Annotated in this window: 35 protein-coding genes and 3 pseudogenes (1 of these 38 only partly in view); 21 read left to right on the forward strand and 17 right to left on the reverse strand. The window is 59.8% G+C overall.

The features are described 5' to 3' along the window. The 10 genes from algK to F8N85_RS13370 form a co-directional block, all read left to right on the forward strand. On the forward strand, window positions 1–193 hold the 3' portion of the coding sequence (algK, locus tag F8N85_RS13325; RefSeq protein WP_224795685.1) for an alginate biosynthesis TPR repeat lipoprotein AlgK. Its footprint begins 1229 nt before the window's first position; the window shows 193 of its 1422 coding nt (coding positions 1230–1422); its start codon lies beyond the left edge, outside the window; it ends in the stop codon at window positions 191–193. Next, entirely contained in the window at window positions 190–1674 is a 1485-nt protein-coding gene (locus F8N85_RS13330) for an alginate export family protein (RefSeq protein ID WP_150804062.1), read from the forward strand. Before algK ends, F8N85_RS13330 begins: the two co-directional genes overlap by 4 nt. 26 nt (window positions 1675–1700) lie before the next feature. Beyond that, window positions 1701–3278, forward strand: coding sequence for a mannuronan 5-epimerase AlgG (gene algG / locus F8N85_RS13335; protein WP_150804063.1), 1578 nt, complete (start codon window positions 1701–1703; stop codon window positions 3276–3278). 11 nt (window positions 3279–3289) lie between these two features. Next, window positions 3290–4738, forward strand: coding sequence for an alginate O-acetyltransferase (locus F8N85_RS13340; protein ID WP_150804104.1), 1449 nt, complete (start codon window positions 3290–3292; stop codon window positions 4736–4738). A gap of 8 nt (window positions 4739–4746) precedes the next feature. Continuing rightward, on the forward strand, window positions 4747–5880 hold the full coding sequence (locus F8N85_RS13345) for a mannuronate-specific alginate lyase (RefSeq protein WP_150804064.1): 1134 nt from the start codon (window positions 4747–4749) through the stop codon (window positions 5878–5880). A 208-nt stretch (window positions 5881–6088) separates the two neighbouring features. After that, window positions 6089–7648: an MBOAT family O-acyltransferase gene (locus F8N85_RS13350; RefSeq protein ID WP_150804065.1), complete on the forward strand. Its 1560-nt coding sequence runs from the start codon at window positions 6089–6091 to the stop codon at window positions 7646–7648. A gap of 11 nt (window positions 7649–7659) precedes the next feature. Beyond that, window positions 7660–8835, forward strand: coding sequence for an alginate O-acetyltransferase (locus F8N85_RS13355; RefSeq protein ID WP_150804066.1), 1176 nt, complete (start codon window positions 7660–7662; stop codon window positions 8833–8835). A gap of 16 nt (window positions 8836–8851) precedes the next feature. Beyond that, window positions 8852–9505, forward strand: coding sequence for an alginate O-acetyltransferase AlgF (locus F8N85_RS13360; RefSeq protein ID WP_150804067.1), 654 nt, complete (start codon window positions 8852–8854; stop codon window positions 9503–9505). 224 nt (window positions 9506–9729) lie between these two features. Beyond that, the gene (locus tag F8N85_RS13365; RefSeq protein ID WP_150804068.1) at window positions 9730–11178 is read left to right on the forward strand and encodes a mannose-1-phosphate guanylyltransferase/mannose-6-phosphate isomerase; all 1449 of its coding nucleotides are present in this window, start codon (window positions 9730–9732) and stop codon (window positions 11176–11178) included. A 560-nt stretch (window positions 11179–11738) separates the two neighbouring features. Next, window positions 11739–12014, forward strand: a complete 276-nt coding sequence (locus F8N85_RS13370) for a short-chain dehydrogenase (RefSeq protein WP_150804069.1) — start codon at window positions 11739–11741, stop codon at window positions 12012–12014. Between the two features lie 52 nt (window positions 12015–12066). Here the strand turns inward: F8N85_RS13370 and F8N85_RS13375 are convergent, their stop codons facing one another. Both F8N85_RS13375 and F8N85_RS13380 read right to left on the reverse strand, forming a co-directional pair. After that, complete coding sequence (locus F8N85_RS13375) at window positions 12067–14790, reverse strand: RHS repeat domain-containing protein (RefSeq protein ID WP_150804070.1); 2724 nt, start codon at window positions 14788–14790, stop codon at window positions 12067–12069. A gap of 118 nt (window positions 14791–14908) precedes the next feature. Continuing rightward, window positions 14909–17761, reverse strand: coding sequence for an RHS repeat-associated core domain-containing protein (locus F8N85_RS13380; RefSeq protein WP_150804071.1), 2853 nt, complete (start codon window positions 17759–17761; stop codon window positions 14909–14911). A gap of 168 nt (window positions 17762–17929) precedes the next feature. Between F8N85_RS13380 and F8N85_RS13385 the strand changes: the two genes are divergently transcribed. Both F8N85_RS13385 and F8N85_RS13390 read left to right on the forward strand, forming a co-directional pair. Continuing rightward, window positions 17930–18394 carry a multidrug transporter gene (locus tag F8N85_RS13385; protein WP_150804072.1) on the forward strand — a complete coding sequence of 155 codons (465 nt, stop codon included), beginning with the start codon at window positions 17930–17932 and terminating at the stop codon, window positions 18392–18394. Between the two features lie 32 nt (window positions 18395–18426). Beyond that, window positions 18427–19251, forward strand: a complete 825-nt coding sequence (locus F8N85_RS13390; RefSeq protein ID WP_150804073.1) for an SDR family oxidoreductase — start codon at window positions 18427–18429, stop codon at window positions 19249–19251. A gap of 127 nt (window positions 19252–19378) precedes the next feature. On the opposite strand, the gene F8N85_RS13395 is transcribed toward F8N85_RS13390, so the two are convergent. Genes F8N85_RS13395 through F8N85_RS13410 form a run of 4 tightly spaced genes read right to left on the reverse strand, consistent with a single transcriptional unit; the run spans window position 19379 to window position 24217 of the window. Further along, on the reverse strand, window positions 19379–20242 hold the full coding sequence (locus F8N85_RS13395; protein WP_150804074.1) for an HlyD family secretion protein: 864 nt from the start codon (window positions 20240–20242) through the stop codon (window positions 19379–19381). Between the two features lie 10 nt (window positions 20243–20252). Further along, complete coding sequence (locus tag F8N85_RS13400; RefSeq protein ID WP_150804075.1) at window positions 20253–20453, reverse strand: DUF1656 domain-containing protein; 201 nt, start codon at window positions 20451–20453, stop codon at window positions 20253–20255. Continuing rightward, complete coding sequence (locus F8N85_RS13405; protein WP_150804076.1) at window positions 20443–22638, reverse strand: FUSC family protein; 2196 nt, start codon at window positions 22636–22638, stop codon at window positions 20443–20445. The genes F8N85_RS13400 and F8N85_RS13405 overlap by 11 nt, the downstream gene beginning before the upstream one ends. A gap of 55 nt (window positions 22639–22693) precedes the next feature. Next, complete coding sequence (locus F8N85_RS13410) at window positions 22694–24217, reverse strand: efflux transporter outer membrane subunit (protein ID WP_150804077.1); 1524 nt, start codon at window positions 24215–24217, stop codon at window positions 22694–22696. 182 nt (window positions 24218–24399) lie between these two features. On the opposite strand from F8N85_RS13410, the gene F8N85_RS13415 reads away from it, so the two are divergent. After that, on the forward strand, window positions 24400–25368 hold the full coding sequence (locus tag F8N85_RS13415) for a LysR family transcriptional regulator (protein WP_150804078.1): 969 nt from the start codon (window positions 24400–24402) through the stop codon (window positions 25366–25368). Between the two features lie 277 nt (window positions 25369–25645). Continuing rightward, window positions 25646–26620 (forward strand): 2-hydroxyacid dehydrogenase, encoded by a 975-nt coding sequence (locus F8N85_RS13420; RefSeq protein ID WP_150804079.1) that lies wholly within the window; start codon window positions 25646–25648, stop codon window positions 26618–26620. 56 nt (window positions 26621–26676) lie between these two features. Here F8N85_RS13420 and F8N85_RS13425 read toward each other — a convergent pair whose 3' ends face one another. Beyond that, window positions 26677–27579 (reverse strand): DMT family transporter, encoded by a 903-nt coding sequence (locus tag F8N85_RS13425; protein WP_150804080.1) that lies wholly within the window; start codon window positions 27577–27579, stop codon window positions 26677–26679. 139 nt (window positions 27580–27718) lie between these two features. Here F8N85_RS13425 and F8N85_RS13430 point away from each other — a divergent pair, with 139 nt between their 5' ends. Further along, a complete protein-coding gene (locus F8N85_RS13430) occupies window positions 27719–28594 on the forward strand; it encodes a helix-turn-helix domain-containing protein (RefSeq protein WP_150804081.1) in 876 nt (291 codons plus the stop codon). 42 nt (window positions 28595–28636) lie between these two features. Here the strand turns inward: F8N85_RS13430 and dacB are convergent, their stop codons facing one another. The 7 genes from dacB to F8N85_RS13465 form a co-directional block, all read right to left on the reverse strand. Then, a complete protein-coding gene (gene dacB / locus F8N85_RS13435; protein ID WP_150804082.1) occupies window positions 28637–30094 on the reverse strand; it encodes a D-alanyl-D-alanine carboxypeptidase/D-alanyl-D-alanine-endopeptidase in 1458 nt (485 codons plus the stop codon). Window positions 30095–30318: 224 nt separating this feature from the next. Beyond that, window positions 30319–32757 carry a TonB-dependent siderophore receptor gene (locus F8N85_RS13440; RefSeq protein ID WP_150804083.1) on the reverse strand — a complete coding sequence of 813 codons (2439 nt, stop codon included), beginning with the start codon at window positions 32755–32757 and terminating at the stop codon, window positions 30319–30321. Window positions 32758–32984: 227 nt separating this feature from the next. Continuing rightward, window positions 32985–33974 (reverse strand): FecR family protein, encoded by a 990-nt coding sequence (locus F8N85_RS13445; protein ID WP_150804084.1) that lies wholly within the window; start codon window positions 33972–33974, stop codon window positions 32985–32987. After that, complete coding sequence (locus F8N85_RS13450) at window positions 33971–34561, reverse strand: RNA polymerase sigma factor (RefSeq protein WP_150804085.1); 591 nt, start codon at window positions 34559–34561, stop codon at window positions 33971–33973. The genes F8N85_RS13445 and F8N85_RS13450 overlap by 4 nt, the downstream gene beginning before the upstream one ends. Before the next feature lie 15 nt (window positions 34562–34576). Then, window positions 34577–34903: a DUF3325 domain-containing protein gene (locus tag F8N85_RS13455; protein ID WP_150804086.1), complete on the reverse strand. Its 327-nt coding sequence runs from the start codon at window positions 34901–34903 to the stop codon at window positions 34577–34579. Further along, on the reverse strand, window positions 34904–36490 hold the full coding sequence (locus tag F8N85_RS13460) for a PepSY-associated TM helix domain-containing protein (RefSeq protein ID WP_150804087.1): 1587 nt from the start codon (window positions 36488–36490) through the stop codon (window positions 34904–34906). Continuing rightward, window positions 36487–36792 (reverse strand): DUF3649 domain-containing protein, encoded by a 306-nt coding sequence (locus tag F8N85_RS13465; protein ID WP_150804088.1) that lies wholly within the window; start codon window positions 36790–36792, stop codon window positions 36487–36489. Before F8N85_RS13465 ends, F8N85_RS13460 begins: the two co-directional genes overlap by 4 nt. Before the next feature lie 200 nt (window positions 36793–36992). Between F8N85_RS13465 and F8N85_RS13470 the strand changes: the two are divergent. Together F8N85_RS13470 and F8N85_RS13475 are read left to right on the forward strand one after the other, a co-directional pair. Next, window positions 36993–37094: pseudogene (locus tag F8N85_RS13470) on the forward strand (RNA polymerase subunit sigma); the annotation flags it as partial. A 1-nt stretch (window position 37095) separates the two neighbouring features. Then, a pseudogene (locus F8N85_RS13475) lies at window positions 37096–37488 on the forward strand (TonB-dependent receptor domain-containing protein); the annotation flags it as partial. A 70-nt stretch (window positions 37489–37558) separates the two neighbouring features. On the opposite strand, the gene F8N85_RS13480 reads toward F8N85_RS13475, so the two are convergent. Together F8N85_RS13480 and F8N85_RS13485 are read right to left on the reverse strand one after the other, a co-directional pair. Further along, window positions 37559–37969, reverse strand: a complete 411-nt coding sequence (locus F8N85_RS13480; RefSeq protein ID WP_150804089.1) for an HPF/RaiA family ribosome-associated protein — start codon at window positions 37967–37969, stop codon at window positions 37559–37561. Between the two features lie 213 nt (window positions 37970–38182). Continuing rightward, entirely contained in the window at window positions 38183–39130 is a 948-nt protein-coding gene (locus tag F8N85_RS13485; protein WP_150804090.1) for a LysR substrate-binding domain-containing protein, read from the reverse strand. A 135-nt stretch (window positions 39131–39265) separates the two neighbouring features. Here F8N85_RS13485 and F8N85_RS13490 point away from each other — a divergent pair, with 135 nt between their 5' ends. The 3 genes from F8N85_RS13490 (at window position 39266) to F8N85_RS13500 (ending at window position 42753) form a co-directional block, all read left to right on the forward strand. Then, complete coding sequence (locus F8N85_RS13490; protein WP_150804091.1) at window positions 39266–40642, forward strand: L-serine ammonia-lyase; 1377 nt, start codon at window positions 39266–39268, stop codon at window positions 40640–40642. Between the two features lie 63 nt (window positions 40643–40705). After that, on the forward strand, window positions 40706–42007 hold the full coding sequence (locus F8N85_RS13495) for a serine/threonine transporter (protein ID WP_150804092.1): 1302 nt from the start codon (window positions 40706–40708) through the stop codon (window positions 42005–42007). Window positions 42008–42423: 416 nt separating this feature from the next. Next, the gene (locus tag F8N85_RS13500) at window positions 42424–42753 is read left to right on the forward strand and encodes a DUF3509 domain-containing protein (RefSeq protein ID WP_150804093.1); all 330 of its coding nucleotides are present in this window, start codon (window positions 42424–42426) and stop codon (window positions 42751–42753) included. Here F8N85_RS13500 and F8N85_RS13505 read toward each other — a convergent pair. Next, on the reverse strand, window positions 42750–43250 hold the full coding sequence (locus tag F8N85_RS13505; protein WP_150804094.1) for a phosphate-starvation-inducible protein PsiE: 501 nt from the start codon (window positions 43248–43250) through the stop codon (window positions 42750–42752). The genes F8N85_RS13500 and F8N85_RS13505 overlap by 4 nt on opposite strands. A 399-nt stretch (window positions 43251–43649) precedes the next feature. Between F8N85_RS13505 and F8N85_RS13510 the strand changes: the two are divergent. Continuing rightward, window positions 43650–44086 (forward strand): annotated as a pseudogene (locus F8N85_RS13510) (hypothetical protein); the annotation flags it as partial.

Consider the following 44086-nt stretch of genomic DNA (forward strand, 5'->3'; position numbering starts at 1 on the left):
CAGCCAACTGGCCAAGGCCCAGAACACCCCGCAAGCCACTGAGCTTGCACAAACACTCGAAGCCCAACTACCGCCTGCCCAACGTGCCGAGGCCCAACGCCTGTTGCAACAAGAGCAGGCCATGCGTAGCGGTTTGAGCAAGGACACGCTGGACCTGCACGCCCTGCAAGAAGACGGCGAGGAATCCCTATGAAGTTGAATCCATTTGTGCAAGCTGGCATTGGCCTGGGCTTCGCCCTGTTGTGGTCGTGCCCGACGCTGGCCGCCCTGACTGACGAGAAGAACTACGGCCTTGACGTGAAAGTCACCGGCCAATCGGAAGATGACCGCGACCTCGGCACCCAAAAGGGCGGCGACGTCAACGGCGTCGGCCTCGACCTGCGTCCCTGGGTCTACGGCGAAAGCGGCAGCTGGAGCGCCTATGCCATGGGCCAGGCCGTGACCTCGACCGACATCATCGAGACCGACACCCTGCAACAGCCCGACAGCGACGGCACCCAGGCCACCGACAACGGTGATCGCAAGAGCAAAAAGAACTACCTGGCGATGCGCGAATTCTGGGTCGGCTACAGCGGCCTGACGCCTTACCCTGGCGAGATACTGAAACTCGGCCGCCAACGCCTGCACAACGACGATGGTCAATGGCGTGACACCAACATCGAAGCCCTGGCCTGGACCTTCGACACCACCTTGTTGAAAGCCAACGCCGGTGTCGCCGAACGCTTCAGCGAATACCGCACCGACCTGACCGAGCTGTCGCCCAAAGACAAGGATCGCCTGCACGTCTTCGGCGATATCTCGACTCAGTGGACACCCGGCAATTGGGTCGGCGTGCGCGGCCATCACACCCATGATGACGGCAAGCTCGACTATCCGACGCCTGATGTAGCCGCCGACTCGCTGGACAAGAAAGAGAACGGCGACCTGACCTGGCTCGGCCTGGAAGCCAACAGCGACGCCTACAACTATCGCAATACCAACACCGTCAATTACTGGGGCAGCGTCACCGGCATGTCCGGCGACCGCGACACCGTCAACCAGCTGGCTGCCGATGGCTCCGCCCCGGCACAAGCCAAAAGCAGTGGCAGCGTCGACGGCTGGGCCACTGATATGGGCCTGCGTCTGCGCCTTGATCCGAACTGGCAAGTCGGTGGGGCTTACGCCCGTGCCAGTGCCGATTACGAGCAGAACGGTCTGGAAAGCAACCGCTCGAGCTACACCGGCACTCGCTCGCGGGTTCACCGTTTCGGCGAGGCCTTCCGTGGCGAAATGAGCAACATGCAATCCGCCACCCTGTTTGGCTCCTGGATGCAGAACGACGAGTACGACGCCAGCCTGGTCTACCACAAGTTCTGGCGCGTCGATGGCAACAAGCAGGTCGGCAGCAACGGCATCAACGCTGTGCAGAATGACGAAGACAGCACCACCGGCGTGGCTTCGACCATGGCCCTGCCGTTGGAAGACGGCAAGAAAGACCTTGGTCAGGAAGTGGATCTGGTGGTCACCAAGTACTTCAAGCAAGGCCTGCTGCCGGCCGGCTTGAGCCAGTCGATCGATGAACCTGCGGCGCTGGTGCGTTTGCGTGGCGGCGTGTTCAAGCCCGGCGATGCCTATGGCAAAGACGTCGATTCGTACATGCATCGTGCCTTTGTCGATGTCGTCTGGAAGTTCTGATGCGAGCTGCCAAAGGAGTGCGTGAGATGAACAGTCAAGCCATCAAGGGCTCGATCAGCCTGTTGGCCGGCGCACTGCTGCTGGCCAGTGCGGCAGCCTTCGCCAGCGTCGAACCGGTGAGCAAGCCGGCGACGGTGTCCAAGGGGCTCCAACAAGCCAATACCTACACTGTCACCAGCGCGCCGATCGAGCCGCTGGAGCTGGCCAAACCGAAACTGCCCGACCTCTCCGGCTACACCGCCGAGGCCGTGGCGGCAAAGATCGTGCGCAGCAAAGCCGGCAAGGTCAGTGTCCGGCGGATGATGCAGGAGAATGCGCTGAAGGACTTTATCGGCGGCGATAACAAGATGGCCGAGTGGGTGGTGCGTCAGCACGGTATCCCTCAGGCGATCTTTATCGACGACGGTTATATCAACCTCAAGGACCTGAGCAAGAAGCTGCCCAAGCAGTACTTCAGCGAGACCTCGCCGGGTGTGTTCCTGGCGAAGCTGCCGATCGTGGTCGGCAACAAAGGCATCCTTGAAATCGACAAACAGACGCAAGAGCTGCGCCTGTCCCAGGAAGCCGGTTCGTTCCTGGTCAACGATGGCCAGCTGTTCGTGCGTGATACCAAAATCACCGGCTGGCGCGAAAAGGAAAACGCTCCGGCGACCTTCCGTTCACCGAAAGAATTCCGGCCGTTCCTGCTGTCCTGGGGAGGCACCGAGACCTACATCGTCAACAGCAAAATGGCCAGCTTCGGCTATGCCAACAGTAAGTCCTACGGTGTGAGTATTTCCCAGTACACGCCGAGCATGGCCAAGGTGCTCAAGCGCGCTGAACCGACCGGCTGGATTATCGGTTCGGAGTTCTCGGACATGTGGTACGGCTTCTACTGCTACGAAACCACAGGCTTCGTGGTCAAGGGCAATACCTACCGCGACAACATCGTCTACGGCATCGACCCCCATGACCGTTCCCATGGCCTGATCATCGCCGACAACACGGTGTACGGGACCAAGAAGAAGCACGGGATCATTATTTCCCGTGAGGTCAACGACAGCTTCATCTTCAACAACCGCAGCTACGAGAACAAGTTGTCAGGCCTGGTGATCGACCGTAACAGCATTAACAACCTGATCGCCGACAACGAGATTTACCGCAACGAGACCGACGGCATCACGCTCTATGAGAGCGGCAACAACCTGCTGTGGGGCAACAAGGTGATCAGCAACAAGCGCCACGGCATCCGTGTGCGTAACAGCGTGAACATTCGCCTGTACGAAAACATCTCCATGAACAACGGCCTGACCGGTGTGTTCGGGCACATCAAAGACTTGACCGATACCGACCGCGATATCCATCTCGATCCGTTCGACACCCAGGTCTCGCTGATTCTGGTGGGCGGTGAACTCGCCGCCAACGGCAGCGGCCCGCTGTCCATCGACTCGCCGCTGAGCGTCGAGTTGTACCGGGTATCGATGCTTGCTCCGACCAAATCCAGCGGGATCAGCTTCTCGGGGATTCTCGGCGAGCGCCAGAATGAAATTCTCGACCTGCTGGTTCGCCAGCAGAAAGCCGTGCTGATCGACCCTGTCGAAAACCAGACCGATATGCAGGACTGAGGATGACCTTTATGCACCCACACTTGATCAAACTACTCAGCCTTTCGGGCCTGGCCGCGGCGATTTTTGCCGCCAGCGCAGGCGCACGTGCCGATGACGCCCAGGCGCCGAACTTCACGGCCGAGCCATGCTGCAACCTGTGCCCGGAAGCGCACGACGCGAAGAACTACACCTCGCGCTATCAACAGAACTTCACCACGCTGGTGCAGGCTCAGGGCGACTGGTTGTTCCGGACCCAGGAAGACCTGCGTACCGAGTTCGACACCACGCCCGCCGGCTACAAGCGCATGAAGCAACTGCACGATGCGTTCAAGAGCAAAGGCGTTGAGCTGGTGGTGGTTTACCAGCCGACCCGTGGCCTGGTGAACCGCAACAAGCTGAACCCGGAAGACAAGGCCAAATTCGATTTCGACAAGGCGCTGCGCAACTACAAAACCATGCTCGGGCGTTTCGCCGCCATGGGTTATGTGGTGCCGGACCTGACGCCGCTGACGAATGAGCAATTGCCCGACGAAACGTCTGCCCACGACTTCTACTTCCGTGGCGATCAGCACTGGACCCCTTATGGCGCCCAGCGTACAGCGAAAATCGTCGGTGAAAAGGTCAAGCAGATTCCGGCCTTCGCGGACATTCCCAAGCGCGAATTCGAGTCCCATAAGTCAGGTCGCATGGGCAAGACTGGAACGTTACACAACATGGCTGGTCAACTCTGTGGCACTAGCTACGCGATCCAGTACATGGATCAATTCACCACCGAGCCAAAAGGCGAAGCGGCCGATGGCGATCTGTTCGGCGAATCCGGAAATCCGGAGATCACCTTGGTCGGTACCAGCCACAGTGGCAAGAACTACAACTTCGCCGGTTTCCTGGAAGAAGCCATCGGCGCCGACATTCTCAACGTGGCATTCCCCGGCGGTGGCCTGGAAGGTTCGATGCTGCAGTACCTGGGCAGCGAAGAGTTCCAGAAAAAGCCACCGAAAATTCTCATCTGGGAATTCTCACCACTTTATCGCCTCGATCAGGAAACCACCTATCGGCAGATGATGGCGCTGCTCGACAACGGCTGCGAAGGCAAAGAAGCACTGATGAGCGCCAGCACCACCCTCAAGCCCGGCAAGAACGAGCTGATGGTCAACAGCAAGAACATGGACCTGCGTAACAGCACTCATCAGGTCGACATCCGCTTCGCCGATCCGTCGGTGAAAACCATGCAAGCCACCCTCTGGTACATGAACGGGCGCCATGAGGACATCAAGATCGACAAACCGGAAACATCCGACACCGACGGGCGTTTCGCCTTTGAACTGCGCACTGACGAAGATTGGGCCTCGCAGACCCTGCTGGCCGTAGAGGTCCAGGGTCCGGAAGCGGGTGCCACCGCGCAGAAAGTCGAAGCGAAAGTATGCAAACGCAACGTGTTCCCAAGCGCTGAGCAACGTACCGCTCAGGCAGGGCAATGAGGTTACCAATGCACACTGGAACTCGAACACTGACGATGAAAAAACTGCTGGCGCCGACGCTGCTGGGGCTGGCGATTTTCGCCGGCACCGCACAGGCCGCCGCACCACTGCGCCCGCCTCAGGGCTACTACGCGCCAGTGGAGAAATTCAAGACCGGTGACAAGGCTGAAAGCTGCGACAGCATGCCGACGCCCTACACCCAGAAACTGCAATTTCGCAGCAAATACGAAGGCTCCGACAAGGCCCGTTCGACGCTCAATACCGCATCGGAAAAAGCCTTCCGTGACGCCACCGCCGACATCACCAAACTGGAGCGTGGCATCAGCAAACAGGTGATGCAGTTCATGCGCGATGGCCGTCCGGAACAGCTTGAGTGCACCCTGGGCTGGTTGACGGGTTGGGCCAAGGCCGATGCGCTGATGTCCAAGGACTTCAACCATACCGGCATGTCGATGCGCAAATGGGCACTGGGCAGCATGGCCGCGTCCTATGTTCGCTTGAAGTTCTCTGACAGCCATCCGTTGGCGAACCACCCGCAAGAGTCGCAACTGATTGAAGCCTGGTTTAGCAAAATGGCCGATCAGGTGGTCAGTGACTGGGACAACCTGCCGTTGGAAAAAACCAACAACCATTCGTACTGGGCAGCCTGGTCAGTCATGGCCACTGCGGTCGCCACCGATCGCCGCGAGCTGTTCGACTGGGCAGTGAAGGAATACAAAGTCGCCGCCAACCAGGTCGACGCCGACGGTTTCCTGCCTAACGAGCTCAAGCGTCAGAAGCGCGCCCTCGCCTATCACAACTACGCCCTGCCACCGCTGGCGATGATCGCCAGCTTTGCTCAGGCCAATGGTTTGGATGTGCGTCCGGAAAACAACGGTGCGCTGAAACGCCTGGGTGACCGAGTGCTGGCCGGGGTCGAGGATCCTGACGAGTTCGAAGACAAGAACGGTGAAGAACAGGACATGACCGACCTCAAGGTCGACTCGAAATTCGCCTGGCTCGAACCCTTCTGCAGCCTCTACACCTGCCCGGCCGATGTGCTTGAACGCAAACGCGAGATGCAACCGTTCAAGACTTTCCGTCTCGGTGGTGACTTGACCAAGGTCTATGACCCGTCGCATGAGAAAGGCAAGGGTTCTTAAGTAATCGCATAACCCCTGTAGGAGCGAGCTTGCTCGCGAATGATGCACCGCGGTGCAACTGAAGGACCGCGTCATCGTTCTTCGCGAGCAACCTCGCTCCCACAGGGGATTGCGGACTGATTCAAATGCAATACAACCGCCCGGTTTTTCGCGGGGGGGTTTGGGGGGGCTGCGGCCCTTAACTGTTGGATAAACACGGAGAGTCGGGATGGTTTTTTCATCCAATGTGTTCCTGTTTCTGTTCTTGCCGATCTTTCTCGGCTTGTACTATTTGAGCGGGCAACGCTATCGCAATCTGCTGCTGCTGATTGCCAGCTACATGTTCTACGCCTGGTGGCGAATAGACTTCCTGGCGCTGTTCATGGCCGTCACCCTGTGGAACTACTGGATCGGCCTGAAAGTCGGAGCTGCCGGAGTTCGCACCAAACCTGCGCAACGCTGGCTGTTGCTCGGCGTGGTGGTGGATTTGTGCATCCTCGGCTACTTCAAGTACGCCAACTTCGGCGTCGACAGCATCAACGCGATGATGACGTCGGTCGGTCTGTCGCCGTTCATCCTGACCCACGTGCTGTTGCCGATCGGGATCTCGTTCTACATCTTCGAGTCCATCAGCTACATCATCGACGTCTACCGCGGCGACACCCCGGCTACCCGCAACCTGATCGACTTTGCGGCGTTCGTGGCGATCTTCCCGCACTTGATTGCCGGCCCCGTATTGCGTTTCCGCGACCTGGCCGATCAGTTCAACAACCGCACCCACACCCTCGACAAGTTCTCCGAAGGTGCCACGCGGTTTATGCAGGGCTTCATCAAGAAGGTCTTCATCGCCGATACCCTGGCGGTCGTGGCCGACCATTGCTTCGCCTTGCAGAACCCGACTACCGGGGATGCCTGGCTCGGCGCGCTGGCCTACACCGCGCAGCTGTACTTCGACTTCTCCGGCTACAGCGACATGGCCATCGGCCTGGGCTTGATGATGGGTTTCCGCTTCATGGAAAACTTCAAGCAGCCGTACATCAGCCAATCGATCACCGAGTTCTGGCGTCGCTGGCACATCAGCCTGTCCACCTGGCTGCGTGACTACCTGTACATCACCCTGGGCGGTAATCGCAAAGGCACGCTGACCACCTACCGCAACCTGTTCCTGACCATGTTGCTCGGCGGTCTGTGGCACGGCGCGAACATCACCTACATCATCTGGGGTGCCTGGCACGGCATGTGGCTGGCGATTGAAAAGGCCCTGGGCCTGAACACCTCGCCGTACAGCTTCAACCCGATCCGCTGGGCGCTGACCTTCCTGCTGGTAGTGATGGGCTGGGTGATCTTCCGTTCGGAAAACCTGCACGTCGCCGGTCGCATGTATGGCGCCATGTTCAGCTTCAACGAATGGTCGCTGTCGGAACTCAACGCCGCGAGCCTCACCGGCCTGCAAATCGCGACCCTGGTGCTGGCTTACGCAACCCTGGCGTTCTTTGGCCTGCGGGACTTCTACAGCAACCGGCCAAAAGCCAAGCCTGCCGTGGACACCGAAGCCAATGGCCCGGCCACCGCGCAACCTGGCCTGATCAAAGCCGTACCGGGTGATGCCGCAGACAGCATTCACCAGCCGGGCTACACCGTCGGCACCGATGCAACGGTGCAACCTGCTTATTGGGTTGCCGATTGGCCGCGCTACGCAATGCGCGCCCTGGTACTGCTGCTGTTCGTCGCATCGATTCTCAAACTCTCGGCGCAAAGCTTCTCGCCGTTCCTTTACTTCCAGTTCTGAGGGAGCCGACCATGACCCGCTCATTACGCATCCTCTATGTCGTCCTGTTTATGGCCGTGCTGCTCGCCTTGGGCGTCTGGTCGACGCGCAGTTTCTTCGGCTTCAGCACCACGGCCGAAACCACGGTGCTCAACGGTCGCTGGACCAAGGCCGTCGAGACTCACTACGACGAAGAGTTCCCGATCAAGCGTCTGGGAACCAACCTCTGGGCGGCGCTGGATTTCAAGCTGTTCAACGAAGGTCGTCCGGGCGTAGTGCTCGGTCGCGATCAATGGTTGTACAGCGATGAGGAATTCAACCCGATCGTCAACGAAGACCAGAACCTGCAAGGCAACTACGCGCTGGTCGAAGGCGTGCGTCAGGCACTCAAAGAGCGCGGCGTGAAACTGGTGATGGCAATTGTTCCGGCCAAGGTGCGCCTGTACCCGGAACACATGAGCGATGTGCTTCCTGCCAGCATCCACGCCGATCTGTACCAGGACTTCCACGCCCATGTCGCGGCGAACAAGATCCTCGCTCCCGACCTGCTCGGCCCGATGCAACAGGCCAAGCAAAGCGGTGAGCAAGTGTTCTTGCGCACTGACACTCACTGGACTCCAACCGGCGCCGACATCGCAGCCAAGCAATTGGCCGCGGCGATTGCCGAGAAAACCCCACTCAATGGCGAGCCGCAGCGCTTCGTGACCGAAGCCGAGAAAACCGAACAGCACAAAGGCGACCTGACACTGTTCCTGCCGCTGGACCCGCTGTTCAACAACCTGATGCCGCCACAAGAACCACTGGAAAAACGCACCACGCGAGTGGCTGAAGACCAGCCTGCCGGTGACGACGCCTTGTTCGCCGACAGCGAAGTCCCGGTGGCACTGATCGGCACCAGCTACAGCGCCAACCCTAACTGGAACTTTGTCGGTGCCTTGAAAGAGGCCCTGCAAAGCGACGTGGTGAATTACTCGGAAGACGGCCACGGCCCGATTCTGCCCATGCTCAGCTACCTGAAAAGCGCTGCCTTCAAAGACAGTCCGCCACAAGTGCTGATCTGGGAATTCCCGGAACGTTATCTGCCCGTAAACAACGAAATCGGCGATGCCGACCCACAGTGGGTCGCTGCACTCAAAGAAGCCGGTACGCGCCAACAAAACCTGGCTACAAACACCAAATCCGAGACGCCCGATCGGGCGCAAAACTGAAAGAGAGGTACTACACATGACTTTCACGACTACTCCTCGTCGTCTCGCCAAGACCTTCGCCCTCGTTGCCGGCGTCAGCCTGTTGTCGATGCAAGCCTTTGCCGGTGACGCCGCGCTCTACGGCCCGACTGCACCAAAAGGCTCGAGCTTCGTACGTATCTACAACGCCAGCAACCAGGAAGTCAGCGCCACGGTTGGCACCACCAACCTCAGCGAAGTCGCTCCGCTTGCCAGCAGTGACTTCAGTTTCATGCCTGGCGGTGACTACAGCGCCAAGGTCGGCAGCCAGACCCTGCCGGTGAAACTGGCCGGCGACCACTACTACACCCTGGTCAATAACGCCGGCGGCAAGCCACAACTGATCGAAGAGCCACCGTTCAAAAACAAGCAGAAATCCCTGGTACGCGTACAGAACCTCAGCGACAAACCGCTGACCCTGAAAACCGCCGATGGCAAAACCGAAGTGATTCCGACCGTGGCCGCCAAAGGCCGTGGCGAGCGTGAAATCAACCCGGTGAAAGTCAGCTTCGCCCTCTATGAAGGCGAGAAGAAAGTCGGCGAAGTGAAACCAGTCGCCCTGGAACGTGGTGAAGCCGCCGTGCTCTACGTCACCGGCAGCGGCAGCAGCCTGTCGCCAGTCTGGGTAAAACGCCCGGTTTCGACGCGCTAATCAATTTTGTCGAGTAGCCCGATGAACTGACACCGATCCCGTAGGAGCTGCCGCAGGCTGCGATCTTTTGATCTTTGGCGTCATTGAAAACGCCAAAAGATCGCAGGCTTCGCCAGCGCCTACAGGGATTCGGGTTGTCCGGGTTATCCGACACGGAACAAGAACAAGAGTGAAACGACAGAACGCAGTAGCTCTGACCCAATCGATTTTCAAGGAGTAACAATATGATTCCGGTGATCTTGTCAGGTGGTAGTGGCTCACGTCTTTGGCCGCTTTCGCGTAAACAATTCCCCAAGCAGTTCCTCGCCCTGACGGGCGAACACACGCTGTTCCAGCAAACTCTCGAGCGCCTGGTGTTCGACGGTATGGACACACCGATCGTGGTCTGCAACAAGGAACACCGCTTCATCGTCAACGAGCAACTGAACGCCCGTAACCTCGACACCCAGCGCATCCTGATGGAACCGTTCGGCCGCAACACTGCGCCGGCCGTGGCCCTGACCGCGATGATGCTGGTCAACGAAGGCCGCGATGAGTTGATGCTGGTACTGCCGGCTGACCACGTCATCGAAGACCAGAAAGCCCTGCAACGCGCCCTGGCCCTGGCCACCGTGGCTGCGGAGAATGGCGAAATGGTGCTGTTCGGCGTACCGGCGACCAAACCGGAAACCGGCTATGGCTATATCAAGTCGACCAACGATTCACTGCTGCCCGAAGGCGTCAGCCGCGTGTCGCACTTCGTCGAAAAACCTGACGTGAAACGCGCCACCGAGTTCGTTAACGCCGGTGGTTATTTCTGGAACAGCGGCATGTTCCTGTTCCGCGCCAGCCGCTTCCTCGAAGAGCTGAAAAAGCACGACCCGGACATCTACGACACCTGCCTGCTGACTCTGGAGCGTAGCGTGCAGGATGTCGACACCGTCGACATTGACTCCGCCACCTTCGCCTGCTGCCCGGACAACTCCATCGACTACGCCGTGATGGAAAAAACCCAGCGCGCCTGCGTCGTACCACTGACTGCTGGCTGGAGCGATGTCGGTTGCTGGTCGTCGCTGTGGGAAGTCAACGAGAAAGACGCCAATGGCAACGTCACCAAAGGCGATGTGGTCATCCAGGACAGCAAAAACTGCATGATCCATGGCAACGGCAAACTGGTGTCGGTGATCGGCCTGGAAAACATCGTCGTGGTCGAAACCAAGGACGCCATGATGATTGCCCACAAGGACAAGGTCCAGGGCGTCAAACAGATGGTCAACACCCTCAACGAGCAAGGCCGCAGCGAAACCCAGAACCACTGCGAAGTCTACCGGCCATGGGGCTCCTACGACTCGGTGGACATGGGCGGACGCTTCCAGGTCAAGCGCATCTCGGTCAAACCGGGCGCGTGCCTGTCCTTGCAGATGCACCACCACCGCGCCGAACACTGGATCGTGGTCAGCGGCACCGCCGAAGTGACCTGCGACGAGAACGTGTTCCTGCTGACTGAAAACCAGTCGACCTACATCCCGATCGCCTCGGTTCACCGCTTGCGCAACCCGGGCAAGATCTCGCTGGAAATCATCGAAGTGCAATCGGGTAGCTATTTGGGTGAGGACGATATCGAGCGGTTTGAAGATATCTACGGTCGCACCCCGGTCGAACGCGGCGTCTCGGTGAAAACCATCGCGCAGTGATTGATCGGTAATACCGCTAAATTAAAAGCCCTCGTCCAACCGACTGCGTTCCCTATCCGCAGTCGGTGGGGCGGGGGCTTTTTTTGGTCCGGTGTCTCGTCCTGCCTGCTTGTATTGGCCGGCTCGCCGCCTATCGCGAGCAAGCTCGCTCCCACACATGGACCATGTCGTGAATCAACTTTATACACATCACAAATCTAATGTGGGAGCGACGGTGCGGAGATCCGACTTGCTCGCGATGGGGCCGGAAATTTCATCGCTGGTTTTCCGCCAAGTCCCGATTGACCACCTCCCCCACACTGCCTATCCTCGCGCCTGTCACGACTAATTCGTGATGGGGTTTGACGGCTCCGCATTTTCTCTCAAGACGCGCATTGTTCTTCTATCTTTGCTCGAGCACTCCCGTGCCCGCCGCATGGCTTTAATGGCAACTGTGCGTGGGGCACCTTCGGGTGCGCCGGGTGCCTTGAGAGACCGGTCCGTCAACCTGCGTACAGTTGCCACCCAATTTCGTTTGACGGCGATCCAGTGGCAGCTCTTTTTCTCGAGGAGCAATACCCATGACCGACCGCATCGCCCTGACCAGCAACGACTGCGACATCCCCACCCTGTTCATCGACACCCACGCGCCACTGGACGAACTTCACGCCAGCGCCGCGCACCGCATCCTCGCCGTCACGCAAATGATGGAAAGCCTCGCCAGCATGGACATCCGCAACGCCAACCCCGCCAACCTCCAGCAAATCGCCCACGCCGCCGCGCTATTACTGCGCGATGGCTGTGATGTGATGGATGTGTTGGGGCGCAGGATTCGCGGGAACGGGCTTTTGGCCTGACAGCGCTACGGGAAGGCTGCTGCTTGATCGCCGTCACGCATAAGCGTGACGTCTAAAGCCCGCTTACCCAATTTCGAAACCGTGTCAGTAACCCCGGATTGATTGCCGGTAACAAAATCTGACCTGATCTGAGGTCGCGTAGTTTATGGCTACTCGTGTCGCCTGCGAGTTGGAGGCCAACCACTGTCACCTTGCGACCTTCGGACTCCACTGAATGGATTTCTTTCACTTTTAGCAACGTCAACGGTTTGATCAGGAGGTGATCCGCAAGAAAAGCAGTGGCTGCCACTTTCTTCGGTATTTGGCCATCAAACACCATCAGTACCCTTTGCTGGTCAGCCTGGGCATCGGGCTTATGGTCGGCCCAGCTTTCGAGCCAACTGATGACGCTATGAGGTACTACGCTTGCCGACATATAACCTTGGTCGGCCACGATACTCCCTACCTTAATACTATGACCGAAAACTCCTGCAGCTACCCTCATGGCTCGATAGGCCTCTCCTTGATAATCCGGAAGGGTTTCTACTTCCGAGTTAAAGGTTGCCACGATGTTCTTGATGTCGGCCTCTGAGGTTTCCATACCCCGCAAAAAGTAATTAATTTGGTCGGAGACCCCATTCCCACCTTCTGCGTACTCGTCCAGCCCCGGTAAGTCTTGGCTTTGTGCGGCTAACTGCTCAATTCTTCTGCCCATCAATGCGCGTTCCTGGTCATGAAGTACACGTAGTTGACCGTCATTTGGACGATTAAAGATCTCGATCAGATTGGTAACCTCTGATGATTGAGCACTGGAGCGGCTCCAAGGCCATCTGGTTAGCCCGCCCTGATCGATGAAGTTAATGGGGTGATTGTTAACAAAACCATAAAAGTTCAAACCATCAACATCTCCCGCCGGGTCCGGATTAACCCACCTTTGCAACCACGGCACGTAATACCTGAAACCATAATAATAAAGCCCCGTCGCATCCCGCACCTTGCCCGAATAGCGCACGGTTTTATAACTCGCCTCGACTTCCCCCCTGCCGGCAAACCACGCGGTACTGCCAAAGGGGTGATAACGCTCCTGGCTAATCACCTCGCCCGCGCTGTCGAGTTCCAAGGTGCAGGAGCCTAGATGATCGGCGACGCTGTACCGATACTGGTTATTGGCAAGGTCTTTGGGCGGCTCCGTCTCCCAGTGCAACACCCGCACACTGCTTCTACCGGCTTGGGCGACGAGCACATGGAGCACTTCACCGGTGCCGCTGTGGCTGCGAATTTCCAGACCCGGCAAGTAACGAACTTCAGCGTTCAGCGTGCGGGCATTGCTTTGGGTCGAGCGAATTTTGCGCCGGCGCATTCCGTCCGCGCCGTAGACATACCATTCGCTGTCGTTGAGACCAGAGTCGCGCGCTACCGGTCGCACGTCCTTTAACTGGTTTCGCAGGTCCCAACTCAGCGCCTGCCCCGGTTGCAGCTTCAGCAGATTGCCGTTGGCGTCGAAAGCGGCGGCAACATCTTCTTCTCTCGGTGGCAGGCCATTATGCTCGGGCAGGCAGCGGTTGCTGTGCCTGGCGGCGGTCAGGGTGCGGCCATGCTGTTGCGGGCCTTCGTGGGTCAGCTCCAACAGATTGCCGCCCTCGTCATAGCGGTAGGTCTGGCGGTAATTGGCGCGCGGCGCAGGATCGTTGAAACCGGAAAAGTGCGGGCCTTTATTCGGTCCTCCCGCCTCCCAACCCGTGGCTTCGATCAGCTGGTAGAGGCTGTCATAGACATAGCGGCTGATTGGGTCAATGCGCTGGTTGGCGAAGTAACGAATCGGTTGCGCCTTGTCTTCAATGCTCAGCACAGTGCCGACCGGGTCATAGTCATATCGCAAGTCTTGCAGGGATTTACTGTCGCGCTTGGCCCGCAGCCGGATCAGGCGACCGTCTTCGGGACGATACTCAAGGGTGGTGATGACGCCATTGCCCGCGGTTTCCCGCTCGGTCTGGCCGTGGGCGTTGAATTGGATGGCACTGACCAGGAGTTGTCGAGTGGGCTGACCTTTCAATTGCAGATGAGATTCGCATAACTGGCCGCCGACAGTCTGGCTGAAGAACTGCCGATTGCCTTTGGTGTCGGTCCGCTCAAGCACATCGCCCGGTGGATTGAAGCGCGACCGGGTCATTGCACCTTCGCCGTTGCGCTCTTCCAAAGGCACGGGCCAGTCGTGCGAGCCCAGCATGCGTAGAAAATGCTGAATCTGCTCCAGCAGCGCCCCGGTCAAACCAAAGATTTCATACTGCTGCGTACCGGCCGGGTCATCGTGGCGAATCAATTGCCCGCATTGGTTGCGGTCGGCGAAGACAGGATCAGCAGTGCCGTACAGATAACGCTCCGTACAGGAGAAAACCTCATCGAGGGCCTGCTCGAACACCGCCTGCGGCCGCAGCAGCGTGTCGTACTCCATCCGCCGCTGACTGCCCCGGCCATCCCAGTGGTGCATCAGTTGATCTGTTTCGCCCAACAGACTGATGCGCAACCCGGCATCAACGCTGATCGTGCTCAGCACCTTGCCGGAAAGGGAATACATTGAGGCGAGGTTGGCCGGGGCCGAAGCGTCGCGGAACAGTCGCGGATCCCATTGGGCGATGGCGCGCCCCGCCGGGTCACGGGCCGTGCGGTTGATTCGCGCTTCGGCCGGTCCACCTTCTGCACTGCGGCAGTAACCCACCGAACGCACTGTCAGGCCACGCGGGTCAGTGGCTGTCAGCGTCGGGGTGCGGCTGTGTAATGTCAGTGTCCGAGCCAGCATGGTCTGTGGTCATCCTTGTGCGTCAAAACAGCTAATGCTGAAAAGCCATGCCTGGCTACTGTCAGAAACTACAGCGCTGACCAGCGGCGCAGGATGAAGGCTTGTAACCCGTGCTCATCTACTGTGCAGAACTCTGCATAGCTGCGCGCCTGCCCACTTCCACGTAATTTGAATAACGATTTAGACGATCCATGACATAAGCCTCAGGAAGTCTATTGAAACCACCTTCGCCTCTCACACCCTTGTAGTCCATGCCTCGACGGCTATCTTTTATAGAGAACCATTGCATGTAACTATTTGGCATAGTGTTAATTGAGTTAAAACGATCAATGGAGGTAACATCATCTACCGATACATCTGGAAAAAAATATCGACTATTTCTAAGTAACGTATCATCGCCCAACTGATACCTTGGATCCGCATTCGCAGACGCAACAGATGCAGTCTCTCCTATTTTAAAAGCGCCGGCGCGGACTGTATGGGCCATTGGAAATGTCGGCCATGGATCTACGACAACAAGTTTATTTTCCGATAATGTTCTCTTATCCCCGATGACGACAAACCCGTGGTCAGCGCCTTGCGCGCGAACTCTAAAAACCGGCTCCCTGGTTTGGGTACTGGCCAATAGATGAAAGGCTATATCGGCATGTTCCTTACAATTACCCACGCCATATTCGAGGATGACGGGCATACGCTGTTCCAAAGAGACCCTGCGGACCGATTGAAGTTCACCCATATTATTCAGCGGTGACCGCCATAGATCGAGCCTTTGATTATCCGAGCCATAGGGCAACAAAGCCTTGGTAATGATATTTGCCAGATGGGCGTGTTCGAGAGAGTCATAAGTACCTTGATCTACTCGTCTCACAATATTACTCGGCTCAACGCCATAGTTAGACAAATACATCATCCGGGATGGACTCAATTGTGGCCCATCGATTTCGATGGCCTGACGCTGGCTTTCAGACAGATGATTTATATTAATGCCGACCAGCCCTTGAACATCCTTATAAGTCACCGGGCTATTACCCACGAACCTATATAAATTGGCACCCGTTACATATCCTGCCGGATCAGGACTACTCCAACGTTGCAACCATGGCACGTAGTACCTGAAGCCGTAATAATACAGCCCCGTCGCATCCCGCTCTTTCCCCGAGTAGCGCACGGTCTTGTAACTCGCCTCCACTTCCCCCCGGCCGGCAAACCACGCGGTGCTGCCAAAGGGGTGGTAACACTCGTGACTGATCACCTCGCCTTCACTGTCGAGTTCCAACGTGCAGGAACCCAGATGATCGGCGACGCTGTAACGCAACTGATTATTGGCAATCCCTTTAGGGGGTTCCGTCTCCCAGTGCAACACCCGCACACTGCTTCTGCCGGCCTGGGCGACGATCACATGGAGCACTTCACCGGTGCCACTGTGGCTGCGAATTTCCAGACCCGGCAAGTAACGAACTTCAGCGTTCAGTGTGCGGGCATTGGTCTGGGTCGAGTGGACTTTGCGCCGGCGCATGCCGTCGGCGCCGTAGCTATAACGCTCGCGGTCATTGAGGCCGGAGTCGCGCGCTACCGGCCGCACTTCCTTTAACTGGTTTCGCAGGTCCCAACTCAGTACCTGCCCCGGTTGCAGCTTCAGCAGATTGCCGTTGGCGTCGAAGGCGGCGGCGATTTCTGCTTCGCTCGGTGGTCCGCCATTCTGTTCGGGCAGGCAGCGGTTGCTGTGCCGGGCGGCGGTCAGGGTGCGGCCATGGTGTTGCGGGCCGTCGTGGGTCAGCTTCAACAGATTGCCGCCCTCGTCGTAGCGGTAGGTCTGGCGGTAATTGGCCCGCGGCGCAGGATCGTCGAAACCTGAAAAGTGCGGGCCTTTATTCGGGCCGCCCGCCTCCCAGCCGGTGGCTTCGATCAGTTGGTAAAGGCTGTCATAGACATAGCGGCTGATCGGGTCGATGCGCTGGTTGGCGAAGTAACGAATCGGTTGCGCCTTGTCTTCAATGCTCAACACATTGCCGACCGGGTCATAGCAGTAGTTCAGATCCTGTAACGTACCGCCATCACTGCGCCGGGCTTGAAGCCGGATCAGGCGACCGTCTTCAGGGCGATATTCCAGGGTGGTGGTGACGCCATTACCCGCGGTTTCCCCCTCGGTCTGGCCGTGGGCGTTGTACTGGATGGCACTGATCAGAAGTTGCGGCTTTTGCTGCCCTTTCAATTGCAGATGAGATTCGCGTAACTGACCGCCAACGGTCTGGCTGAAGCTCTGTCGATTGCCTTTGGCATCGGTCTGCTCCAGCACATCACCCAGTGGATTGAAGCGCGATCGGGTCGTTGCGCCCGCGCCGGGTTCAAGCAACTTATTGCGCTCGAGCAACTCCTCGGGCCAGTCGAGCGAGTCCGGCTGATGCAAAAAATGCTGAGTCTGTTCCAGCAGCTGGCCCATCAAGCCGAACTCATCGAACACTCCTGTTCCCGCTGGGTCATCGTGGCGAATCAATTGCCCGCATTGGTTGCGGTCGGCGAAGCCCGGATCGGCGCCGCCGTAGCCGTAACGCTCCGAGCAAAACGACAGTTCACCTTTGGCCTGCTCGAACACCGCCTGCGGCCGCAGCAGCGTGTCGTACTCCAGCCGCCGCTGACTGCCCCGGCCATCCCAGCTGTGCACCCGCTGATCCGCTTCGCCCAACAAGCTGACGCGCCACCCGGCATCAACGCTGGTCGAACTCAGCACCTTGCCGGAAGGCGAATACACCGCGGTGAGGTTGGCCGGGGCCGAAGCGTCGCTGAACAATCGCGGATCCCACTGGGCGATGGCGCGCCCCGCCGGGTCATGGGCCGTGCGATTGACGCGCGCTTCGGCAGGCCCGCCTTGCGCAATGCGGCAGTAACCCACCGAGCGCACCGTCAGGCCACGCGGGTCGGTGACTGTCAGCGTCGGGGTGCGGCGATGTAATATCGGTGTCCGAGCCAGCATGGCCTGTCGTCATCCTTGTGCGTCAAGACAGCTAATGCTTAAAGGTCATGCTTGGCTACTGTCAGAAATTACAGTGCCGACCAGCGGCGCAACCATCAAATCCCCTCATGTCCATTCCCATCGCCCTTCGGTACGATGGTGCTACGTAGCTCTCGGAGACTTTCAAGCATGTTCATCGGCGTCCTGCTGGTCATTACCTGGCTGGTCCTGTTACTGCGCTATCCGGCCAAAGCCTTGCCGGTGTCGCTGGCGGCGGCGATTGGCCTGGGTCTGGTGGCGGTGTGGGTGATCTGGCTGGATAATCGCGAGGTCAAGCAACTGGCGCGGCTGGAGTTGCGCATCAGTTATGCGCCCGAGCATTGCCCGGCGGATCGCCCGCTGCTGCTGAAAATGAATAACGGCAATGACGTCCCACTGACCGAGCTGCGCTGGCGGATCGCCGCCTATGCGCCCGGCGACACGGTGAACCTGGCGGACAACCTCTACTCTGCCCCACGCTACCGTGGCCCCGGCGAACTGCAGGCCGGTGCCTCGTGGGAAGACTGTTTGCCGCTGCCTCCGCTACGGCCCGGTTATCGCCCGCAATCCCTGGAGTTTCGCGCCGAGCGTTTGCAAGGTAGTTTCTCCGACTGAACCACTCTCCTCTCTTGCACAAGGACCGCGCCATGCCCCTCGCGTTAATCACCGGTTGTTCCAGCGGCATCGGCCGCGCGTTGGCCGATGTGTTCAAAACCGCCGGTTACGAAGTCTGGGCCACCGCGCGCAAGGCTGAGGATGTGGAGGTCTTGGCCGCTGCCGGGTTCACCGCGGTGCAGCTGGACGTTAATGATGGCCCAGCTCTCGAACAGTTGAGTGAGCAGATCAACCAGCAACATGGCGGCCTCGATGTGCTGATCAACAATGCCGGTTATGGCGCCATGGGGCCGTTGCTCGATGGCGGTGTTCCAGCGATGCAGCGGCAGTTCGAAACCAATGTGTTCGCGGTGGTTGGCGTGACGCGTGCGCTGTTCCCGGTGCTGCGCCGAGCCAAAGGATTGGTGGTGAATATCGGCAGTGTGTCCGGAGTGTTGGTCACACCGTTTGCTGGCGCCTATTGCGCCTCTAAAGCGGCCGTCCATGCATTGAGCGATGCGCTGCGCATGGAACTGGCGCCATTTGGAGTGCGGGTCATGGAAGTTCAGCCGGGGGCAATTGCCTCCAGTTTTGCCAAGAATGCCGGTCATGAGGCGGAGCAGTTGATCACCGAACAATCACCGTGGTGGCCGCTACGTGAAGGTATTCGTGCACGGGCCAAGGCGTCTCAGGACAAGCCGACGCCTGCCAGTGAATTTGCCGCTGGTTTGCTCAAGGCTGTGCAGCAGAGCAAACCGCCGCGCCTGATTCGGTTGGGCAATGGCAGTCGGGCGCTGCCGTTGTTGGCGGCATTGTTGCCCAAGGGTGTTTTGGAGACGGGGTTGATGAAGCGGTTCGGCCTGAGCGGGCAACTCTAAGACCGCGGTGACCTCATCGCGAGCAAGTTCGCTCCCACAGGAATGAGTGTCTTGCACAAAATCTGTGTTCGACGCGGGCAACTGTGGGAGCGAGCTTGCTCGCGATGGGAGCAACTCGGTCTACCCGTTACTCCTCCCCTTCCTGCTTCACCACCACCGTACAAGTAATCCCCGCCGCCAGCAGCACACCGTCCGGCACTTCATCGATATGGATGCGTACCGGCACTCGCTGGGCCAGGCGTACCCAGTTGAAGGTCGGGTTGACGTCGGCGATCAGCTCGCGGCTTTGCGGGTTGTCACGGTCGTAGATGCCGCGGGAAATGCTTTCGACATGGCCCTTGAGCACTTCGCCGCTCATCAACTGCATATCGGCTTTGTCGCCGACCCGTACGTGAGGCAATTTGGTTTCCTCGAAGAAGCCGTAGACCCAGAACGAGTTCATGTCGATCACGGCCATTTTCGCTTCGCCGATCCGTGCGTAGTCGCCGCGATGGACGTTGAGGTTGGTGACGTAGCCATCTACCGCCGCCAGCACTTGGGTGCGTTTAAGGTTGAGCTGCGCCGCTTCCAGTTGCGCTTGCGCGTGCTGGTAATCGGCCAGGGCCGAGTCGGCGATGTTGCTGGCGTCGTCGCGGCTCTCCCTGGAGATCACCAGGCTGTCCATGTCGGCGCGGCGATGGGCGTTGACCTTGCGCATCTCCCAGGTGGCCTTGCGTGAGGCCACCAGCGACTGCGCCTGTTTCACCGCAATCTGGTAATGCTCGGGGTCGATCTGCATCAACAGGTCGCCCTTTTTTACCAGTTGGTTATCACGCACCGGGACGTTGACCACTTCACCGGTGACGTCGGCGGCGACGTTGATGATGTCGGCTCGCACCCGGCCATCGCGGGTCCAGGGGGTGTTCATGTATTGCACCCAGAGGGTACGGCCGATCCACAGGGCGAGGGCCAGCACGAGCAAGGTGGCGAGCAGGCTGAAGAGCTTTTTCATCAGGTCGTTCTCAACGGTAAACAGTGAGCGCCAGGGCGCCGAAGATGCAGGTGAACAGGCTCAGGCGCAGCAATGCCGGGTGCCAGAAAAAGCGGTACAGATCCAAGCCTGCCAACAACCGGTCCAGGGCCCAGGCCAGTACCGCAGCGATAAAAAACATCAGGGTCATGGTCGGCATGTACACGCCGTGGAAAGCGATTTCACGAGGCATGTTCTAGTCCTTGGGGCTCGGCGGGCGCTGTGAACGCTGCCAGCGGTGATTGCGGGTCAAGTAGTGAGGTGCGGATAAAGTGCAGGTAGCTCTTCACTCGACGCAGTGCGGAAGTATCGAAGTGCGGTGCGAAGGGTTCGTCGGTGGCCTGTACCCGGCTGATGGCGTGGTCGACCGCGATCAAGGCGCGTTCGAGGTTGCTTTGGCTCGGCTGGATAAATAGCCGCACCAACGAACGGCCCATGACCCGGATCGCCTGGCGCCACGGTTGGGACTCGGCGTAGGCCGGATGCACCGGGAGAATCGCCTGCTCCTTGCGCAACTCGATGATCGCGTGCCCGACTTCCAGCACCACGAACATCCAGCGCAGCAAGTCGCGCTGCACCTGGGGTTGTCCGGCGGCCAGGCCATAGGCCTGGTGCAGTAAATCCCGGGTGCGACTCTCGAAACTCGAGCCCAGCCCCTTGAGCTTGCCGCTGATGGCGTACACCACCTGTTCGCGCAGATCCTGTTCCAGTCGACGCCACAACCAGCGGCTGTTGGGCGGCAGAATGATCGCCCCGGCCGCAGCGCAGACCAGCATGCCCATGACCATGGCGATGTAGTCGTTGATAAAGGCGTAGGGGTTGTAGACGGTCAGGTTGTCCGGCACCGAACCGGTGCTGAAAAAGATCAGCAGGCCCAGGCCGACCCCGGCGTATTGCGGGCGCGAGGAGAGAAACGAGCCGAGCACGATCACCGGCGCCAGCATCACGCAGAGCAAGGGAAAACCGTCGATCCAGGGAAACACGAAAAACATCTCGACGAAGCCCACCAGCGCACCGATCAACGTGCCACAGGCCATCTGAAAAGCCATGCGCTTGGGGTTTGGGGTAGCCGCCGACAGACCGACCGTGGCGGCGGCGATCAGGGTCATGGTCGCGCCGCTGGGCCAGGCAGTGGCCACCCAGTAACTGCCGAGTACCACCAGGATGAAGGCCGCCCGAAACCCCGAGGCCACCGACGCCAGCCAGTTGGTTTGCGGGGTAAAGGGTTCGTCCCATTGCTCGCGCTGGTGGCTGTGTTCGGCCAGCGAGGCGTGAGTCTGTGCATAACTGTGCAGGTCGTCGACGAAGCGGTAGAGCAACTCATAGGCCGTGTGAAAGTCCAGCTGCTCGGCGTCACTCGGCTCGCTCTCGTGAAAGATTGCCCGCAGGCTGCGCACCCGAGTGGGCAAACCGTCTTTATAATTCGCCAGTTGCGTGGCCAGGCGTGCCGCGTCGGCACTGGTCAGCGCCCGGCCGGAAAAGCCGTCGAGCACTTCGGCCAGGTCGTGCAAACCGGGTTTGATCGCCGCCACTGCCTGCTCGGTGCCACTGCTGTGCAAACGCTCGAGCAATTGGTGCAAGGCGTTGAAGCGGGTGGTGATGCCCATGAACTCGCTGTTCAACCGACTGAGCCGGCCGTTGCGCCGGCGCATGTGCGGGTCTTCGAACACGGTGACGCTGCGCAACCCTTCGAGGCCGACCGCCTCGGCGATGAAGCGCACGTTGCTGTTTTCGAACGCCTCGCGCTGACTACGGCCGCGCAGGCCATCGGTGACGAACAGCGCGAACACCCCGAAGCGTTGATACAGCGCATTGCGCATTGCCGCACTGGCGGTTTGCGGGAGGATCGCGGCGCTGACCAGGGTGGCGCAGAGAATCCCCAGGGAGATTTCCAGCACCCGCCACACGGCGGCCATAAACGCGCCCTCGGGATGGGCCAGCGCTGGCAAGCCGATCATCGCCGCGGTGTAGCCGGCCAGCACAAAACCATAGGCTCGAAAGTTGCGATAACGCGCCGCGCCAGTCGAGCAGATACCGACCCAGATCGCCAACGCGCCGAGGAACAGTTCGGTGTTCTGGGCGAACAGGGCAATCAACGCGACCATCACCGCCGACCCGGCCAACGTACCAAGGAAGCGATAGAAACTCTTGGCGAACACCTGACCGCTCTGCGGTTGCATCACGATAAACACCGTGATCATCGCCGTGCGCGGTTGTGGCAGTTCCAGGCGCATGGCCAGCCATAGGGTCAGAAATGCCGCGATCAACACCTTGAAGATGTAGACCCAGGTCACGCCGTCGCTGCGTGCCCAGTCGTAAAAGCCACGGCGCCATTCAAGGGAATACAGCCAGCGCAAAGGTGCGGGCAAGGAAGTCATGAAATCCTGCTCATTTTGAAGAAACGTGAGTCAAGCGAAATCCTGTGTGTCCCGCTCAATTCAGGATTCTCTTAACAGTACTGTGGAGAGTGGCCGGGGTTTTCGGTGCCTGCGTCTGGCTGTCTTTGGGCACATCATTGCCCGCACCGAGACCACCGCCGAGCGCCGTCACCAGTTCGGCGTGGGCGCTGAGGCGCGCGGCCTGGACCTGCTGCTGGATCTGCTGCTGCCGGAACAACAGGCTCTGGGCATTGAGCACGTTGAGGTAGTCGGTGAGCCCGCGCTGGAAAGCGATCATGGCGATGTCGTAGGTCTTCCGTGCCGAAGCTACCGACTCGGCGGCAAAGGCCTGCTGCTTGTCCATCGACTCGCGGCGGATCAACTGGTCAGAAATGCTTTTCAGCGCGTTGACCAGGGTCTGGTTGTACCGGGCGACGGCAATGTCATAACCGGCCGAAGCTTCACCCAGTTCCGAGCGCAGACGGCCACCGTCGAAGATCGGCAGCGAGATCGCCGGGCCGACGCTGTAGTTGAGCTTCTTGCCGGTCAGGAACTCCAGCGCGCCACCGCCGGTGGCCATGAAACCGAGGCTGCCGACCAGATCGACGTTGGGGTAGAAACCGGCGTGGGCGACATCGATGCTCCGGGCCTGAGCCGCGACTTGCCAGCGACTGGCGACCACGTCGGGACGTTGACCCAGCAGTTCGGCGGGCAAGGCCGAGGGCAACTTCAGTGCAGCGCCCAGCGACAACGTTGGCCGTTGCAACTGCGCTCCCTCCCCCGGACCTTTACCGGCGAGCGCGGCGAGCTGGTTGCGACTCAGGGCGATTTCTTCGTCCAGTGCGTCCAGTTGCCGATGGGTTTCCGGCAACGGCGTCTCGGCCTGGCTGACTTCGAAATGCGTACCGATGCCGCCGTCCAGACGCTTTTGCGCCAGGTCGAGGATCTGTTGTTGCTGCTTCAGGGTGGCGTCGACAATATCGCGCTGGGCGTAATGCAGCGACAGCTGGATATAGGCGCGGACCACATTGTTCTGCAGCTCCAGCCGAGCCATGCGCGCTTCGGCGGCGCTCATGTGGGCCAGGTCCACGGCGCGTTCGGTGGCGTTGCTTTCGCGGCCCCAGAGGTCGAGAGCATAACTGAAGCCCAGCGCAGCATTGTTGTCCCAGGTGGTGGAGTTGGCCAGCTCACCGGGGCCGTAAAACTGGTCCGTAGGCCAGTTGTGGCGCTTGAGTGTCGAGTCGCCATTGATCTGCAACGACTCGGCCGATTCGGCAATCCCGGCCATGGCCCGGGCCTGACGCACCCGGGCAGCGGCCATGGCCATGCTCGGGCTGCCTTGCACGGCGAGGTCGATCCAGCGATTCAGTTGCAGGTCGCCATAAGCCTGCCACCACTGGGCGGTCGGCCAATGAGCATCCTGCGCGGCGCTCTGGATCGCCTCGTCGGTGGCCAGGGTATTGGCGGCGAGTGTCTTGCCTTGTGGGGCAATTCCTCCGGTTCCGATGCAGCCGCTGATTGCTAACGATAAGGCCCAAACACTGAGAGTCTTCAGCTCTCTGTTGATGCGACGCGGCACTGCTGCAATTTCCTGGAGTGGGGAGGTTCTCTTACGGTGGAACAATTCTAGGGGGCGGGAGGGACCGCGATAAGCCGGGATTCCTGTGAATCTTTGTTACCGTTAGCGCGATAATCCCTTGGTCGGGTCACAGCAGCCTGTTACTTCGTGTCACAATTTGCCATCTGCCTTGAGAGCACCCCATGGACACTTTGCAAAATATGCGCGCCTTCAGTTGCGTGGCCGAAGCCGGCAGCTTCACCGCCGCCGCCGTGCAGCTTGATACAACGACTGCCAACGTCTCGCGCGCGGTCTCAACCCTTGAGGCCCATCTGCAAACCCGCTTGCTCAACCGCACCACCCGGCGCATTGCGCTGACCGAGGCCGGCAAACGTTATCTGCTGCGCTGCGAGCAGATCCTGGCCTATGTCGAGGAAGCCGAAGCCGAGGCCAGTGACGCCCATGCGCGGCCGGCCGGGCAGCTGAAGGTGCATACCATGACCGGCATCGGTCAGCACTTCGTGATCGACGCCATCGCCCGCTATCGCAAGACCCACCCGGACGTGACCTTCGACCTGACCATGGCCAACCGCGTGCCGGATCTGCTGGACGAGGGCTACGACGTCTCCATCGTGCTCGCCAGCGAACTGCCGGACTCGGGCTTTGTGTCTCAGCGCCTGGGCATCACTTACAGCATCGTTTGCGCCTCCCCGGCCTACGTCAAAGCCAATGGTTGCGCGCACAAACCCAGTGACCTGCTGAACCACGCCTGTTTGCGCCTGGTAAGCCCGGTGATCCCGCTGGAAAAATGGACATTCGACGGCCCCGAAGGCCAGGAAATGGTCACCATCAACAGCTCGCCGTTCCTGGTGAACTCCGCCGATGCGATGAAAACCGCGATCACCAGCGGCATGGGCGTGGGTGTGCTGCCGGTCTACGCGGCCATCGAAGGCCTGCGTAATGGCACGCTGGTACGGGTGATGCCCAACTACCGTTCGCAAGAGCTGAACCTGTACGCCATCTACCCGTCGCGCCAGTACCTGGATGCGAAGATCAAGACCTGGGTCGAGTACCTGCGCGGTTCGCTGCCGGAAATTCTGGCGGCGCATCAGGCGGAGCTGACGGCGTATGAATTGAGCGGAAGCATGAGTGGCGGGCGCTTGGCGATTTGACGCCAAGGATGTATGCGATCAACTGTGGCGAGGGGGCTTGCCCCCGCTGGGTCGCGCAGCGGCCCTAAAACCTGCAACCACATTTTGTCAGGCACACCGCATTCACAGGTTTTACGACTGCTGCGCAGCCGAGCGGGGGCAAGCCCCCTCGCCACAGGGTGCAGTGTTTATCTCTAAATCCTTAACTGACTGACATTGGGGCAAGCCCTCTCGCCACCACCCCGGCAAAAATGATAGCTTGCTTGGCATTCTCCTCCGCCCGACGAGCCCTTCTCCCATGAAAAAGACCGTACTTGCCTTCAGCCGCGTTACCCCCGAAATGGTCGAACGCCTGCGGCAGGACTTCAACGTGATTGTGCCCAACCCGAAACTGGGTGACATCAATGCGCAATTCAACGAAGCCCTGCCTGATGCCCACGGTTTGATTGGTGTCGGCCGCAAGCTTGGTCGGGCTCAGCTTGAGAATGCCGCCAAACTGGAGGTGGTCTCCAGCGTCTCGGTTGGTTACGACAACTACGATCTGGCCTATTTCAACGAACGCGGGATCATGCTCACCAACACCCCCGACGTACTCACCGAAAGCACCGCCGACCTGGCCTTCGCGTTGTTGATGAGCAGCGCCCGGCGCGTCGCCGAACTGGACACCTGGACCAAAGCCGGGCAATGGCAGGCCACCGTCGGAGCGCCGCTGTTTGGTTGTGATGTGCATGGCAAGACCCTGGGCATTGTCGGCATGGGCAACATCGGCGCAGCCATCGCCCGCCGTGGACGCCTGGGTTTCAACATGCCGGTGATCTACAGCGGCAATAGCCGCAAGGCTGATCTGGAACAAGAACTCGGCGCGCAATTTCGCAGTCTCGATCAGTTACTGGCCGAAGCCGATTTCGTCTGCCTGGTGGTGCCCCTCAGCGAAAAAACCCGACACCTGATCAGTCATCGCGAACTGGCGCTGATGAAGCCGAGCGCAATCCTGGTGAATATCTCCCGGGGCCCGGTGGTCGACGAGCCGGCACTGATCGAAGCCCTGCAAAACAACCAGATTCGCGGAGCCGGGCTGGATGTCTACGAGAAAGAACCGCTGGTCGAGTCGCCGCTGTTCCAGCTGAAAAACGCCGTGACCTTGCCGCACGTCGGCTCGGCCACCCATGAAACCCGCGAAGCCATGGCCAACCGCGCCCTGGACAACCTGCGTAGCGCCTTGCTCGGTGAGCGGCCGCAGGATCTGGTCAATCCGCAGGTGTGGAAGGGTTAGTAACGCTAAAGGCACGCCTTATCGGGCGTGCCTTATCACTGACTCCCCATGGCTGATCAAGCCAGCTTTCCGCTACCCGATATGATCCGTGATCCGGGCTTGCGGAACACCAGCACGTTACCGAGCATCACCAATACCAGTCCGGCCAACGCCGGTGCCGTCCACTGGTAGCCCTCAACCAACGCCGAGACATTCAGTGCCACCACCGGGAACAGCACGGTGCAATACGCTGCCCGCTCCGGGCCCATGCGGCCGACCAGGGTCAGGTAGGCGGTGAAGCCGATCACCGAGCCGGGAATGACCAGATACAGCAGTGAGCCTACGTAGCGAGTGTTCCATTCCATGTCGAAGGGAATGCCTTTGATCAGGCAATACGCCGACAGCATCGCCGCCCCGTAGGCCATGCCCCAGGCATTGGTGGTCAGGGGTTTGAGGCCAGCCTTCTGTTGCAGGCTCGACAGCATGTTGCCGGCCGAGAAGCACATGGTTCCGATCAGTGCCAATCCCAGGCCGAGCAAGGTTTGCGGGCTGGCAGTATGGCCGACCAACTCTGGCCAGAACAGCAGGCCCAGCCCGCACAACCCCAGGGCGCCGCCCATCAGCACGTTGCGGGCGATTTTCTGCTTGAAGAACACCCGGGCATTCAGGGCATTCCACAGCGTCGCGGTTGAAAACACCACGGCGACCAGGCCGCTGGGAATCCATTGGCTGGCGTAGAGGAAGCACATGAAGTTCACACAGAACAGGCACACACCCTGGGCGAGGCAGATCAGGTGGCCGCGCCGATTCATGACCTGCAGGCGACGGCTGAGCAGCAGCATGACGAACAGCACCAGCGCCGCCAGGCCGAAGCGATAGACGATCGACACGGGAATCGCCACCACGCCCAGTTGCAGCTTGAGGGCGATCCAGGTGGTGCCCCAGATCAGCACGGTGAGCAGGTATAACGAGAGGTTCATGACGAGGACTCCTGAATATGGCTATCAGTCTCAGGCCATGACGCTCCGGCGCGCTTGCATAAACTTGCGCTTTTGTCGGATCGCCGGCTCACAGCGCCAGGGCGACGGAGTAGGATGCAAGGCGTTGGAGAAAACGATCATGTCCACCCTGGAAAACCTGCAAGTCTTTCAAGCCCTGAACCGCTCGCCCCATGCTCGTCTGGAGCACAGCGCCGAGCTCGGTGACGGCATGGCTGCAGCCCTGTGGAGCAACCATCACGACGCCCAGGACTACCAGGCGCCGAGTCATCACACCTTGTCCTGTTACATCGCCGGCGGCACCGGGACCTTTCGTCGCGAGCATCCCGGTATCAAGGGTGGCCCGGACAAGTTGTGCATCCTGCCGGCCGAACATCAGTCTGCCTGGGTGATCAACGGCGAGATCCGCCTGGCTCACCTGTACTTCAGTCCGGAGCAATTTGCCCTCGGTTGCGTCACCCTGCTCGACCGCGAGCCCCGTGAACTGCAACTGCAGGAAAGCACTTTCCTCGAAGACCCGACCCAGGCCCGGCGGTTTCGGCAGTTGATCCAGCTCAACTGGGACGAACCCGGCGAGCGCCTGCTGACCAGCAGCCTGGCCCACGAACTGCTCAGCCATACCTTGCTCAGTCAGGTCGGCCTGCGTCAGGGTTTGCGTCTCAAGGGTGGCCTGGCCGCGCATCAACGGCGGCAACTGGTGGAACATATCGACAGCCAGTTGGCCGAGCCGATCAGCCTCGGGCAGCTGGCGGGGTTGTGTGCGCTGTCGGAATACCACTTCGCCCGAATGTTCCGTGAAAGCTTTGGCTTGCCGCCCCATCAGTACCTGTTGGCGCGGCGCCTGGCCCATGCGCGGCAGTTGCTGCGCAGCACTTCACAGCCTCTGGGCGAGATTGCCCTGGCCTGTGGTTTTGCCAGCGCCAGCCATTTCACCAATCGCTTCCGGCAGGCGGTGGGCGGGACGCCCGGGGAGTATCGGCAGGCGTTTTTGCGGTAAGTCCCAAAAGATCGCAGCCTGCGGCAGCTCCTACGCGCAGGCTCAATTCGCCCAATGCGCCAGGGCAACGGCCACTTTGTCTTCCAGCGCTTTGATCCGGTCGCCGTCGACCAGGTAATTGTTCGAGACCATGGCAAACACCAAAGACCGGCCATTGGCACTGCTGACATAACCCGACAACGACGAGACAGACCCCATCGAACCCGTCTTGGCGTGCAGGTTGTTTTCGGCGGGCGTGTTGCGCAGGCGATTGCGCAAGGTGCCGCCGAGCATCCGCTGCGGATTGCCGGCAATTGGCAGCGCGGCGTACCAACTGTCGAACCATGGCTGTTTGCGCACGACCAGCAACAGGTCAGTCAGGCTTTGCGTGGAGATCAGGTTGCGGCGCGACAGACCCGATCCGTCGACCTGGGTCAGTAGCTCAGTACTAATGCCCTGACGGGCCAGAAAGCTATTGACGGCCGCCACACCAGCGCTTGCCGTTCCGGCATTGGCGGTCTTGCGACCCATGGCTTTGAGCAGCACTTCGGCGATGCTGTTATTCGACAGTTTGAGCAAGGGCAATAGCAACTGAGCAAGCGGCGGTGATTCATGACTGGCCAAGGAGACGGCGCCTGGCGCGGTTACCCCACCCATCAAGGTCTGACCGCGAATCTCAATCCCCTGCTCGGTCAGCGCCTGCTGGAAAATATCCGCGACCAATCGGGTCGGTTCCCAGACGCTGACCCACTGACGACTTTGTTTTCCCGGGGGCAAGGTCCCACTGACGGTCAGTTGATTACTCCCGTGTTCGCGGTTCACGGTAATGCTGTTGGTCGGCCCGACCGTCGCACGATTGAGCAGCGTCAGTGTGCGGTTTTGCGGACTGATGCTGACGAGCGTCGGCTCACCATCAAGCGCCGACGCATTGACCGTGACAATCACCGTACCCGCGTCGAAATCATCATTGGGCGAAAGGCTGAGCGCCGAAATTTGTGCGCCGTAGTACTTCTCTTCATCGTCATGGGCCCAGTCGACGCCGAGTCTGCTGGCATCGAATGCTGTGTCATCGAGCACCAGATCGCCGCTGACGCTTTTGATGCCCTGGCGTGCCAACGCCATCGCCAGCTGGCGATAATCCTGTGCCTGAATGCTCGGGTCACCCGAACCTCGAAGATAGAGGTTGCCGTCCAGGCGACTGCCCAGCTGCTGGCCATTGCTCAGCAGCTGCGTGGTAAACCGGTAATCGGCGCCCAGCACATCCATGGCCGCAGCCGCGGTCAGCAATTTGAGGCTCGACGCCGGCAACAGGCGGGTATTGCCATTGCGCTGAAAAAGCATTGCACCGCTGTTCGCATCGCGAACGGTCAAAGAGCTGATCGCTCCCTCCAGGGCCGGATCGGCCAACACGCTTTCAAGAGCCCGTGTTGACTCGGCCTGGGGGACAATAGCGCAAGCATTGAGCAATAAACTCGCCGCAATCAGCAGCCCCCTGACGCTGATACGTTGTCTTGTATTCATCAAACTCCTTTTTCCTTCCTGTCCTGATAACCGGAAATACCCGCTGAAGATCGCCACGGCTAACGATCGCACCGACTGGCGTGGTTCTTCATGAACCAGCGCCGGGCCAGATAACAGCCAACGCATTCCCGGTGTCAACGAAGGACTTTCCTTGAAATCATTTCCACGCAAAACGCTCAACTCGGCAGGCTAAAAAAGTGACGCTCTGATACAGCGGGTCGCCCTCAAAACTCCAACGTACTCGACAACGTCACCTGCCGCGAATCGCCCATGGAGACAAAGAACCGACTGGCCGCCGAGGTGTAGTAAGTACGGTCGAACAGGTTCTTCACATTGAGTTGAAACTTGACCCTTTGCCCTTCGACCCGAGTGTCGTAGGTGGCGAAGGCATCGGCCACGGTATAGCTCGGCAAGTCGAAGTCGTTCACCGCGTTACCGGCCCGTTCGCCGACGTACCGCGCACCGGCACCCACTCGCAACTGGTCGCCGCCGATAATGCTGCCGAAGTCATACACCGCCGACAGCGAACCGCTGTTCTTCGCCACGTTTTGCAGGCGCTTGCCTTTGTAGGTCGGGTCTTCGATGACTTCGGCATCGGTGTAGGCATAGCTGCCGATCACGCTCCAGCGATCACTCAACTGACCGCTCAAGTCCACTTCCAGCCCCCGGGAGCGCACCTCTCCGGCAGCGCTGTAGATCGTCGTCGGGCCTTCGGAGTTGGCCACCAGCACGTTGCGTTTCTTGATATCGAACAACGCGATGTTGCCCGTGATGCGACCTGGCATGTCGAGTTTGGCCCCCAGTTCCCAGGACTTGGCTTCTTCCGGGGCGACGGCGCCGTCGAGTACTACGGTGCTGCCGCTGAGCGGGGCGATGGTCGAGTTGGGTTTGAACGATTCGGTATAGCTGCCATAGAACGAGAGCTCATCGGTGTAGCGATACACCAGGCCCGCACGTGGCACCCATTTCTGCCCGTTGCTGTCGGTGTTGGCCTTGAACGGCCGGCCTTTGCCGGCGTACTGGTCGTATTCCTGGAAGCGCGCGCCACCCACCAGGATCCACTGATCGGTGAGGTGGATCGAGTCCTGCAGGAACACCGAATCGCTGCGCAGCAAATCGGTCTGGGCGCTGTCGGCCGGGCTGACGGTGCTGCCCGCGACTTCGCGGCCGTAGACCGGGTCGGTGTAGCTGAAGGTGGTCAGGCTTTTCTGGCGGATCAGGTCGGCGCGGTAGATCTTGCGGTATTCGTCATCGATACCGAATACCAGGTCATGTTGCATACCGCCGACATCGACCTTGCCTTCCAGGCTGGCCGTGGTGAAACGGTCGGTGCTGATGGCGTCCTGGGTGCCGTCCATGCTGCGGGTCAGCGTGCCCTTTTGGGTATTGATGGCCGTGACCCGAACCTGGCTGGCGTCGTAGGTTTCGCGGTTCCAGCTGTAGCCGAAGTGAGCGTTCCAGTTGTCGTTGAGTGAGTGATCGGCTTCGAAGTGGTACAGGTCCGAACGCCCTTCCATGTCGTTGAACGGCTCATCCAGCCGCCGCTGCCGGGGGATGTCCAGCGGATGATTGGTGTCGGGGTCGATGGCCGTGCCACGGTCGAACGGCGAGAGAAACTCGCGGTGTTCGTAAGCGAACAGCAGCTTGGTGCTTTCGCCGAACCAGGCCAGGGATGGGGCGATCAGGCTCTCGCGGTGGGTGCCGAAATTGCGCCAGTAGTCTTCGTCTTCATGGTCGAGGACCATTCGGTAAGCCAGCCCGGAATCCCCCAGCGCGCCGGTGCTGTCGAAGCTGCCGCCGCTGCCATTCTTGCCGTCGCCATAGGTCGAACCGCGCACCGTCAAGGCGTTGTATTGCGCCAACTCAGGTTTCTTGCTGACCATGTTCACCACCCCGCCCGGGTCTTGAATGCCATAGAGCAAGGAGGCCGGCCCCTTGAGCACTTCGACCCGGTCCACCGAGGCGTTCAGGCCTCGGCCCTGCACCACCGGCATGCCGTCGCGCATGATCGAACCGTTGCGGTTGTCGCCAAAACCGCGGGTCATTACCGAATCCTGGGTGCCGCCCAAGGTGTTGCCCTGGGTGATGCCGCTGACATTCGCCAGCGCGTCATCGAGATTGCGCGGCGCCTGGTCGCGGATGACCTGGGCCGGGATCACGTTGACGGTCTGCGGGATTTCCAGCAGCAATGCCTGGGAGCGCATCACCGAACTGCTGGGCGGCGGCTGATAGCTCAGCGGTTGCTGGACGATCGAGGTGATGGTGGTCGCCCCCAGGTTCAGCGCGCCTTCGGTAGGCTGCGGTTCGAGGGCCAGGGTGTGGGCGTCGGTCTGGCGAAAGGTGAAACCCGAATTGCTGAGCAAACGCTGCATAGCCTGCTCGGCACTCAACTGGCCGCTGACCGCAGGCGCCGTGAGGCCGTAAGGCGCTTCATCGGTGTAGACCAGGCTGAGGCCGGTGATCCGGCTGAAATCGCTCAATGCCTGGGGCAGTGGCTTGGACGCTATGGCGAAGTTGAACTGCGCGCGCTGCTGGGTGCTGCCTGCATCTGCGGCCAAGGCCATGTTCAGGGGTGACAAGGCTAAAGCCGAAACGGCCAGTGCCCCGGCACCGAACCATTGTTTAACCGAACCGCTTGCCGCCGACGTTGCCCTGGACTTCATGCTCATGACCTGTGTGTAGAAATGCTACGGATGCGAATGAATCGCACTTTCAAGCACTACACGGATGTCGGGCGGGTTTACCTCATCAGATATTTAAAAATATTTCTTTGGAATAGGTCAGCCAGTGCGCGTCGCCTGCAAAAAGATCGCAGCCTGCGGCAGCTCCTACACCGACCGCGTCCCCCTGTAGGAGCTGCCGATAGGCTGCGATCTTTTGATCTTTTGCGTCACCGCAAAATAATCAAATGCCCCAACACACTGTGCTGCTCAAACCCCAACACCCCCTGCAGGGAATTCAACACCGCCTGCGGATCCTTGCTCGGAAAACTGCCGCTGACCCGACGGGCAGCCAGCTCATCATTGAGCAGCACAATCCGCCCCGGGTAATAACGTCCGAGGTCTTTCACCACGTCGGCCAGTGGTGCCTTGTAGTAATTCAGCCAGCCCTGACGCCAGGCCAACTGCGCTTCGCTGTCGACGGCATGCAGTGGTTGTGCCGAGCCTGCGACATAGGCCACTTGCTGGCCGGCCGTGAGGATTTGTTGTGCTGCGCCCTTCTCGGCACTCACCCCGACCCGACCCGAGAGCACCGTCACCTGGGCGCCCGCCGGCTGCAGGCGCACTTCGAACTGAGTGCCGAGTACTCGCGCCTCGCCCCTTTCGGCTTCGACCACGAATGGCTCGCCGGTGTGAGTCACGCTGAAAAATCCGGCACCGCGGCGCAGTTGGATATGCCGTTCTCCCCGACTGAAATCCACGGCAATCGCGCTGTCGGCATCCAGGGTGACCCGGGATTGATCGGCCAGGGTGACGGTCCGCACTTCACCCGGCGCCGAAACATAGTCCGCGCCCAAATCATCGATCCAGCGCGATGGCTGCCAGCCGCTGCCCAGGGAAATCATCAGCAGCAAACAGGCAGCCATGGCCAGGGCACCGGACCAGCGCCGAAGCGAGGTGCGTCGGCAACGGTTCATGGCGTTGAGATAACCCTGCAAGGCGAAGGCCTCTTCCTGCGCCAGCCTACTCGCCGGGACTTCGCTCAATTCCCAGAGGACCTGGGCCTGGGCATACGCCTCGACATGGGCCGGATCGGCCTGCAACCAGCGGCTGAACGTGGCCTGATCGCCGCTGCTCGGCTGATCGTGCAACAGGCTCAGCCAGGCCAGTGCAGCCTGTTCCTGGGCGGGCGTCGGGGTGACGCGAGAGGTATTGATCACGGTGCTTTCCCTGGCGTACGTGGATTCGAAGGTTCCCGCAGACTCGCCTTGCAGGCTTCGAGGGCGCGCATCATATGTTTTTCCACAGCGCTTTTGGACAGCCCCATGGCCTTGGCGATCTCGGCGTACTTACGGCCGTGAATGCGGTTGAGCAAGAAGATCTGCCGCGTGCGCTCCGGCAAGCTGCGCAATGCCGCTTCGACGTGGCGCAGGTCATTGCCGGCCTCGAGCGCCGCTTGCGGTTCGCTGCCCTGGTTGTCCTGTTGCTCCGGCAGCCAGCCTTCGTTGACCCGCACCCGCGCGCCTTCGCTGCGCAAATGATCAATGGCGATGTTGCCAGCGCAGCGCAGCAAATAGGTACTGAGTTCTTCGACCTGCACCAGAGGCCGGCGCCAGAAACGCAGAAACAAATCCTGCACCAGATCCGCCGCCGTCGCCCGACAGCCCACCCGGCGACTGACCAGCGCTTCCATCTGCGGGCGCTGGGACAAAAACACCTGCAGGAAATGCGCCCGCCCGCCCGAGGCTTCAGCGCTACTGGCGCTCTCGGATTCGGGAGGCTCAGGGACTATCGAAGGCTGAATCATCGAAGACCGGCTCACCTAAAACTGCACGAACGTAACAAGCGCACTGGTGAGCAAACCCAGCCCCGCCAGGAACAAGGCCAAACGCGGTTGATACGGCATCAGCAACACCAGCAACAAGGCACTGAGCATCAATACCGCACACCACTGCACCAGGCCCAGGCTCCAATCGGTTGCCGCCACCGCGGCCCACAAAGACAGCGCCAGCAGCACCCAGCCGCTCAGCCGCAAGGCCTGACGGCGGCGGGCCGATGGTTTGCGCCCCAGCAGATCCGAGTGGTGACGGTCCATCGACAGGCACAGCAAGGTGAAACCGCCATAGCAGAGCAACAGCGCCAGGAACATTCAGTTCACCTCTGGTTCAGGGGTTGCCGGACGCGCCCGCTTGCTACGCGATTGAACCAGGGCTTTTGCCCGACCCGAGCGCTGCATTTTCCAGGCAGCCCAAGCGAGGAACAGTCCGCTGCCCAGGCACGTCAGATCGAAACCGGCCATGCTCCAGTCGCCTTGCATCAGGGAAACACCCAGGTGTTGCGAGGTGGTCAAGGCATTGAGCAATGGCACGCCCGCGAACAAGATCGCCGCCAGCCCCAATTGCTCGACCCAGGCCGCGCGACCGGCACGGACCATGGCGTGTATCAGACTCCCCCCCCAGAGCATGAAGAAACTATTGACCTCCCAATCGGCACGCTCGGCGAAGCTCACTGGCAACAAGCGATTGGCCCAGAAAAACCCCGCCACCGCGACCAGCAGGCCAGACATGCTGGCGATGTTCAGCACTTGCACCAGCCGTAATTCAAACGGCATCAGCGCGCTTTTGGCGTGTTTCAACTGGCGCTTGCCGAGCCAAAGCACCAGCCCGGTACCGATCATCGCCGTGCCCGCCAAACCGCAGATGAAGTACAGCCAGCGCAACAGCGGACCGGCAAAATGGCCCATGTGCAGACCGTAGAAACTACCGGCGATCGCCATCGGCAAGGGTTGTTCCGTGGACACTTTGAGTAGTTGACCGGTCACTGCGTTGAATGACACCGCACTGCCAGAGTCGTGGACCACACGGTCGGCGCCATGCCGGAAGACATTCACCGAAGCGTTCAGGTCGCCCGGGTTATTCACCGTCAACCGCCCGACTTGCCCACCCGACCACTGCTCGCGCGCCTGTTCGAGCAACGGCCCCAGCGCCATCAATTTGCCAGGCTTACCGGTTGCCGGCGGGTTGTCGGTGGCCGGGAATACCTCATTGAAAAATGCCCGGGAATCCTTGCCATAGGAAGCGACGATGCTCGCCGGCATCACCAGCGACATAAAAATCACCAGGCTGCTATAGGTGATCATCAAATGGAACGGCAACACCAGCACGCCGACGGCGTTATGCCCGTCGAGCCAGGAGCGCTGGCCCTTGCGCGGGCGGAAGGTGAAGAAGTCCTTGAAGATTTTCTTGTGGGTGATGATGCCGCTGATCAAGGCCACGAACATCACCATTGCCGCCGTGGTCGATAACCAACGCCCCCATGGACGGGGCATCTGCAACTCGAAATGGAAACGGTAGAAAAACTCGCCACCCGCTGTTTCGCGGGCCTGGACTTCGGCACCGGTCAAGGGGTCGAGCCACTTGTCGAAGAACTCGCCGCGCTTCCCCTCCCTGGCCTGCTCTTGCCACATCACCGAAAGCCCCGGCTCACGGGCATCGGGCAAGCTGATAAACCAACGCGCAGCGCCGCCGGCATGCTGTTGCAGATAATTCTGCGCCAGCCCCAGACTGGCATCGCTGTTTATCGACCGCGCCGGGACTTCCGGCTGCATCCAGTGGCTGATTTCCGCTTTGAAGTAAGCCAGGGTGCCCGTCAGGAAAATCGCGAACAGCAGCCAGCCGAAGATCAGCCCGCTCCAGGTATGCAGCCAGGCCATGGCCTGACGAAAACCCTCTTTCATGAAAGGCCCATCCTGTACGCCAGCCCGCTGACCGCCGCCAGCACCAGGCTCGGCAGTATCAGCCCGAGCCACGCCTGCCAGGCGCTGCGACAGGCGAAACACCAGAGCACCGCGACCAGATAGACCAGAAACGAGGTCATCATCGCGCTCACCACTGCTTCGGCTCGGGCCATGGGCAGCAACAAGCTCAGGCAGACACTGGCCAGCGCCGCGACGAGGTAACCGCCCAGCACCGCGGCCAGTACCCGCGAAGTGACTGCCAGTCGATAGGAAACGGGGAGCGAGCTGATTTTGCCTTTCATGTTTCGACCTTGAAACCGGGTGAGGACTCGTGAACGTCACGGGACCAACAAGGTCGCGATAGTAATGATAAATATTCTCATATGCAAAAGAGTCTGATTAGATCGCACTGCTAACGGATTGCCGGATGCCGGTGCCAGCCCCTACAATGCGAACAATTCCTGTTCTCTAACGCCTTCAAATGCGGCCGGAGTGGTCCCCATTGCAGCCCGCCAATACCGTCGAAGTCCTCTATCACGCCCATCACAACTGGCTCGCTGGTTGGTTGCGACGCAAGCTCGGCTGTCCTGACAGCGCGGCGGACCACTTATGCCTATGTTGACGCGACCCTCCGCGAAGACGGGCCGAGCAAAGGCAATCGCGTACCGTTCTCCTCGAAACACAAAGGCACGATCGGCGTCGGAAGCTGCCTGGAAACTGAATCTGGACAGCAGCTATCAGAGCGACCAGTTCGCCGACAATGCCAACACCTCGGCAGAAAGCGCCGATGGCAGCACCGGGAAGATTCCGGGCTACATAGTGTTCAGCAGCCGCGCGGCCTACGACTTCGGACCGTAGCTGGCGGACTTGAATGTAGCGGTGGGGCCAAGAACATCTTCAACCACCAGTACTTCACCCGCTCGTTCGATGACAACAACAAGGGCAAGTACGTGGGGGAACCGCGGACGGTGTATGTGCAGACGTCGGTGGCTTTCTAAGCGCCCAAACCAAAACGGGCCTGCATAAGCAGGCCCGTTTTCAATGGAAAGGTAAAAAGTTAATCAGGCTTCAGCCGTTTTGCGTAGCCTGTTCATTCTCGAGAAATTCTTCTTCCAGCAGCACATCGGCATGGGCGCCAGATCCGATTGGCACTACAGCAGCACGTGGTTTGCCACGCAGTTTGCCGAACAGGTGTTCCAGCGCATGTTCGAGTTTGGTGGCTGCACCTTCGATCGCCTGATCCAGCGTATCGGCTTTATGGGTGACCGAAATCGGTTGATGGCCTTTTGGCCGCGCCTCCATCTGGCAGCGCATATCGTGGGGACCGGGTTTGTCGCCGTTCTCGTCCCGCAGGTGAACCTCGATACGGGTCAGGTCTTCTTCGTATCGTTCGAGCGTGCTCTCAATGGTAGTACGTACCCACTCCTCCAGTCGGATGCTGCTTTGAATATGGTTATCGCTGTTGACTTGGATTTGCATAGTTCATCCCTTATTTCAGCTAGCTCGCGAGAGGCTCCCCGGTTGCCCGTTGGGCGTGATCACCGTGACCTCTTACTTACACAATCGGTCTGCTCGCAGAACAATTCAACCCCTAAAAAAAGATAAATATGGATTCGCAAAAAAAGCCGGACAAAGGGCAAATGCGCTGCTAAGGTCGGGAGTTAGGTCGCACCGGCCTCCCCTCCCCATTCCTCACAACTGCCCCTCGCCCAAAGGATGCAGGCTGCGAAAAATTCCCGCCTCCTCCACCAGCCAGTCATGCACCGCACGCACGCCCGGATGGCTCAGCGCCCCCGGCGCATAGAGCAGGACATAGCGCTTGTGATTGGGCACCGCGAGACCAAATGGCACGATCAACGTGCCGCGTTCCAGTTCGTCATTGAGCAGCGTTCGACGGGCAATGGCCACGCCCATGCCGGCAGTCGCCGCCTCAATCGTCAGGTGGTTGCGATTGAAGGTATGCCCGCGTCGCACATCCGCGCCTTCGAAACCGATGGCGTTCAGGTAGAACTCCCACTCCGCGTATTCATAACTGCCGCGCCAGGCGGTGATGTCGTGCAACAACGGAAAATGCACCAGGGCCGCCGGCCCGTGCAGTGGCGGTCGACCGCGCAGCAGGCTGGGAGCACAGACCGGAAAAATCTGCTCGTCGAGCAAGGCTGTGGATAACAAGCCGGGATAACTGCCGTCATTCAGGTCGATCGCCAGATCGAAGTCGCCTTCATGCAAGGGCACGCTGCTGTCCTCGGCCACCAGCCGCAACTGGATATCCGGGAAACGCTGCTGCAAACGCGGCAGACGCGGGGTCAGCCACTTGCTCAGGAACGACGGAATCGAGCGTAACCGCAGAATGCCGCTGATCATTCCGGCGTCCAGTCGTCGTAATTCCGCATCAATGCTGCCGTAAGCCTCGTTGACCGTAATGGCCAGTCGCTGGCCTTCAGCGCTCAACTCGACGCCCCGGGCGCGACGGTGAAACAGGCGAAAACCCAGCCGTTCTTCCAGTTGCCGAATCTGCTGACTGACCGCACCCGGTGTGATGTGCAGTTCTTCGGCGCAACGGGTAAACGACAGGTGCCGCGCAGCACAAGAAAACACGTGCAGCCAGACGTAGGTCTGGGCGTGCAATTGACGACTCATTGTTTAGTCCTGCTAAAGGCTGTCTTAGGAAGTTTCGTTGGTCACTGAGAATCGAGAGAGGCAGTATCGCCGACATTGCGCTCGTCCTACAAAAAATGGCAGCGATTCCTACTCCATTGCTTGTAAGGGTTTAGCATGGCTATCAGTGTTTTCGATCTATTCAAAGTCGGTATCGGGCCGTCCAGCTCCCATACCGTGGGCCCTATGCGGGCCGCCGCGACCTTCGCCCAAGCGCTGTTTGACCAAGGTCTGCTGGATGAAGTTCGGCGGGTGGAAATCCGCCTGTACGGTTCACTCTCCGCCACCGGCGTCGGCCATGCGACCGACCGCGCCTGCGTGATGGGGTTGATGGGCGAGTGGCCTGACAGCATTGATCCGACCAGCATCGGCCCGCGCATTCAGCAGCTACAGGAAACCGGTGAATTATCACTGGGCGGTCGCACGACCATCGCCTTCGACTGGCAGCGCGATCTGCTGTTGCTCGACGAAAGCCTGCCCTACCATCCGAACGCCATGTCTCTCACAGCCTTTGGCGAAAACGCTGAACTGTGGGAACAGACCTACTACTCGATTGGAGGCGGTTTCATCGTCGAAGCGGCCGAAGCCGAATCCGGGATCTCCCCGGCCAGCGATGTCGAATTGCCCTACGACTTTTCCAGCGCCGCTGAACTGCTCTCCCTCTGCAACCAGCATGGCCTGCGGGTTTCCGAACTGATGATGGCCAACGAACGGGCCTGGCGCAGCGACGCTGAAATCCGCAGCGGTCTGTTGCATATCTGGTCGGTGATGCGCGAATGCGTCGAGCAAGGTCTGCGCCACGAGGGCATCCTGCCGGGAGGCCTGAATGTGCCGCGTCGGGCAGCGAAATTGCACCGCAGCCTGCTGGAAATCGGCAAGCCGAATGTGATCAGTTCGACCTTGTCGGCGATGGAGTGGGTCAACCTGTTCGCCCTGGCCGTGAACGAAGAAAACGCCGCCGGCGGGCGCATGGTCACCGCGCCTACCAATGGCGCCGCCGGGATCATCCCGGCCGTGCTGCATTACTACATGAAGTTCAATCCCGAAGCCTGCGACGACGATGTCGTGGCGTTCTTTCTCGGCGCTGCGGCGGTGGGAATCCTCTGCAAGAAAAACGCCTCGATCTCCGGCGCCGAAGTCGGCTGCCAGGGTGAGGTCGGCTCGGCTTGTGCCATGGCCGCCGCCGGGCTCGCCGATATCCTCGGCGCCACCCCGGAGCAACTGGAAAACGCCGCCGAAATCGGCCTGGAACATAACCTCGGACTGACCTGCGATCCGGTCGGCGGGCTGGTCCAGGTGCCGTGTATTGAACGCAACGCAATCGCCGCAGTGAAAGCGATCAACGCTACGCAAATGGCCCTGCGCGGTGACGGCAAACACTTCATTTCCCTGGACCGGGTAATCCGCACCATGCGCGATACCGGCGCCGATATGCATGACAAATACAAAGAGACTTCACGGGGCGGCCTGGCGGTGAGCTGGGTGGAATGCTGAGACGCATTCCCTGACCGTCATTCCCGCGTGAGCCCGAGCAAGAACAATAACGAGGCGATACCGATGACCGATGTACGTACACCCGCTGCCGATAATCCCGCTGTAGACGTTTCACGCCACACCGTTGCGACCAGCAAAAGCTGGAGCAAACACGACACCACCTGGATGCTCGGCCTCTACGGCACAGCGATCGGCGCGGGCACCTTGTTCCTGCCGATCAACGCTGGCGTGGGCGGTTTCTGGCCGCTGCTGGTGCTGGCAGTGCTGGCCTTCCCGATGACCTTCTTCGCCCACCGCGGCCTGACCCGCTTTGTGTTGTCCGGGCGTTCCGGCGACATCACCGAAGTGGTTGAAGAACACTTTGGCGTCGGCGCCGGCAAGCTGATTACCCTGCTGTATTTCTTTGCGATCTTCCCGATCCTGCTGGTGTACAGCGTGGCGCTGACCAACACCCTGAGCAGCTTCATGGAACATCAACTGCACATCACACCGCCACCACGGGCGATCCTCTCGCTGCTGCTGATCCTCGGCTTGATGGCTATCGTGCGCTGTGGCCAGAGTGTGATCGTCAAAGCCATGAGCGTGTTGGTCTACCCGTTCGTCGCGGCCCTGCTGCTGCTCGGTTTGAGCCTGATCCCCAACTGGAATGGTTCATTCTTCGCCTCCGCCAGTGAAGGCATGCCGCTGCCAATGTTCTTCAAAACCCTGTGGCTGGCGATTCCCGTGATGGTGTTCTCGTTCAACCATTCGCCGATCATTTCCGCGTTTGCGCTCGACCAGAAGCAGCGTTACGGCGACCAGGCCGAGCGCAAGAGCAGCGGCATCCTGGCGATCGCCCACAGCATGATGGTGCTGACGGTGATGTTCTTCTGCTTCAGCTGCGTGCTGGCGTTGTCTCCCGCGGATCTGGCGGCTGCCAAGGCGCAGAACATCTCGATCCTGTCCTACCTGGCCAACCACTTCCAGACCCCGGTCATCGCCTATGCCGCGCCGCTGATAGCACTGGTAGCGATCACCAAATCCTTCCTTGGCCACTACATCGGCGCCAGCGAAGGCTTCCAGGGGCTGATCGTGAAAAGCCTGCGCAGCCGTGGCCGGACGATGTCGGCGAGCTGGCTGAACCGTGCGACCGCATTGTTCATGGTGCTCACCTGCTGGGCCGTGGCGACCTTCAACCCGAGCATCCTCGGGATGATCGAAACCCTCGGCGGGCCGATCATCGCCTGCCTGCTGTTCCTGATGCCGATGTATGCGATTCGTCGGGTACCGGCTCTGCGCCAGTACTCCGGGCCGCTGTCGAATGTGTTCGTGGTCGTGATCGGTTTGGTGGCGTTGTCGGCGATCATCTTCTCGTTTATGCCCTGAAACGGGCACACGTCAGGTGCAGCACTGTCTCCCGTAGCAGCTGCCGAGCCTGCGAGGCTGCGTTCGGCTGCGCAGCAGTCGTAAAATCAAGCACCGGGGTATTCCAGACAAACCGTGCAAGCAGGATTTACGACTGCTGCGCAGCCGAACGCAGCCTTCGGCAGCTGCTACACGAGCCGGACGCCAGCGGCTACGGTTCGCATAACGTTTTAACCAGCGTTAGGCCAGGAAGCCCGCCTTTTTTGTGCCAGTCATTGTCTGACAATTTTCCCGGCATGCCCTTTGCTTAATCCGTCATGAGGAGAAATGGAATGGCAAAACCTCAGCGAACGGCCTGCCGGTGGTCTGGAAATACGAACTAATCCTGATCACCGCCGGTCAATGACTGCAATGTTCCAATCAGGCGGTAACGCAATATGGACAATCCATTTCAGATCATTACCGAAGCCTTTGCCCCGCAGTACCAGGTCAACCTGAGCATTCAGGGGCTCGACGGGCGCATCATGCTGACGCTTTCCAACGCCGGCCATGTAGTGGCCAAGCGCATGATCAGCGCCGAACAGCGCAATGATCCGCAGCGCCTGACACGGCTGGTGCAAAGTATTCAGTTCGGCATCGCCATCGAGCATGGCCACAGCGCCATGGAGATTCTCGAGGCCATGACCGACAGCGACAACCTCACCCTGCTGGCGCCACCGCGCAAGGGCCGGCCTGCCGGCCAACCGGTGCGTGGGTTGGCGATTTAAAGCTCGCCCTTCTCCACTTCCAGAAACTCACCCGAACCCGCGGCGCCCTTGCGTTGCGGGCGTTCGACTTTCACCGAAGGGAACTGCGACGAAGCGTAACGCACCACCAGAATCGCAAACGCCAGCAGCAAAATCCCACCGCACAGATAAATAATTCCCAGGTCTGGCGGACTGTGGTGCGAAACGTTGGAAATCAGCAAACGGGTCAGCGCGGTGATCGCCACATAGATCAGGAAACGCACCGGCATGTGGTTGGTCTTGAAGTAAATCCCGACCATCGCTCCCAGCTCGAGGTAGATGAACAGCAGCAGAATGTCATCGATCTTGATATGACCCTCGTCGATCATCTGCAGAAATTCCATCACCGCCGCCCAGGCCGTTACCGCTCCAATGGCGAACAACGCCAGGTAATGGAAGGTCTCGACGAACAGATTGCCGAGGGACTCAGCCAGCTCGTGGACGTTTTGCCGCAGGTTCTCGGCCCAATTGATTTTCACGATAGTACTTCCTTAGGTCGTTTCGACCGGATCATGCGGGTTTGACGTGACGGTTGATCTGCATGCAGAAAAAAGGCCAGAGAGACAAGTGAGATGGTGGCGGTTTGGCATGAGGCACTTTCTGTGGTGTATATCTGACGCTACACGGGCAAGCCCTAACGCCAGTCAAGTTAACGGAAATCTATCGACTGGTGATTAATTGTGGCGAGGGGGCTTGCCCCCGCTGGGGCGCGTAGCGGCCCTAAAACCAGCCAGCCGCGGTGTTCCTGACAAAACACAGTTGCAGGTTTTGGGAGTGCTTCGCACTCCAGCGGGGGCAAGCCCCATAGGCGCTAACCAAATCTCAAGAGATAGTAGAATCTGATTCACCAAGCAAAGTGAGCAGCAGGGAAAGCAAGCGTGACACAAAGACTGGATGAAGATTGGCCGAAGCTGTTGGCGCTATTGCCGCAGGGATGGGAAGCCAAGGCAAAAGAGCTGGGAGCGCTGAAGTTCGGTCGCCGCTTCAGCGGCCCGGAGAGTTTATTGCGCACGTTATTGATGTATCTGAGCGCTGATTGCTCGATGGTCGAAACGGTGGAACGCGCGCGCGCTGGGGACTGGGTGGAGCTATCGGACGTTGGCCTGCTCAAACGGATCAATAAATCGGGTGCATGGCTGGGCTGGATCACTGAACAGTTGATCCAGCAGGCACCGACCGTGGCGATGAAATGTCCGGCGCTGCAGGGGCGCAGATTGCTTGCCGCTGACGGCAGTGTCGTGGCAGAGCCGGGAGCGGCCACATCGACATGGCGACTGCATTACACGATGGACGTCAGAACGCTGCGTTGTTGCGA

Source organism: Pseudomonas fluorescens (assembly GCF_902497875.1).
In the GTDB taxonomy this organism is placed as follows: domain Bacteria; phylum Pseudomonadota; class Gammaproteobacteria; order Pseudomonadales; family Pseudomonadaceae; genus Aquipseudomonas; species Aquipseudomonas fluorescens_BR.

What these genes read in the sequence shown, in the direction of transcription:
- F8N85_RS13330 (WP_150804062.1), top strand. Translation starts at nt 190, where the DNA reads ATGAAGTTGAATCCATTTGTGCAAGCTGGCATTGGCCTGGGCTTCGCC.
- algG (WP_150804063.1), top strand. Translation starts at nt 1,701, where the DNA reads ATGAACAGTCAAGCCATCAAGGGCTCGATCAGCCTGTTGGCCGGCGCA.
- F8N85_RS13340 (WP_150804104.1), top strand. Translation starts at nt 3,290, where the DNA reads ATGCACCCACACTTGATCAAACTACTCAGCCTTTCGGGCCTGGCCGCG.
- F8N85_RS13345 (WP_150804064.1), top strand. Translation starts at nt 4,747, where the DNA reads ATGCACACTGGAACTCGAACACTGACGATGAAAAAACTGCTGGCGCCG.
- F8N85_RS13350 (WP_150804065.1), top strand. Translation starts at nt 6,089, where the DNA reads ATGGTTTTTTCATCCAATGTGTTCCTGTTTCTGTTCTTGCCGATCTTT.
- F8N85_RS13355 (WP_150804066.1), top strand. Translation starts at nt 7,660, where the DNA reads ATGACCCGCTCATTACGCATCCTCTATGTCGTCCTGTTTATGGCCGTG.
- F8N85_RS13360 (WP_150804067.1), top strand. Translation starts at nt 8,852, where the DNA reads ATGACTTTCACGACTACTCCTCGTCGTCTCGCCAAGACCTTCGCCCTC.
- F8N85_RS13365 (WP_150804068.1), top strand. Translation starts at nt 9,730, where the DNA reads ATGATTCCGGTGATCTTGTCAGGTGGTAGTGGCTCACGTCTTTGGCCG.
- F8N85_RS13370 (WP_150804069.1), top strand. Translation starts at nt 11,739, where the DNA reads ATGACCGACCGCATCGCCCTGACCAGCAACGACTGCGACATCCCCACC.
- F8N85_RS13375 (WP_150804070.1), bottom strand. Translation starts at nt 14,790, where the DNA reads ATGCTGGCTCGGACACTGACATTACACAGCCGCACCCCGACGCTGACA.
- F8N85_RS13380 (WP_150804071.1), bottom strand. Translation starts at nt 17,761, where the DNA reads ATGCTGGCTCGGACACCGATATTACATCGCCGCACCCCGACGCTGACA.
- F8N85_RS13385 (WP_150804072.1), top strand. Translation starts at nt 17,930, where the DNA reads ATGTTCATCGGCGTCCTGCTGGTCATTACCTGGCTGGTCCTGTTACTG.
- F8N85_RS13390 (WP_150804073.1), top strand. Translation starts at nt 18,427, where the DNA reads ATGCCCCTCGCGTTAATCACCGGTTGTTCCAGCGGCATCGGCCGCGCG.
- F8N85_RS13395 (WP_150804074.1), bottom strand. Translation starts at nt 20,242, where the DNA reads ATGAAAAAGCTCTTCAGCCTGCTCGCCACCTTGCTCGTGCTGGCCCTC.
- F8N85_RS13400 (WP_150804075.1), bottom strand. Translation starts at nt 20,453, where the DNA reads ATGCCTCGTGAAATCGCTTTCCACGGCGTGTACATGCCGACCATGACC.
- F8N85_RS13405 (WP_150804076.1), bottom strand. Translation starts at nt 22,638, where the DNA reads ATGACTTCCTTGCCCGCACCTTTGCGCTGGCTGTATTCCCTTGAATGG.
- F8N85_RS13415 (WP_150804078.1), top strand. Translation starts at nt 24,400, where the DNA reads ATGGACACTTTGCAAAATATGCGCGCCTTCAGTTGCGTGGCCGAAGCC.
- F8N85_RS13420 (WP_150804079.1), top strand. Translation starts at nt 25,646, where the DNA reads ATGAAAAAGACCGTACTTGCCTTCAGCCGCGTTACCCCCGAAATGGTC.
- F8N85_RS13425 (WP_150804080.1), bottom strand. Translation starts at nt 27,579, where the DNA reads ATGAACCTCTCGTTATACCTGCTCACCGTGCTGATCTGGGGCACCACC.
- F8N85_RS13430 (WP_150804081.1), top strand. Translation starts at nt 27,719, where the DNA reads ATGTCCACCCTGGAAAACCTGCAAGTCTTTCAAGCCCTGAACCGCTCG.
- dacB (WP_150804082.1), bottom strand. Translation starts at nt 30,094, where the DNA reads ATGAATACAAGACAACGTATCAGCGTCAGGGGGCTGCTGATTGCGGCG.
- F8N85_RS13440 (WP_150804083.1), bottom strand. Translation starts at nt 32,757, where the DNA reads ATGAAGTCCAGGGCAACGTCGGCGGCAAGCGGTTCGGTTAAACAATGG.
- F8N85_RS13450 (WP_150804085.1), bottom strand. Translation starts at nt 34,561, where the DNA reads ATGATTCAGCCTTCGATAGTCCCTGAGCCTCCCGAATCCGAGAGCGCC.
- F8N85_RS13455 (WP_150804086.1), bottom strand. Translation starts at nt 34,903, where the DNA reads ATGTTCCTGGCGCTGTTGCTCTGCTATGGCGGTTTCACCTTGCTGTGC.
- F8N85_RS13460 (WP_150804087.1), bottom strand. Translation starts at nt 36,490, where the DNA reads ATGAAAGAGGGTTTTCGTCAGGCCATGGCCTGGCTGCATACCTGGAGC.
- F8N85_RS13465 (WP_150804088.1), bottom strand. Translation starts at nt 36,792, where the DNA reads ATGAAAGGCAAAATCAGCTCGCTCCCCGTTTCCTATCGACTGGCAGTC.
- F8N85_RS13480 (WP_150804089.1), bottom strand. Translation starts at nt 37,969, where the DNA reads ATGCAAATCCAAGTCAACAGCGATAACCATATTCAAAGCAGCATCCGA.
- F8N85_RS13485 (WP_150804090.1), bottom strand. Translation starts at nt 39,130, where the DNA reads ATGAGTCGTCAATTGCACGCCCAGACCTACGTCTGGCTGCACGTGTTT.
- F8N85_RS13490 (WP_150804091.1), top strand. Translation starts at nt 39,266, where the DNA reads ATGGCTATCAGTGTTTTCGATCTATTCAAAGTCGGTATCGGGCCGTCC.
- F8N85_RS13495 (WP_150804092.1), top strand. Translation starts at nt 40,706, where the DNA reads ATGACCGATGTACGTACACCCGCTGCCGATAATCCCGCTGTAGACGTT.
- F8N85_RS13500 (WP_150804093.1), top strand. Translation starts at nt 42,424, where the DNA reads ATGGACAATCCATTTCAGATCATTACCGAAGCCTTTGCCCCGCAGTAC.